We start from the raw sequence: 57,671 nt of genomic DNA on the forward strand, positions 1-57,671 counted from the left end.
GGCATAAAAAAAGGGCCATACGCTAGGTGATGGCCCTCAAAGTGGTGCAGTGGGTTAAGTGGAGGGGAGCAGAACCAGTTCGTTGGTCGCCTTGGCACCTTTGATCTCGATACCTACCTTGTATTCCTTCACCGAGCCAGGCGCCGTGTTGGCATCCCAGTCCAGATCCGTGGCATCGAAGCTGTATTGACCCTTGTCTGTCTCTTGCAGCACGCCCTGGCAATCGCCGGCGGCGCTGTCGCATGAGTAGCTCTGGGTCACGTGCCAGTGTTTCCACGCCTTGGCGTTACGTGAGTTGGTCGAGCTGTCAGGGAAACCGAAGTAGACGATACGGTAATCCGTGGCATTGGTGATGGCCAGGCCGGCGTCATCCTTCAGGGCAAAGTTGAGTGTGCCCGTCTCGCCGTCAAACTCGGCCAGGGTCAGGTTGATGGCCAATGCCTCACCGGCATCTATGGTGTCGGCAACCGGTGGCGGAGTGATCTCGCCGCCGTCGTTGTCATCATTGTCGTCACTACCGCAGCCGCCGCAGATAAGCGCCGTTGCCAGTAGGGCTGTTAATAACTTCTCATTCATGACCTGCTCCTTTAGTTAAAGTGGCCGGTATGGCAAGTCGTACATTCCATGTCAGACTTCACGCTGGCGGCGCTGCCCATGGTGCTCTCTACGCCGTGACAGCTTTGGCAAGCTTGTGCCTCGCTCGAAGGCTTTGATTCAGGCAGGGCAGAGATATCTTCGCCTTTGTAGGCACGGTTAAGTAGCTCGACCACATGGTAGGCCACAGAGGCCGACAGACGCTTACAACGCTCACCCTTCTGGCTGAAGGTAAAGCCAGAGGCCTTAGACCAGTTACTGATAGAGGAGTGACATAGTATGCTGTTGGCAACAGATGACTTACCCACAAGTGCTGTCTTCTCGGCGGTAGAGCCGATACCGGCCACGAACTCGTCGCTGGAGAAAGGCAGTTCGGTCACTTCGTAGTAGCGGAAAGAGGCGCCGATCACCGCGGCGTTCTGGCCATTGATGTCGTCGAGGATGTTCACCAGCATACCTGTGGCGTTGTTGTTACCACACACTGTGCCTTGACCCACGATACCCGCCCAGCCATAGCCGGCCAGTGCGGTCGGGATCGTTGCAAACTTCGCGGCGTCGGCGCTTTCAGAGTTGGCCAGCATGGTGACTAGGGCGTGAAACACCTGGTGCATACAGCCGCCGCCAGTCTCGTAGGCGAGCTTGGCCGTTGCCATAGGATCCAGGGGGACATACTTGAGCTTCTCACCCAGTTCCAGTTTGTAGTTACCTTGTTCGTCGGTGGCGGCGAAGGCCGATGTGCCCATTAGGGTTGCGCCTGCCGCGGCGGTGCTGATGCCGATGATTTGGCTAAGTGCTTGGCGTCTATTGATGGTCATGACAATGTCCTCACTTGGATAGATGTTATTTTTGTTGTTGGCGTGGTTAAAGGGATACGCCGGTTTGAACTTGAGGCCAGTGTGGTCTGGGTAGATTGCAAATAGTGTGACCTGGGCTGGATGAAGCTTTGGGGCAGGCGCGCATCTGCCTACGCCGATTTTTTCGGCGCCTTGTATCGATTTAATTAATCGATACCCTGATGAGTCATCGCTGAAGGGGGTTGCAGTGTGAGTCGTGTCACTCTATTTGTAGCATTCATGTTAATTCACGAGGTTTCAGCCAGGGATAAATATTGGGGCTTAGTGGATGAAGAAGGGGGCTGGGATCACAGAGCGCATTATTCCCTAGCTATTGTAAGGGTATTTTCTAGGTGACTTTCGAGGAGATAGAGGGGATCACAGATTTTTTTGCTGGGTTTGCATAAGCTTATGCACAGCGAAATGAAAGAGTAACCAAGATGCAACTGGGTGATTGCCGATTCGACAGACATACAGGCGTGCTCACCAACGAGTTAACGGGTGAAGAGTGGCATCTACCGCGCGCCGAGCTGCAGGTGTTGCTGCTCCTGCTGGCCAATAGCGACAAGGTGGTGGCTAAGCGCGTCTTAGGGGCGGGGGATGACGAGCATCCGCCATTAAGCGATTCGTCGGTGGCGCGGGCGGTATTTATGCTGCGCTCCTTCCTCGGTCCGCTGCATGAACACATGATAGAAACCGTCAAGGGCAAGGGCTATCGCCTGCGCCTGGATAGCGCCGTCCCTTCGTCTGTGCATCATACCGATAACGCCTCGGCAAGCGGCGAACCCCATGGCCTGGGCGAGCGAATAGAGGCGGTGCTGGCCTGGCTGTTTGGCAAGCGAAATCGCTGGATCAAGCTCTGGATTGGCCTTATCGTCCTGCTGCTGGGGGCGCTGGTCTCTCTGCAGCTCTTCTCCTCGGTCAATTTCGAGGCGCAACATACCGAGCCCTATCTGCGTCATGGCATCACCTTAGAGTCGGGGCAGAAGGTGATGTTTATCAGCTACGCCAAGTCCAAGACCAATAACACCTCGCTGCTGCGCCTGTCGGAGAAGATGTCTCAGGCGTTCGAGCGCTGCGAGTCCTCGCCCTGGAAAGAGGTCTATATGTCGCTCTCCCACGATAAGCAGGTGTTTAACATCACCATGCGCGGCGAAAGGATGGGGCAATCTTTGGTGCGCAACCTTAAGTTAACCGATTACAGGCAGCAGAAGGTGTTTATCTCAGAGGCCTGGTTCAAAGAGGTATCTTTGTGTGAATAGAAAGGTGCTGTGGGCGATCAATATTATCGTGCTGGGGCTGCTGGCGATTAGCATTACCATCAGCTATCGCTACCTCAATCCCAGCGAAACCCTGATGCTCAGCTGTAGCTCTGAGCTGTTCGACCGCCGCGACGACGCCCAGGCGGAGGGACGCCACTATCTCCTGGTGGATATCATGGCCAAGAAGCGGCAGGCGCAGATCAACTATCGCTACTTCAACCTCGACGGCACCTCGGCGGGGATCATACGCATGCAGGGCAAGTACCTTGAGTTCGATGAGGCTAACGGCCGCTATAACTTCTCGGTTGAGACCAAGGAGGAGAGCGGCGCCGAGTCGACCGAGGCCATGCCGAGACACATGCAGTACCTCTCCTATATCAGCTCCTTTAACCTGGACAGCAAGGGGATGCACAATCTCTCTATCGAGCCGCTGGAATTAGATCCCCACAGGGACTATGCCGTGGTATTGTTCCAGCCGAGTAACACCGTCTGTGGCTGTCGTATAGTGCAATAGCCGCACTTGGGCTATACTCAGGGTGTGTATTTCTAAATTACTGAAATAATTCTATTATTCTGAGGTTTTGTGTCTAAGGTTAATATCAAGCAGGAAGAGTCTCTGTCGATCAAGTTCACCCATCAGATGAAGGTGGGCGACCATAGACGGCTCGACCTCTATTTCTTTCTGCCCAAAGAGATGGGGATCAATCCCCAGAGCCTTGACGAAGAAGAATATTATCACGCGGCCATCGCCGGCCGGCGCTCATATTACTCCTCCGGGCTGCATCTGCCCCTAGTGCAGGGGCGTTTCATCAGTCAGAAGAAGCGTACCGTCGAGGAGTTCAGGCTCTACCTCAACCTGTTTGCCTACCAGTTTGCCGTGGCCATCGAGACCGACAGCAAGGAGCTGGCGCAGGTAGAGGATGTGGAGCAGTTCTACGCCTCCCTCAAAGATCTGAGCGAAATCGTCACCCAGCTGCTGAAGAAGTTTCGCCGTAACGAGCCCAGCGATCCTAAGTGGAAGCACTACTTCGAGAACGCCGACAACTACCTCTCCTGGTTCTGCGAGCAGCGCCTGCTGAAACTCATGTCCCACGCGCCCCGCAGCAGTGACTACAGCGAGGTGGTTGAGGAGGTGATCAACCTGTGCCGCAGCGAGAACAGTTACCGCGACAGCAAGAATTACAACTCCTCCCAGACCCAGAGTGACCCGAACCGCATCTCCAACAAGATGTTGCTGCTGCGCCGTTTGATCCAGCAAGGGGTTGTATTAAAAGAGGAGCAGAAGCGTCTCGGTGTGGGCCTGAAGAAGATGACCACGGGCATCGCCACCGCCTTCGTGATGTTGGTGGTCTCGTCGCTCATCATCAAGGCCCAGGGTATCTTCAGCGGCCTCACCATGGCCTTGGTGTTTACCCTGGCGGTGATCTATGGTTTTCGTGAGATCTTCAAGGAAGATATTCGCAACGCCCTGTGGCGGGTGATCCAGAAGGGCCGTCCCCGTTGGAGCCGCATCCTGCGCGATACTACCAGCCAGGCGATGATTGCCAAGCAGCACGTGTGGATCGATTTCGTTAAGTCTAAGGATCTCCCCGAGGAGATAGATGAGATATTGAAGCGCCGCCACAGCCAGAACAAACTGGACGCCGACATACTTCACTATGGCATCAACTCGCGTATCGCCAGCAAAGACTTCCTCGCCGGCTACTCCACCATACAGGAGCAGGTGAACTTTAGCCTGGCCCCCTTCGCCCGCTACCTGGAGCGCGGCAAGGCCAAGATCTACAAGGAGGCGGACGGCAAGATCAGCAGCGACTCGGTAGAGCGCCGCTACCAGATCAACCTGGTGCTCTCCCTACAAGAAGGCCGCAAGCCACCACAATTTGCCCGCTATAAGATCACCATGAACCGCTCCACCATAGTGGATATCAGTCAGAGTGAGATTCCAGATGGCATCGAGGCCATCGGGTTTGAACATGATGAGGAAGGCGCAAGTCCAAGCGCCTAGATTTGGGCTGGGGCCTAGTCTGGCTGATTTTGATTTGAATTTCGCTATTCGTAGCGTTAACCATCTTTGTTTTGAATTGCCTGCCGCAGGCTATACGTGCAGATACGCCTGTGAGACGCCGTGAATACTTCCTTGTAGGCTCTGCCGAAACATCTGACCTCCATGGATGGAGGGAATGCCAAAAAATGTAGGGAACATTTTTGGCCCTGTTTCGGAAGCTCACCGGCGTATCTACACCTAGTCATTCATCTCTTCGATTTAGCCGCATTTGATCTTTGCAATTGTTCAAATTAAGCTATTTTTTGGACAAAAGCTTCTTAGCTAAAAGATTTAGGCACATTAGTTCACATAAGAAAAAGTATCTTGTTACCTTAGTCGTTTGTTAGGTGAAGCCTTGCCTTGAAATACTCAATAAACAAATATTTCACGACGTTCTTCAGCACTGAGCAATTTGGCTTCATTACATTTGAAGTTTTTCTTCAAAATCAATTCACTTTCTCGAGATTGACCATGACACAACACTTCTGAATCATTAATTTTGATAGCAAATATAGGACGATCATCCACTTCGATAGATGATGCTTGGACATAATTTCTTAGCCCTGTATAGTCTTTAGCCCATGAATTCCCAAGGCTTTCAAAACTTTCATCCACTCGACCGACTCGATATAAAACCACCTCTTTACTAGTTGGGCTATATGTCTGCTCAAATTTAGAAAGATCAAAATGAAAGCAATCATAGTTGCCAGAGATTACATCTGATGTATATAGCTTAAGAAGAATTAGGCTCTTCCCAAATCTCGTGGATCTCTTCTAAATGGCTGGATAAAAAATGAAGTAAAACTTCTAGGTTTTCGCCATGCTTATCAGAGTAAATTTCAGGTTGAAAGTCCTCTATAGATTTCAACGTGGTATTGAGGTATTGCATTTCATTTGACGTTAAGTACCTAATTAAATATTCAGTATCAATACCAATGACATTAAAAAACTCTTTCAAAAATGGGGTCATATCACTTACTACACCTTTATATTTCATTTTCCACAGTGCAGTTTAAGCAAGAGCCTTCTATCAGATATCCACCGCAACCATCACATGGAACCATGTCAGTTTTAACTGATTCAATGCAATCAGCACATCTATACCAAAGGCACATACCAGCACCTAACTTTTCATCATATATTACCGAAGGTGCTGAACACTCGGGACACTCATAAAATTCTGATATATCGATATTAGTGCGCTCAAAACCACAAGTCGTACAATAACAAGCAATTGGGTATGATTCGCCATCGTAGATTACAAAGAGTGAATAGTTTTCACAGTGGCAACACCCACCTTTTGTAAATTCATTTCTTTTGTCTACATTTAAGAATGATTCTTCTACATCCGTTACTTGTTCACCGAAGTTTATTTTATTAATCCCATCGACAAACATCGTTAAAGCAGCTTTCTCACCAGCGATTTTCATCGCTGGCTTTACAACCATTAGATAAAGCTTAAGTAAGGACGCTTTCAAATCATTTGGTGTAGTTTCAAACGCAAAGTGCTGAATTTTGTTACGCTCTTTGGCTAAGTCTTGAATGACTTTCAAGTTTGCTCTTTGAAACTGTTCCGGATAGTGCTTTTTAAGCTCTTGGCATATCACATTAATATCGATGGATTTACAGTCGAATAACTCCTCCATCGTTGGATTAAGTGGTGATACACAATTACGAAACAGTGAATTTTTGTCGAAAATAATTATAGGATCTATCTGAACTAAGACTTCTTTAAGAATTAGCTCCGCACCTTGAAACAGCGAAAGAAGTGCTTTTTTATAGTGACTAGGACTTTGTTTTTTCTCCGCGTAGTCAAGGTACTCCATTCCAGATCTGATTGAATCTAGGGAATTTTCTATCAATGTAAACTTAATCATTATTTACTCTTAAATATACGCCTGCTTAAGTGGTGAGCAACGCTACCACGATACTCAATTATTGCACCGTAAACACAAAAGCTAAATCAAACCAAAACTGCCAAGTGTTGAGAATCCGCCTTAAGCGTTTGTTATGAAACGTTTGCAGGTAGACCAATGATTTGCTGACGTACCCCAACGCCATGCCAATTTTTCAGCATTAAAGATTGAATACTACTGATTACAAGAGAGACGCCAAAATTCACCAGTTCGAAGATCTTGTCATTAGAGTCTTGATCCATTATGTGGGATACACAATAACCACCATGGACAAAAGAGCTACGTAGATTATTTAAATCACGAAGTTTATTCTTTAGCCCCTTCTGTTGACGAACTTCGACCGATAGCAAGAAGTTAACTTGTTCACTAATGTCACTAAACCCCCTACCAGCATTTGTCCCATATATGGCTTCTAAAGCGTGGAATATCCATGGAACTGTGCTGATATCGTAATCTTCCATTCGAATTATGTGAAGTAATGAAAAAATAGCCTTCTCAACAGGTGTGGTGGCAACAACTTTTGTACCAATATTTAATGATTTAAACCAATCTAGGCTTTTGCCTAAATCACTGTAAACAACGTATGGAACACGCTTCGATGCTATATTCTGTATTGCATTATCAAAAGAGTAATTGGATATTTTAATCGGAGTGTATTCATCGTCACCCTCCAATTTGGCATTGTAGAAGTCAACCAACCCAGGTGCAGCCAAGTTACAAACTACGAATAAATCTAGTAAGTATCTATGAAGATACTTACGCATTTTGTACTCATCGACATCAACGCTAGGAGTAGCACTTATTGCTATAGATATTTCTTTAATAGGGCTCATTAGTTTGTAAAGTGTGCCCTCAATTTCAGTATAAAAAGGGCCACTGACATCTTCACTTAACTGCAAAATATCTATGAAAGGACGCCAGTCCATTTGAATAACAAAATTAATCCCATCCCAAAAAAAAGAGTCACTAGAAAATACATCCACAATCTGTTGGGCTGACTCTCGATCTGAAAGCGGAGTAACACCTTCTACTTCAAAATGCCGAGGATTCCAGTTAATCAATAACTTATATTTATGTTCCATAGTTTCCCTAGCTTCATAACAATTCTTAGATAGATAATGTCCGCGAGGAGTTGTCCCTATAAAATCCTTGCTTAACTCTTCCAATCTGTCCTAATTCACTGATTAAGCCTGATGCACTCTAACGTTATACAAGCAGAATAAATGGGGTCAGAGTAAACTTTAAAGAGAGTTGATTCACACATGATCGAATGACTTCTTCTTTCCCTAAATGGCGTGCTCGTTGGTTTGAATACGAGCTTGCCCAGCTCTGTCCTTGGTTGGTCATACTTTAATCTATCTTGTTAGTTTGGCTCAATAGGTGTATCACATTTTTACGGCGAATTTTAATTAAGAAAGAATGACTTGTATCTGTGGGCTACAGAAATTGCTAAATCGAAGAGGCGTTGGATACCCAGTGTAAACACTATTTTGGCCTTCGAAATCAGGGATGATTTCGCAGAGCCCACAGGGATGTGCTCGTGGCGAGCCAAAATAGTGTTTGCACGATCCCCGCCGGACAGGCGTTAGGTTGCCATGAAGGTACGACCTTCAACTCACATGCCAATGACCATAGCGGCAGACGCTACAAACCGAAAAAAGGTAAACGGCAAAAACCTAATTTTGCCTCGTAAACGCTTGGCAAATATTCTGCTCACCTATCTGCTTGGCGCGCTTGAGCGCCACCTCGGCGTTACTCAGATACTGCTCCAGGTTCTGACCCGTCTGGTAGCTGGCGATCCCCATGCAGATCCCTGTACCCAGGCCGATCTCGTTGAGGCCATTTAACGACTTCACCGCGAAGTGGTGGGCGTCGTCCGAGCTGGTGTCCGGCAGTATCACGATCAGCTTGCCCAGCTGCCAGTGAGACATCTGGTAGTTGACCGGCAGGGTCCTGAGGATATGGATCTCCACCTCACGCTGACGGTTCTCCAGCTGGCCGATATCACTCATGTGGCTCAGCATACTCTCGGCGGTGATGTCGATCAGCAGCAGGCTGGAGTGCTCGCGACTGGCGGGGCTGAGTGACTTGAAGTAGTCGTCCAGATCCCTGAGGTTCACCAGGATGGCGCTGCGGTGAGGGATGAAGTCGCCGGTGTCTTGTAGCAGGGCGCGCTTCTGCGCCTGCTCCAGGGTACAGACGATATGTTCTATCTCACCGGCGGCGTCCAGGTGGCCCTTGAGGGTCGCCTGCAGGCAGGTGTTCTCTTTGCTGTTGGGGTCGCAGAGGATCTGCCCCTTCCAACTGCCCTGCAGCAAGATCTGCTGGGTGATCCTCGGCCACTGTGAGCTGAGGTCGTTGTTGAGCAGATCGGTAAGGTTCTTGCCTTGAATGTCGTGGATGGAGACCAGCTGCATGAAGGCCTGGTTGGCCAGCTCCAGCATGCCGTTGGCCTGCACCAGGGCGCAGGGGATGGCGTTGTCGTTCAGCAGCTCGTTGAGCTTGGCCTGATGCTGGACCTTTCTCAGCTGAGACACATCCTCGAAGGTGACCAGATAATATTTTTCCTGACGGCTGCGGCGCGGCGAGCTGGTGACTGTGATCGCCAGATGACTGCCGCCCGGCGAGTCGAAGTCGATAATCCCTTGCCACTTGTGATTGGCCTCAAGCTGGGCGGCGACCTCGGCGTACTGCTCGTTCTCGAACTGCAGGATCCGCTGCAGGTTACGATCTTGCAGCTCGTCCAGGGGCAGGCACAGCAGCTCGGCGGCCTTCTCGTTGGCTGTCATCACCCGGTTCTTGTCGTTGATGATCACGCAGCCGATATCCTGATGAAACAGGCGATGGGCCAGCTCGATACTGTATTCCCGCGAGCGCTGGCCGATGCGGTAGGAGTGGCTCAGCAGGATCAGCGCCAGTGCCAGCAGGGTGAGCACCACGGCGCCGACGATCAGTATGTTGCGCCACTCGGAGAACAGCTCTGCGATGGCGTCGTTGCGCACATAGGAGACCAGGTAATATTCCCGGCGCGTCTCATACTGGGTGGTTAGCTCTATCTTGAGGTAGACGAAGGTGGCGTCGTCGCCATGGAACTGGCCGAAGTTGCTCATGGCCATCTTGCGCCACAGCGCCGGATAGGTCTGACGCAGGCTGCCGCCCATGGTATCCGGGATGCGGTTGATGGTCGGCTTGGTCTCGGCGCCGGCGTACAGCAGCCCCTGGGTGTCGAGCATCATGAGCGGCGACTCAGCGCTGGAGTAGGCGGGCTTGATGCTTTTGAGCATACGGCTCATGGACTGATAGGTTAGCAGGTAGCCGCGCACGCTCTGGTCGGGATTCTCCAGCCAGGCCAGCTGATACAGGTAAGGCTCGAGCTTGCCCTTGATGGGAGTAAACTCCAGCGGCGAGGTGTAGACCTCGTTGCCGCCCATGTTGCGCGCGCCGCCGAGCAACGAGGGTGGTAGCGGATCGCGGCTAAAGTCGTTGGTGGTGGAAAACTTATACTTGCCCTGAGGATCGAATAGGGCGATATCCAGCAGCTCGGGGATGTTGCGTATCATCACCTCCCAGCTCTGTTGTAGCTTGAGCTGACGCACCTCGCTGGGGATGGTCAGGTAGCGCTTGAGCAGCTCGTCGTTGGCAAACATCTGGGTGCGGAACTGCTGGAAGGAGACCTTGTCGGCGATTAGGGTGCCGACAGATTGCAGCTCGCTGTATCTCTGGGTGGCCCAATCTTCCTGCAGGCGACGCTCGCCCAGGGTGATGATGACGTTGGTGAGGAGCAAGACGCTGATCAGCAAGATGATGATCTGGGTGACCACCGAGAAGATGCGTTGCGCAGACCAGTGCAGCCCCTGTCCGGCGATCAGTTGTGGTTGTTTCTGCGTCAGCATTGCAAGCGGTGTTTCCCCAGTGATTTTGCGGCTATGTTAGCATGATTTTCGCCGCAGAACACAGTCGGTTACAAACCGGCAACGCCCCGGTAAATCATCGGATGACGCCCATGTAATTCAACCGACGATGTGAGGTTATTCAACCGACGAGACCTAGGTAATTCGAATGGCGGCGCCCAGGTAACTTAACCGACGACGCCGAGCTTTCTGTGTTTAAACTGCGCCTTGGCATCGAGCACCAGGGCGCGGCATCTGTCGATATCCACCCCTTCCAGGCCTTCGATGGCAGATACCTGCACCTGGTCGATGTAGCCGGGTGCCATACGGATAAAGTCCCACAGCGCTTGATAAGAACCTTTAAGCTTGGGCTGGCAATGTTTGAGGTAGGCGGCCTCGGTATCGGCGTTGAGCGAGATCGAGAGGGCGTCGACCACCTCGGCCAGCTCAGGCAGTATGTTGCGCCGGTGAAACAAGTTGCCCAGACCGTCGGTATTGACCCGCACCCTGCCGCCGCGACGTTTTATCTCTCTTGCCACGCTAAGCAAAGTATTGAGGTTGAGGGTGGGCTCGCCGTAGCCGCAGAACACATATTCGTCGAACTGGCTCACCTCGCCCAGTAGGGGGATGAGCTCATCGGCTCTTGGTTGATGGTCGAGATCCAGCTGATACTCGTGTACCTGCTTGCTGCCGTTATGTTTGGGGCAGAACTGGCATCTCAGGGTGCAGCGCCCCGTGATGTTGAGGTAGCGGCTGTTGCGAATGTCGTAGACTAAGGTGGACTGGCTCATGGTACTCGACGCTGTGATTGACTGGCCTTGGCAAAATGAGTTGCAAGGAGAATGGCAGGAGTCTAGCGCGTTTGGCGCGGCGAAAACCTCTGCTGGATCAAAAAGGGAGGCTAAGCCTCCCTTTGAATTTAAATTGATTAGGACTGCTCACCCTCGACGTTATGGCTGCGGGGCTGCCACCACCAACGGAACAGACGGCCGGTGAGCTGCCTGATATCGTTGAGTATGATGTAGAGCACGGGCACCAGCACCAGGGTCACCACGGTGGAGAAGAGGATACCGAAGGCCAGCGAGGTGGCCATGGGGATCACAATCTGCGCCTGCAGGCTGCGCTCGAGGATGATGGGCACCAGGCCGACGAAGGTGGTCATAGAGGTAAGGATGATCGCTCTAAAACGATAACAGCCTGCGTCTATGGCGGCATCTTTAAGCGGCAGGCCCTGAGCACGGGCGCGGTTAACAAAATCCACCAGGATCAGCGAGTCGTTTACCACCACCCCGGCCAGCGCCACGATACCACACAGGCTGAGCACGCTCATGGAGAGCCCCAGGATGAAGTGGCCGAATAGGGCGCCGATGATACCGAAGGGGATCACCGACATGATGATCAGCGGCTGGCTGTAGGACTTGAGCGGAATTGCCATCAGCGCATAGATGGTGAACATGGCGAAGAAGAAGCCCTGGATCAGGCCTATCATGGCGCTCTGCTCATCGGCGCTGCCACCATCGAGCGTGGTGGAGATGTGGCGATACTTGCTCTCAAGGTAAGGCAGGAAATCCTTCTGGATCTCACCCACCACCTTGGAGGGCTCGACCACATTCTTGTTGGCGTTGGCGATAACCGTGATGGCGCGGCGGCCGTCGACACGGGTGATCGACGAGTAGGAGTCACCCAGTTCTATGTCGGCCACGCTGGAGAAGGGCACCGAGGTGCCTTGGGGCGTGCGGATCATCATGTTTTCCAGATGCCCCAGGGTGCGGCGCTGCTCAAGCGGGTAGCGCACCATCACCTTGACTTCTTCTTTGTTGCGCAGAATACGCTGGGCCTCATAGCCGTAGAAGCCGTAACGCACCTGGCTGGCCAGATCCGACAGGGTCAGCCCCAGGGCCTCGGCCTCGGGCTTGATCGCCAGGCGGATCTCGTGGCTGCCGGAGGAGTAGTTATCCGAGATGTCATACACCCCCTCGTAGGTGCGCAGTTTCTGTTTCAGCTCGTCGGCGGCCTGGGAGAGCTGCTCGAGATCGCTTGAGGTGAGCCTGAAGGAGATATCGCCGCCGGCGTCGTTGGTGCTGGCGTTGATGTTGAGCTTCTTCACCGAGATAAGTTCCGGCAGCGCCTTGCGCCAGGCATCGGCGATGGTGACGCCGTCTACGTCCCTGTCTTCACCCTTGGTCAGCTCGGCGAAGATGAAGGCCGAGGTACGCGAGCCCATGTTGATGAAGCTGTGTTTCACAACCGGGTAGCCGTACTCGTCTTCCATCTGATCGTTCATCACATAGAGGGCGTTCTCTATCTCCTTGACCACCTTGAGGGTGTTGGCCTCTGAGCTGCCCACATCCATCTCCAGCCGTACCTGAATGAAGTCGGACGGAATATCGGGGAAGAAGACCCAGCGCACCTTACCGCTGGCAACCAGTGCCACCGAGAGGATGAGCACGCCCACAAAGGTGGCGACCACATTGTATCTGTGCTCGATACAGCGACCGATGAAGCTGCGGTAGCTGTGGTGGATGAAGTGTTGCACCTTGTTGTTGAGCGCCGTCTTGAAGCGCACAAACAGGTTGGGGTTAGGGCTCGGGCGACGCGGCTTTAGGTGAGCCAAGTGCGCGGGCAGAATAAGCTTGGACTCTACCAGTGAGAAGGCGAGACAGAGGATCACCACCAGGCCGATGGATTTCCAGATGATCGCCATGGGGCCGGAGACCATCAGCATGGGGATGAAGGCGGCAATAGTGGTCAACACGCCGAAGGTGGCGGGCATGGCGACCTTGTGAGCCCCCTTGATCACATTGTCCAGCGAGTGGCCGTGGCGCTCGATCTCAGTATAGGCACTCTCGCCGATGACGATGGCGTCATCCACGACGATACCCAGCACCAGGATGAAGGCGAACAGGGTCAGCATGTTGATCGACAGCGAGAAGGGCTCCAGCGGCATCAGCAGCATGGCGCCGAGGAAACAGACCGGCAGGCCCATCATCACCCAGAAGGCCAGACGCAAGTCGAGGAACAGCGCCAGAATGATAAATACCAGCAGGGCGCCATAGAACATGTTCGACAGCATCATGTTGAGACGGCCCTTGAGGTAGTGGGTCAGGTCGCCCCAGGTATCTAGCTGGGCGCTGGCGGGCAGGGTGGCGCGGCGCTCCTCCACATAGGCTTTCACCTGAGAGGAGATATCCAGCGCGTTCTGATCGTCGACGCTCAGCACCTCGATAATGGCCGCCGGCTTACCGTTGAAGCGGGTATATTCCAGACGCTCCTCGAAGTCGTCGCGAATGTTGGCCACCTCGGGCAGCATGATGCGGCTGCCATCCTTGCGGGTCTTGACCACTATCTTGGCAAAGTCGTCGCCCGTGTAGGCCTGGCCCTTGGTACGCAGTAGGATGTCGCCATCCTCCGCGCGAATCGAGCCGCCGGGCAGGTCGATGGAGGAATTACGCACCGCCATCGCCACGTCGGCGAAGCTGAGACCATATTCACGCAGCTTGTCTTCGGACACCTCAATGCCTATCTCATAGTCACGCACGCCGGTGACTTGGGCGCGGGTGACGGCGGGCAGGGCGGTGATCTCTTCACGTATGCTCTTGGCCAGCTCCTTCATCTCGTGCAGGTTCATGTCGCCATACACAGAGACCCAGATGACGTTGTTTTCCGGCTTGATGCGGAAGATGTTGGGCTTCTCGATATTGTCGGGGAAGGTGGCGATGGCGTCGATGCGCAGCTTGGCCTCGTCCAGGATATCCTGGGCATCGAAGCCGTCCTCCACCTCAATGGTGACGCTGCCAGAGCCTTCGCTGGCGACCGAAGTCACCTTCTTGATGCCGCTGATATCCTGGATCGCCTCTTCGATCTTGATGTTGATCCCCTCTTCGATCTCCTGAGGGGCGGCGCCCGGGTAGGCGACGGTGATCTGCAAATAGTTCAGCTCGAAGGAGGGGAAGACCTCCTTATTGATCAGCACAGTGCTGAACAGGCCGCCGATCAGCAGCGCAAACATCAAGAGGTTGGCTGCCACGCTGTTGCGGGCGAACCAGGCAATGATGCCCTTATTGGTATTGGTCTCCATTACTGATCACCTGCTGCCACTAGGGTCTGCTGGCTCTCATCCTCTTTGTCCTGGTTCTGAGACTTGTCCTCTTCGCCGATCACCTTCACCAGCTGGCCGGTGGCCATGTTGTTGATTGTGGTCAGTGAGATACGCTCGCCATCTTTGAGGCTGTCCTTGATATAGACCTTGTCGATATCGCTGCGCACCACGTTGACCTCACGCATCTCTAGCGTGTTGTCGTCGCGTACCACGGCGACCTGATGATCCCGGACGATATAGCGAGGCAATTTGACGATCCCCTCGACGGTGCGCCCCTTGATGATGGCGTTGACGAAGCTGCCGTATTTCAGCGGCAGCTGGCCTTCAGTCTTGTTCTGTCTTAAGTAAGGGTCTTTCACCTCGGCCACCAGATAGACCATGCGGTTGTCGGCGTCGATCACCCCTTCGCTGCGCACTATTTGGCCTGTCCAGTTCACCGTGCGACCCGCCAGCTCGGCGCTCAGGGTCACCTGGGTATCGGGATTGTCGATAGACTCCAGGTAGGCCAGCTCGTGGTTGGCTAGCGGTAGACGGATCTCGGCGATGCGGGTGTCGTACAGCTCGCCCAGGTTAGTGCCCAGGGTGACATACTGGCCTAGATCCACGTTACGGGACTTGATGATGCCATCGAACGGCGCGCGTATGGTGGTGCGCTCCAAGTTACGCTGGGCGCGGGCCAGGGCGGCCTCGGCAAACTTGACGTTGGCCTGCTCCTTCTTGAGCTGTGGCACACGTAGGCCAAGCTCTGGCGGCACGCCGCCGTCGTAACCCTTCCAGTCCTCTTTGGCTACTTCGCCGCGGGCGATCTCTTCATCCAGCGCCGCCTTGGCCTGGGCCAGGGTGGCCTGAGCCTGCATCAGATCTGCCTCGTAATCCGAGGGTTCGATCTGCGCCAGCATATCGCCACGCTTGACTATGCCACCGGCGACAAACTTGTCCGAGATGGTCAGCATGCGTCCTTGCACCTCTGTGACCAGCTGGGTCTTGTTCTTGGGTAGCACCACGCCGTAGGAGGGCAGGTTTAATGAAACGGTTTCACTTCGTACCGGCATCACATCCACTATGGGGACGGGCATCTCTTCCTCTTTCTGCTCTGGGGCTTCCTGAGTACTCATCAAGAGGGCGGCAAACAGGCCGAAGACGATCAGGATAAGAAAAGGGGGGAAAACTCTTCGTAGGATAATTTTTATCATTGACTTCATGCTATTCCGTGCTGAGCTGAATGCCCTATAAATTACCAGAGTCTCTGCTGTGCGCAAAAGTCTTTTTGTAAATAAAATGTGTCAAATTTACTCTGTTAAACCAATTTAACATATTGAAAATCAAGTGAAGCTGGTGACACTTGCTACCAATTTGTTAAATTGCCATAAAAAAAGCGCCCCCTAAGGGACGCTTAATTGCCGAGACTGCGGGCGTTTGGCGAGCCTAACGCTAGCGCTTCTTCTTGGCTTTCTTCGGGCTCTTCTTGTCGCTGCTCTTCACCTTCTTCTTGGTGGGCACCTTAGCTTCCTTGTGTTTAGGACGCAGTGAGTCGATCACCCGGCGTTTCAGCGGCTGCTCGATATAGCGCTCGATCTTAGCGACGACGCGCATGTCGTGGGCCTCCACCAGAGAGATGGCCGTACCCTTGTTACCGGCGCGGCCGGTACGACCTATGCGGTGCACATAGGTATCTGCCGAGCGAGGCATGTCGAAGTTGATCACATGGGTGATGCCGTCGATGTCGATACCGCGGGCCGCCACGTCGGTGGCCAGCAGCACGTTAACCTCGCCCTTGGTGAAGCGGCCCAGCGCCTGAAAGCGTGCCTTCTGTTCCATGTCGCCACGCATGAAGGCGCAGTGAATACCTGCCTGTTGCAGCTGACCTTCCAGGCTGGCTACGACCTCACGGGTCTTGACGAAGACGATGGCGCGGCTGACCTCTTCACGCTTGAGAATGTCGCACAGCAGGGCAAACTTATGCTCTTTGTCGTCGGCCAGGTGCATCCATTGATGGATCTTGGCCTTCTCGCTACGGGGCGGCTTAGTCTCAATGGTCACTGGATTGGTTAGTAGCATCTCGGCGAAGCGGCTCACGCCGCCGCCTTCCAGGGTCGCAGAGAACAGCATGTTGTGCTTACGCTGCTGCGCCTCGATGGCGATAGACTGCACCGCGGAGGAGAAACCCATGTCCAGCATGCGGTCGGCCTCGTCGAGTACCAAGATCTCCACCGATTGGGCGTCGAAGAGTTCCTTGTCCAGGTACTCCATCAGACGGCCGGGAGTGGCCACCAGAATGTCGATATTTTCCTTGAGCGCCTGCTCCTGGGGAGCGTAAGGCACACCACCTGTGATGATGGCGATATCCAGCCCTAGGCCGGTGGCCAGGTGGCTGGCGTATCTGTGTACCTGGCTGGCCAGCTCACGGGTTGGGGCGAGGATCAGCACGCGCGCTTGGCCCGAGTAGCGGCGGGGGAAGTCCAGCAGATGTTGCAGCGCCGGTAGCAGGAAGCTGGCGGTCTTGCCTGTGCCTGTCGGTGCCCTCGCCAGGATATCTTTGTGCTCCAGGGCTAGGGGGATCGTCTGTTGCTGAATGGTGGTCGGGGCAAGATGGCCCATCGCCTTGAGCGACTCGAGCAGGGTGTCGTCAAGGTGGAAATCTTCAAATTGCATGCGCTGCGTCTCTCTAAATAATAGCGGCGCATTATACACCCAAACCTGAGTAAAGTGCGAGGCCGCTCGCCGAGCCGAATTGCTGCGGTTTAGAGCTTGAGGTAGAAGGCCTGAGTCAGGGCAACCATAGCCTGGCTGTAGGCCCCAGAGGCATCGCGAATGCTGAGGTGCTCAGCCTCTATCGCTTCGCCAGGCTCGGCGCTCGAGACGCCGTGGCTCAGGCAGAGCAGATGCCGTTGAGGCTTTTTGCTGGGCGCTGTGGTGATGTCGACCCTGGCAATTAGCTTGAGTTTAAATTCGGCCAGCAGGGGCAGAAATCGTCCCAGGCTGGCATTTGGCAAGATCAGGCTGGCCTTGCCCTGGGGGGCCAGTAGTTGCTTGATGGCTGACAATAGCTGGTCAAACGCCAGGCTGTCTGTGTGTCTGGCCTGGGCGCGTTTGCTGCACTGAGACTGAGGCCCGTTGTCAAAATAGGGCGGGTTGCAGAGGATATGGTCGAACTGAGTCTGAGCCTGAGTCTGAGCAAGGGGATACCACTGCAGCAGATCCGCCTGGATTAATTTGATGCGATCGCTCCAGGGACTCTGGTCGATGTTGTGTTGGCAGTCCTGCGCCGCAAGTCGGTCTATCTCCAACGCCTGTATCACTGCCTCGCTGCGCTGGGCCGCCATCAGGCTCAGCAGACCACTGCCGGCGCCGATATCCAGTATGGTTTTGGCCTGGGTAAGTGGTGCCCAGGCGCCCAGCAGGACGCCATCTGTGCTGACGGGCATGCCGCAGTGGCTGTCATCGACGTGAAATTGCTTGAAGGTAAAGGGCATGGCCTGACGTTGGAGATTAAAGATGCGTGGGGCGCATTGTACGTGATCCCGCCCAATGCAGAAACCCGCCAACGCCTGAAACTCGCTTGAGCCAGAAATTCGCTTGGCGCTGAAAGTCCGCTGTTACAGGGGCGCAAAACAGTGAATCTTGCTAGGACCAAATGTTGCCTGGTGTGAAGGGTGAAAACAGTGTGTGGCGAGTTTGTTAAAATTAGGCTCTCATTTGCATCGATCTGGCGCCGCAATCTTGTGTCTCGGTGGCCTTTTTGCTAATAGTAGGTCCTCCTGTCGGGGCTGAAAGCCTTGATTTGAGCCAGGTAAGCCAGTTTGAATGCATTTTTAGCGTTAGTTAATCCTGCTGTCGTTCAAGAAGTAGCCAAGAATGGGCTAGATTTACCACGGAGACGTGTAATAAGAAGTTTACACGCAATGAAGGTCGCGGTCATTAGCCAATAATTTCCACTAAGCGATTAAGATCATTATACAAAGCAGATTAACGGGGCGTTGTGTGCAGAACAATAAATTGAGTATGACGGATACATTGGGTTTAGGTTTCATGACCTTTGCCTTCTTCTTAGGCGCGGGGAACCTGATCTTCCCGCCGCTAGCCGGATTCCTTGCCGGTGAGAACATGTCTTGGGCCATGATCGGCTTCCTGCTGACCGCGGTGACCCTGCCGCTGGTGACCCTGATTGCCGTGGCAAAGGCCAATGGCAAGGTGATGGGCCTGTTGCCACCCTTGGCCGCGACCATGCTGGCGATCGCCATCTACATCATCATAGGCCCGGCCTTTGCGGCGCCTCGCGCAGGCCTGGTGGCCTATGAGATGGGCTACAAGCCTTTTATCCAAGATGCTCAGGCGAGTTTTGAAGTCGCCGGTGTCGTCTTCACCAGCTCACAGCTTCTCTATACCAGCATCTTCTTCGGCATCGCCATGTTGCTGTCGCTGTTCCCCGGTAAGCTACTGGACAGCGTAGGTAAGGTGCTTACTCCTATCATGATCATCCTGCTGGTGGGGCTGGCGATCTCTGTGGTTGTGCTACCTGGCTCTGACGTGGCCGCTGCAGTGGGTGATTATCAGACGAACCCGCTTACCAAGGGGATCATCGAAGGCTATAACACCATGGACACCCTGGCATCGCTGATCTTCGGCATGCTGATCATCGACCTGCTACGTAAGAAGGGCGTGGATTCGCCAAGAGAGCAGACCAAGTATCTGGTGCGCGCGGCCTTCATCGCCGCCGGTGGTCTGGCGTTCGTCTATGTATCACTCTTCTACCTGGGCGCGACCGCAGGTGACCTTGCCGTGGGCGCCGATAACGGCGGGGTGATCCTGACTAACTATGTGAACCATCAGTTTGGCGCCTCGGGTCAGCTATTGCTGGCGGCCGTGGTGACTCTGGCCTGTCTGACGACGGTTGTAGGTCTGGTTTCTGCCTGTGCCGAATATTTCAACGAGCTGATGCCTAGCCTCTCATACAAGCTATTGGTCGTGGTGATGAGCGTCACCTGCGCCGTGGTGGCTAACGTAGGTCTGGCGCAGCTGATCAACATCAGCATCCCTGTGCTGGTGACCATTTACCCTGTGGCGATCGCCCTGGTAGCGGTGACCTACCTGACCGAGCGCTTCGCTCAGCCTGCCTTTGCCCACCGTATGGTGTTGAGCGTGGCGCTGGTGTTTGGCATCATCGACGGCCTCAAGGCGGCCGGTGTCAACATGAGCATGTTCGATGTGATGCCACTGTCGGCTCAGGGCATGGCCTGGTTAATTCCGACGGCAATTACCATCTTTGCCTGCTTGATGGTCAAACGCCCACGAGGTGAAGCGGTATTAAATTGATGCCAGCCTAAGCCATAGCGTAAGATAGCGGTGTTAACTCTAAGAGTTAGCACCGTTTTTGTATCTAAAGGATTTCATGTGCTAGCTGAGAGCAACGAATATCAGACAGATCCCCTCATCGAGCCGTTTCTCGATGATCTCTGGGCCGCTAAGGGACTGAGCGATCACACGCTGCAGGCCTATCGCAGCGATCTCAGCCACTTCGATCGTTACCTAAATAAACAGGGCTCCAGCCTGCTATCGACCAGTCAGGCTGAGGTGCGTGACTACTTGGCCCTTCGGGTCGAGCAGGGCTTTGCCAAGACCAGCAGTGCCAGGCTACTAAGTAGCCTGCGGCGCTTCTATAAATACCTGCTGGCCAAGAAGCTGATTGAGATCGACCCCATGGCGATGATCAAGCCGCCCAAGCTGGCGAGAAAGTTGCCCGATGCCCTGAGTGAGACGGACGTGGATCGCCTGCTTAACGAGCCTAACCGGGAAGATCCCGTCGAGGCCAGGGATCGCGCCATGCTGGAGCTGCTCTATGCCAGTGGGCTGCGGGTGTCTGAACTGGTGGGGCTGACGCTGGATCAGATGAGTCTGAGGCAAGGTGTGGTACGCATTGTGGGTAAAGGCAGTAAGGAGCGTCTGGTGCCCTTTGGCGAGCAGGCGGGCGCAGAGATTGAAGACTACCTCAAGGCGGCCAGATTCGAGCTGTTAAAGGGCAAGGGCAGCGACGTGGTGTTTCCCTCCAAGCGCGGCAACATGATGACCCGCCAGACCTTCTGGCACAGGATCAAGCTCTATGCCCAGCGTGCCGGGATTGTGGTGCATCTGTCGCCTCACACCCTGAGACACGCCTTTGCCACCCATCTGCTCAATCATGGCGCGGATCTGCGGGTGGTGCAGCTACTGCTGGGTCACAGTGACCTCTCTACGACTCAGATATACACCCATGTGGCCAAGGCCAGATTGGCCCAGCTGCATCAAGCCCATCACCCCAGAGGTTGATGCGAAAGCCTTAAAATTGCACTGTGAAGGCCTAAGTTAAGGCCTCCATTGCGATTATTCGTTTGCTTTAACGGCCTCGAGCATGTAACTTTTCTGCCTCTAGGCCGGTCTATAAAAATGACATCTTGGTCATAGCAAGTTTTAGTAACAATTTAGGTTGGAAAACCGGCAGCCTATTTTGCTTTAATGCTATTAGCCCTAACACCCTATAGGAATTCTAATGAAGTTTACCCGAGCGCTCACCTTAGTTGTTGCCATGGTGGCCACGCCCCTGATGGCGGCATCAAACAACGTGGTCGACAATGGCGACCAGTTGAAGCAGAAATTATCAGATACCCTAGGCGTCGAGGTGCAAAACCTTAGCCAGTCGCCAATCCCAGGCCTGTATGAGGCGATCACCAACCGTGGCGTACTCTACATCAGCAAAGACGGCACTAAGCTGTTTCACGGTAACCTGTATGATCTCGACAACGGCATGAAGAACCTCACCGAGGCCGCTCTGGCTGGCCCACGTATGGAGGCTATTAAGCCGTTTGAGCCAAACATGCTGGTGTACAAGGCCAAGGATGAGAAGCATGTGGTGACCGTATTTACCGACATCACCTGTGGCTACTGCCGCAAGCTGCACAACCAGATAGACAAGTACAACGACCTTGGTATCACGGTTCGTTACCTGGCCTTCCCTCGTCAGGGCGTGCCATCGAAGAATGCCAGCGATATGGAAGCCGTATGGTGCTCGGCCGACCCACTTAAGGCGCTAACCGATGCCAAGGCGGGCAAGCAGATCGGCGGCGCCAAGTGTGATGCCAAGATCGCCCAGCAATACAACCTAGGTCAGAGCCTGGGTGTTAACGGCACGCCGGCCATCATCTTAGAAGACGGTACCATGATCCCGGGTTATCAGCCGCCTGAGCAGCTGATCCAGGTGCTGGACCGCATCCAATAAGTCGCTAACTGCGCTAAACAAGGTGAGCCTGGGCTCACCTTTTTTTTGGCCATCTTTTGCTGTGTGTTCCGAGCTGGCTTTGTTATGCTAGCGACAAGATTTTTAGAGGTTGTTTGAGTCGTGATCCATAAGATAGTGCGCCGCCCCAAGGTAGATGACAGCCATCTGCCGAGTCATCTTTCTCCCATTCTAAAGCAAGTCTACGCCAGCCGAGGCTGCACAGTGGACGACTGCGAGTTGGCGCTGGCTAACCTGCTGCGCCCCGACACGCTCAAGGATGTGGACAAGGCCGCGGCCATCATTGCCGATGCCATGGCCAAGCAGCAGTCGATATTGATCGTCGGCGACTTCGACGCCGACGGTGCCACCTCCACCAGTGTCTGCTTGCTTGCCCTACGAATGATGGGCGCTGCCAATGTGGATTACCTCATTCCCAACCGCTTCGATTACGGCTATGGCCTCAGCCCTGAAATCGTTCAGGTGGCCCAGCAGAAGGGGGCAGAGCTGCTGATCACCGTCGACAACGGCATCTCCTCCATCGAAGGGGTCGCCGCAGCCAAGGCGCTGGGGATGCAGGTGGTGATCACCGACCATCACCTGCCGGGCAACAGCGTGCCCCAGGCCGATGCGATAGTGAACCCTAACCAGCTAGGCTGTGGCTTCGCCAGCAAGGCAATCGCTGGGGTCGGGGTCGCCTTCTATCTGATGTCGGCTTTGCGCGCCGAGCTACGTAGCCGTGGCTGGTATCAGGCGCAGGGCATACAGGAACCCAATCTCGCCACCCTGCTGGATATCGTCGCCCTGGGCACAGTGGCGGACGTGGTGTCGCTGGATACCAACAATCGCATCCTGGTGGACGCCGGGCTCAAGCGGGTGCGCGCCGGACGCTGCCGTCCGGGGATCACCGCGCTCTTGGAAGTGGCCAAGCGTAACACTTCTCGCATCGTCGCCTCCGATTTTGGCTTCGCGGTCGGCCCCAGGCTCAACGCCGCCGGGCGCCTGGACGAGATGGCCTTAGGGGTCGAGACATTACTGTGCGATGACATGATGCGTGCGCGGCGCATGGCCAGCGAGCTGGACGGGCTCAACGCCGAGCGGCGTGAGCTGGAAACCGGCATGCAGCAGGAGGCGCTAAAGAGCCTAGAGAGTCTGTCGCTTAATGAGGCCGAGCTGCCCTGGGGGATCGCCCTCTACCAGCAAGACTGGCACCAGGGGGTGATCGGCATCCTGGCGTCGCGCATCAAAGATAAGTACCACAGGCCGGTGATCGCCTTCGCCGAGGCGGGCGAGGGGGAGATCAAGGGCTCGGCGCGCTCCATCAAGGGGCTACATATGCGCGACCTGCTTGAGCTGATCAATGCCCGCCATCCCGGAATGATCATCAAGTTCGGCGGTCACGCCATGGCGGCGGGCCTGTCCCTGCGCGCCGGTGAGTTCGAGCGTTTCGCCAAGGCCTATGACGAGGCGGTGCGTGAACTGCTTGCGCCCGAGCAGCTGACCGGCGAGATCGTCAGCGACGGCGAACTAAGCCCGACTCAACTCAACATGGCACTGGCCAGGGAGCTGCGCAGTGCAGGCCCCTGGGGGCAGAATTTCCCCGAGCCGATATTCGACGGCGTGTTTCGTATCCTGCAGCAGCGGATCGTCGGCGAACGTCACCTCAAGCTCGTGCTCGAGAGCGAGTGCGGTCAGACCATGGTAGATGCCATCGCCTTCAACGTGGATCTCACCACCTGGCCCGATGCCACCATCCAATACGCGGAGATCGCCTATAAGCTGGATATCAATGAGTTTCGTGGCAACGAGAGTCTGCAGCTAATGGTGGAGCAGATCGAACCTAAGTAGCCTCTGCATCAAAGTTGGGGATTGTTTCTAAACTTAGTGTTGGTTGCCGTGGATATTTTTGAATTCGTCTTCGGCGGTAAAGCTCTTTGACCCTTGTACCTTAGATGTTACCTAACGCCTGCCCGGCGGCTGCTGTATATGGAAGTTCGAATGTCGTGATCACAGGGATGTGAGTGAACGATGTATGTTCAGGTACTTCTGTGACAGGCCTTGTGCCATCCTTGGCCGCTTAGCGGTTTCATCTGACCTCCAACGAAGGAGAGAATGCCGATAAATGTAGGGAACATTTTTGCCTCTGTTTTCGCTCCTCTTCGCAATATCTAAACTCAGTATTCAACGCCTCTTAGATCGACTTATTGGTGCTATCGCGGTTTGAAGGCGCCTCAATTTTTGCGGGCAAGTGAAGCTCGTCATTAAGCCACTTTTACTCATCGAAGCGGCAGCGTATCAAGAAGATAATTAATTTGTGATAATCTGGTGTGGAGCGCAGAGGTGCAAAGATGCAGGAATGAAGGAATGCATTCTTGCAGAAAGTGCTGCCGCGAGAGGGCGTTATCATCAAATACTGATATTCACATCGATAAGGAAAGGAGACCTTAAATTATGCAAAGCGTTGTTGAAGTACTAGAGAGTGAAGGGTTCAACGTTCGTCAGAAGGATAGCAAAGTCATAGTCAAGCTCGATGGTCTCGCTAACCCTGTCACGGTCAGCAAGGATATTGCGAAGGACGAGTATAAGCTTGGCAGCAACGATTGGGGCAAGTCGTTATCTGCTTCTTTGGCCCTTATGTTCGGGCTTTATGGATATCAACACCAGAGTGGCAGCTTTATTAGTTCCGTTTTTATTGCCGGAGGCCTGTGGCTGTTTGTCGTCGTGCTGCTTACCGAGCTTAAGTTGACAAAATTGCGTGCCCTTGTCGATAAGCTCAATCGAGAAAGGCAAAGATAACAGGTGATTATCGCAATACCACTATAGCCACAGTGCTAGACAAAAATTAATGTCAGGGAGTAAACATGGATGTCAGTAAGAAGCAGTTAGATGCTGCGGCGCGGGAAAATATTATTTCAGCTCAGCAAGCTGAAGCCTTGTATCAGTTCTTAGCCGCTCAACCTAGTGCCAACCCCAAATTTACCTTTACCCATGTGCTCTATTACTTGGGTGGGCTTATCGCCATCGGCGCAATGACACTTTTCATGAACTTAGGGTGGGAGTCCTTCGGCGGCGCAGGTATTTTGTTTATCTCGATGCTCTATGCGGCTGTTGGTTTAACCCTGACCAACAGGTTTTCAGCAAGAGGCCTCATCATTCCCGCTGGCATTTGTGCCACCTTTGTCGTCTGTCTAACCCCTCTAGCGATTTATGGCCTGCAACAATGGTTAGGTGTATGGCCAGATGAGAGTGCCTACAGGGATTATCACAGAGTCATAAAATGGCATTGGTTATACATGGAACTGGGTACACTCGTCGTCGGCGTCATCACCGCGTGGCGATATAAATATCCCTTTTTAATCATGCCTATCGCGGTCACGCTCTGGTATATGACGATGGACATGACTGTGGTGATCTCGGGTGATGATATAACATGGGAGCTTAGATCCTTAGTCTCAATGTATTTAGGCCTATTAATGATAGGGCTCGCCTTTTGGGTCGATGTCAGGTCTCACCATAAGGCTGACTATGGCTTTTGGATCTACATTTTTGGGGTCATCGCTTTTTGGTGTGGTTTAACTTTCCAGCACTCTGACAGTGAATTATCAAAGTTTATCTATTTCTGCATTAACCTGTTAATGATTGGGGTTGGCGCGCTATTAGTTCGAAGAGTGTTCGTGGTATTTGGTGCCCTTGGCAGTTGCGGCTATCTCAGTTACTTGGCTTATGACGTCTTTAAGGATAACTGGCTGTTCCCGATTGCATTATCGTTTATCGGGCTCGGGGTGGTTTATCTCGGTGTGCTCTGGCAGAAGCATGAAAAAGCCATTACCGAAAAATCGAGAGCATTACTGCCGGCGCCACTTAGGGCACTGCTGGAATCAAAGTCGTGAATTGGCTTTTTACATGCTTGCCATGAGGCAATAAAAAAGTCGCCAATTGGCGACTTTTTACTTTTTAAAGGAGCAGACTAGCTTACAGGCTTGGCTCTTCGCTGTAGTCCTGACCATGGTATTCCAGGCAGGCATCGACTTCGTTGGCCGAGCCTAAGATCACAGCGACGCGCTGGTGGATCTCGCTTGGCTGAATGTCCATGATGGTTTCATAGCCGGTAGAGGCCTTGCCGCCAGCCTGTTCAACTAGGAATGACATAGGATTAGCTTCGTACATCAGGCGTAGCTTGTATGGCTTCTCTGGGTTCTTGTTGTCGGTTGGGTAGGTGAACAGGCCGCCGCGTGACAGTACGCGGTGCACGTCGCCAACCATGGCGGCTATCCAGCGCATGTTGAATGACTTCTCGCGTGGTCCGATCTTGCCAAGCAGCAGGTCGGCGATATAGGTCTGCATCGGCGCTTCCCAGAAACGCTGGTTAGACATATTGATGGCGAATTCGCTGGTGTCCTTGCTGATGGACATCGCCTCGTTGGTCAGCAGGTACTCGTTGGTCTCTGGGTTGAGGGTAAACAGCTGCACCCCTTGACCTGTGGTGAGGGCCAACATGGTCGATGGGCCGTATAGCACGTAACCTGCGGCCACTTGCTGACGGCCTGGCTGTAGGAAGCTCTGCTCGCTCAGCTCACCGCTTGGAGCCGGCAGTACCGAGAAGATGGTGCCCACCAGTGAGTTGATGTCGATGTTTGACGAGCCATCCAGTGGGTCGAAACAGACCAGGAAGTCGCCACTCTGACCTACCTCGACGATATGATCTTCCTCTTCTGAGGCCAGGCCTCGTACCGTGCTGTCGGCCGTGAGCGCCTCTTTAAGCATGTCATTGGTGATCACGTCGAGCTTCTTCTGGGTTTCGCCCTGAACGTTTTCCTGTTCGGTGGCGCCCAATACGCCGGCGAGGGCGCCGTGACGCACCGCGTGACTGATGGCTTTAGAGGTATCGGCCAGCGTGGTTAACAGCTGGGCTAGCGGGGCTTGAATTCCTTGAGAACTAAGGTGTTGTGCCAGAGTTTGCATGTTATTTCCTATGACAAATGGGAGCTAGGCTCGCACTGGAGGTCAGATCTTGTTTATCTTGTTATGCGGGCGATTCTACCCCAGATGAATCATTTTTTCAGCGGCAATTTAGCCCGTCTGGATCGCGGTTTTCGTTTTGCGTCACTTTAGGGCACAATGCTAGCCTGCAATTTGACCTATACCTGTTTTCTATCCAGGACATAATAATGACTAAAAAATGGATAAGCTCAGCCTTAATGGCGGTGCCTATGTTTCTATCTCACGCGGTAAGTGCGTCACAACCCCAACTTGCGCAGCCTGTCGGCGGCAATGAACCCCTCACCATAGAGAGGCTCTATGCCTCTCCCGCACTGGCGGGCAGCAGCCCCAGGGGCTTAAAGCTGTCGCCAGACGGTAAGCGTGTGACCTATCTGGCGGGACGAGCAGAGGATCAACACTTCTACGATCTCTGGCAGATGGAGGTGGCCACCGGTAAACAGAGCCTGTTGCTGGACGCCGACAAGTTAAAGAGCGGTGAGCTGTCCGATGAGGAGAAGGCGCGGCGCGAGCGTCAACGCATCTATGGTCAGGGGATCATGGAGTATTTCTGGGCGGACGATAGCCAGGCGCTGCTGATCCCGGCATCGGGCGCCCTCTATTACTACTCGCTGAGCGATAACAAGGTGATGCCGCTGCCTGTGGGGGAGGGCTTTACCACAGACGCCAAGCTGTCGCCTAAAGGCCATTATGTCTCTTTCGTCCGTGATCAAAACCTCTATGTCTTCGACCTGCGCAGCCAGAAGCTGACCGCCATGACCATAGACGGTGGCGGCGCCATTAAGAACGGCATGGCGGAGTTTGTCGCCCAGGAGGAGATGGACAGAATGACGGGTTACTGGTGGGCGCCGGATGAGTCGGCCATCGCCTTTACCCGCATCGACGAGTCGGGTGTCGAGCTGGTGACTCGAAACGAAATCTATGCCGATGGCATCAAGCTGACCGAGCAGCGCTACCCCTATGCTGGCAAGAACAACGTGGTCATCGATTTGGGCGTGGTGACGCTGGCCGATAAAAAAGTGCGCTGGGTCGACCTGGGAGAAGATAAGGATATCTACCTGCCGAGAGTGAAGTGGTTGCCCGATAGCCTGCAGCTGTCGTTTCAATGGCAGAGCCGGGATCAGCACAGACTGGATCTGCGTATCTTAGATCTTCGCAGTCAAGATGCACCCATGACCATGATCCGCGAGGAGAGTGACGCCTGGGTGAACCTGAATAACGACCTGCATTTCCTCAAGAAGTCACCACAGATGCTATGGGCGTCTGAGCGTGACGGCTTTAATCACCTCTATTTGTTCGATCAGCAAGGGCGACAGCTCAGGCAGCTGACCAAAGGTGACTGGGCGGTGGACGAGCTGGTGCATGTGGATGAGCAGGCGGGCTGGGTTTACTTCACCGGCCGCAAGGCGAGTGTGGTCGAGCAGCACCTGTTCCGCGTACCGCTTAAGGGCGGCAAGATAGAGCAGCTGAGCAAGCGTAGCGGCATGCACGCGCCGGTATTTGCCGACAATCAGGCGATCTACCTGGATTACTTCAACAGCCTGGCGCAGCCGCCGCAGATAAGCCTTCATGACGAGCAGGGCAAACGCCTGGCCTGGGTGGAGCAGAACAAGGTGGATAAGGCGCACCCTCTCTATCCTTACTTTGGTCAGTGGCAGCTGCCTGAATTTGGTCAGATAAAGGCGGAAGATGGTCAGGCGCTGCAATATCGCCTGTTTAAGCCGACGCAGTTTGACGCCACTAAGCAGTACCCTGTGGTGGTGCGCGTCTACGGCGGTCCCCATGCCCAGCTGGTGGTTAACAGCTGGAGCGAGCACGACTACTTTACCCAGTATCTGCTGCAGCAGGGCTTTATCGTGTTCCAGCTGGATAACCGCGGCTCGGCCCATCGTGGTACCAAGTTCGAGCAGGTGATCTACAAGCATCTGGGCGAGGCCGAGGTGAATGACCAGAAGGCCGGTGTCGATTACCTGCGTAGCCTCAGCTATGTTGATGGCAAGAATATCGCTATCTATGGCCACAGCTATGGTGGCTACATGGCGCTGATGAGCCTGTTTAAGGCGCCGGATTACTTCAAGGCGGCTATCTCGGGTGCCCCCGTGACCGACTGGTCTCTGTATGACAGCCACTACACAGAGCGTTACCTATCGCATCCGGCGACCAATGCCGAAGGCTATGAGGCCTCTAGCGTACTGCCGTACGTCAAAGGCTATCAGTCAGGGCTACTCATGTACCACGGTATGGCCGACGACAACGTGTTATTTGAAAACAGCACCCGGGTCTATAAGGCGTTGCAGGACGAGGGCAAGCTGTTCCAAATGATTGATTATCCCGGCTCTAAGCACTCGATGCGCGGTGAGAAGGTGCGTACCCACCTCTATCGCTCACTGGCCGACTTCCTCGACAGGCAGCTGAAACACTAAGTTATCGGCGCTAGGCCTTAGCAAAACAAAAGCCCTGTTGCTTATCGAAAGCAGCAGGGCTTTTTGTTGTGAGAGTCGTAAATTTCGATGGGGAAGCGAGAATGCCTTACTAGTTGAATATGAGTTTTCAGAAGAAACTTTTAAGTCAGGTTTCTAATGATTTACAAATCAGAGTCAAAGGCCCATCCATCATTTGGGGTTTAATTAACTCTGCATCATGGCAACAACTGGCTGATAACGCGAAGCCATGTAAGTAGTCAGCGAGTAAATCTAGACTATCTTTTTCTGTTTTCTCGTCTAGTGCTAAAGGGGCGATAATATTTCTATAACGCTCGGTAAATATTTGGGCAGGACCCAGGGATGTCATCCCTAACATGATTTGTAGTAGCCCGTTGTATTGCTGCAACAATTCAATATAGCTGACACATAAACGCCTTAATTCGCCTTGCCAATCAGGGTCTGCTTGAGGTTGATAGACTTCGGATACGAGCGAAGAGGTAAGGGCTTCTAACAATGCATTCTTGTTTTTAAAATAGTGATAGATTGCCATTGGATCCACGTTTAATTCTGTTGCCAATGAGCGGATACTCGGTGTTTTACTATCTCTTTTCATCAAAGACTTAGCTGCTTCTAGTATGCTTTGCGCACTTAACTGCGACTGTTTTCCATTAGGGCGTCCACGTTTCTTTTCATTGACACTCATTTGAGCTCCCGATAAACTTACTATTATTTCTACGGCGTAGAAATTATTTTAAACCATATTTTAGCTTGGCTCAATCACCATAAACTTGACGAGGTGCTCATGGCAAACATCGTATTCATTGCAACCAGTTTAGATGGATATATCGCAGATAAGCGAGGCAAACTCGACTGGCTACATTCAGTTCCTAATCCAAACAATATTGATACGGGATTTGTCGCTTTGATGGAGAGAGTTGACGGCTTAGTAATGGGGCGGAATACCTTAGATATGGTGCTGAGTTTTGATTGTGACTGGCCTTATAGTAAGCCGGTGTTTGTGTTGAGTAACACTATGACCGAAGTTCCTCAAGGTTATGAAGATAAAGTTTTTTTAGTTAAAGGGAAGCTAGTTGATATTATCGCTGACTTGAATGCGAAGGGATTCAATGAGCTATACATTGACGGTGGAGTGACGATTCAAAATTTCCTTAAAGAAGATCTGATCGATGAAATGGTGATTACTCGTTTTCCTATTTTACTTGGTGGTGGAGTCCCCCTATTTGGTGAACTTGAAAGCCCACTAAGTTTTAACGTGATTAAGAGTGAAGTGGTATTAGATTCTTTGACCCAAACCACTTATCACCGAAAGAGAGCATAGAGACTTTCTTGTCGGAGAGTCGTGAATGTTCGAAAGGCCGACTCGATACTCAGGTATCGTTTTGGTTAGGTCTAAATCCTTCCCTAGGATTCTAGACATTCCCCATTTCCCTGTGGGTCAGGGAGGAAATGCCTTGAAATGTCGGGAACATTTCAAGGCCCTGGCCACCGGGGATAACTCTCCATAAACAGAGACAAATCCATGTACAAATACCAAGTCTTTCCATCCATGGGCTTTGGCATAAGTGTTCTAGACACAAATCGCCTCTTAGCCCATCCATGGGCTCCGGGGATAAGTATATCCCTATACAAATCCCCTCTATGGCCTTCTGACCTCCATGGAAGGAGGAAATGCCTTGAAATGTCTGGAACATTTCAGGCCCTGGCCACCGGGAATAATTCTCCATAAACAGAAAATCCATGTACAAAAAAGCCAGTCGTTAGACTGGCTTTTTAATCGAATCACATTTGCGCTAGCTGGATGTGATTTATGCTTCTTCTAAGTTACCGCAGAAACGATAGCCTTCGCCGTGGATGGTGGCGATGATTTCTGGCGTATCTGGCAAGCTTTCGAAGTGTTTACGGATGCGACGAATGGTCACGTCCACGGTACGGTCGTGTGGCTTAAGCTCACGGCCTGTCATCTTCATCAGCAGGTCGGCACGGGTCAGGATCTTGCCTGGGTTCTCAACGAAGTGCAGCATGGCGCGGAACTCACTGCGGGGCAGCTTGTACGACTCGCCTTGTGGGCTTACCAGTGAACGGCTGTTGATCTCTAGGCTCCAACCGTTGAAGCGGTAGAATTCTACGGCACTCTTTTCTTCGGTTTCGCCGCCAGTGCTGTTGACGCGAGTCAGCAGGTTGCGTGCACGGATAGTCAGTTCGCGTGGGTTAAATGGCTTGGTGATATAGTCATCGGCACCAATTTCCAGACCCAAGATCTTGTCAACTTCGTTGTCACGGCCGGTAAGGAAGATAAGGCCGATGTTATTGATTTCACGAAGTTCACGCGCAAGCAGCAGACCATTCTTACCTGGTAGGTTGATATCCATAACCACAAGATTGATCTTGTTTTCCTGCATGGCTTTATGCATCTCTGCGCCGTCATTGGCTTCAGTTACCACATATCCTTCAGCCTCGAAAATACTTCTTAGCGTGTTCCGGGTAACGGCTTCATCTTCAACGATCAGAATGTGCGGGTTTTGCATATTTATTTACCTAATATTTGTTTAAAACTGTTCTAACCATGAGCGCTAGTTGGTGCTGCTGCGCCCTATCTGTCTTCGCGACAATTACCGAACTCACGTAGTGCTTTTATCAAACCCAATTGGTACAGCAACACACTTCATGATTAGTAAAGTATACGTATCTCTTTCAAAAGACACGCGAACTGTTACTCACTTCGATTAACAATAGTTGGGAATAGTTCCGTTAACTATGTAATATTTTCAAGTTTAAATGCTAAATCAGCCTAAGCTCACATTTTATACAGGAAATTGACTAACTTTTGATGACCTTGTCGTCGACAAGATGTAACAAAAAGTATTTCATCGTGAGATGAGTGGAAGTGAATCAACGAACTTATTGTACTCGTTTTAGTCATTTGTTAACAAATGAAATGTTAACAAAATTCCTTTGAGATTTGATGTAAATCACATTTGTGTTCATAAGGTCATGATTTTAATGGTATTAATAAAATTTAATAAAGTGACCTGTCTCACACCTCTAGGAAGGCGGAGGAATTTTGCTATAATCGACGGAATCTAATTTAGGAATATTTTAGTGATGAGTACAGCAAGAGAACACCTTTGGCAATGCTATCAGCAAACGCAGTTCTTACTTACACAACCTTTCTCCCCTTCGTTATCATTTGCAATCATTACCGCTCATAATCCTAAAGGCCAACACCTTTCTCCCTCGCAAAACCGTCTCCTCGACAAACAGCTTCAACGTCATATTCAACGTCTTCAATATCCTTATCGTGCTCTGATTGGCGCCTCCAGTGACAGAGGTCATATGGAGAAGAGCTGGGCCGTGTCTATCGATAAGGCCGCAGCCGTAGCTCTTGGCAAGGTGTTTAATCAAAACGCCATCTATTTTGTCGATGAGGACGAGCTGCAACTGGTGCCTTGTCTGGTGGAGTATGACGAGCTCACCCTGGGCAAGTTTTCTGCCCGGGTCTGTCTGGTCAGCGAGCTGCCCGACATCAGCCGCTAGCAGGCGGGGGAACTTGAGAGGCTTTCATCAAGACAGGCTAAAATATCGTTGACTTTTTATTCTGTTATTTGATAGTTTTCTTGCATCCTAACCTTAAGGTTAGTGATACAGAAGAGGAGCGTTAACTAGGTAGTAAGCCCGAGGAGTCCAAACTCCGTTGACGGTTTATGAGGGAGATTAACGCCGAGGTAAAGAGATGTTTGGTTTCATCTGTTTATCGGTCGACTGGGCTGAATCCCACCGATTGTCACCTGTTTTTTGGTGGAGAGCTTCTGGTGGCAATCGCTGTTTCCCGTCTTGGGGTGCGTCATCTTTGCACCAGGCTCTTCGAACGAAGTAAGTTCGGAGCGTATTCAATGTTATCTATTTTTTTTGTGTCATCGTCAGCTACTTGGGTTGAGGTGCGCTAATGTCTATTGTTGTTGCTAAGTTTGGTGGAACCTCTGTCGCCGATTATGAGGCGATGAACCGCTGCGCCGATATCGTATTGGCCAATCCTGAAACCCGCGTGGTGGTCGTCAGCGCCTCGAGCGGTGTGACCAATCTGCTGGTGGAGCTAACTCAGGATAATGTGGACTTTGAGCGTCGTCAGCAGCTGCTCAAGGCGATCGCCTCGATTCAATATAAGATCCTCGACGAGTTGGGTCAGCCCCATGATGTGGCCGCTCGCCTCGATGCCATCTTAAGTAAGATTGCCAGCCTGAGTGAGTCGCTCTCCCAAAACCGTAATAAGGCGACTACAGACGAACTGCTTGCCCAGGGTGAGCAGTGCTCATCTGTCTTGTTTGCTGCCGTGCTGAGAGAGAAGGGCGAGCGGGCGAGCGCCTTCGATGTGCGTCAGGTGATGCGCACCGACAGTCATTTCGGTCGCGCCGAGCCGCAGATAGAAGCGCTTAAGCAGCTTTGCACTGAGCATCTGTTGCCCCTGCTTAGTGAGCAACGAATCGTGACCCAAGGTTTTATCGGCGCCGATGAACAGGGAGCCACCACCACGTTAGGCCGTGGGGGCAGCGACTACTCTGCTGCCCTACTTGCCGAGGCGCTGGATGCGTCTGCGGTTGAGATCTGGACAGATGTGCCGGGTATCTTCACGACAGATCCACGCCTTGCACCGAATGCGCGTCCTATCCCTGAGATCAGTTTCAACGAGGCGGCCGAGATGGCCACCTTTGGTGCCAAGGTGCTGCACCCGGCAACCATTTTGCCGGCGGTCAGACACAAGATTCAGGTGTTTGTCGGTTCCAGCAAGGCGCCTGAGCTCGGTGGCACCTGGATTCGTCATCAGGTGAACGACGAGCCTATCTATCGCGCCGTGGCGGTGCGACGTGACCAGACTCTACTTAATCTGCATAGCCTACAGATGCTGCACGCCCAAGGCTTCCTGGCCGAGACCTTTGCCACCCTGGCGCGCCACAAGATCAGTGTGGACTTAATCACCACCTCAGAGGTGAACGTCTCTCTGACGCTAGATAAGACGGGCTCAGATTCGGCCGGAAACAGCCTGCTGAGCGAGGCCTTGTTGCAGGAGCTGTCGCAGCATTGCCGGGTGCGGGTAGAAGATGGCCTGGCGCTGGTGGCGATAGTGGGCAATAAGATTGCCACCACGTCGGGTGTGTGTCGCCGCGTGTTCGAGGTGTTAGAGCCCCACAATGTGCGCATGATCTGTCAGGGCGCCAGCCCACACAACTTATGTGTCCTGGTGGCCGAGTCTGAGGCGGCTCAGGTCGTCAGCGCCCTGCATCAAAACTTGTTCGAAGGGTCGCTATGAAGCCGGGTCGTTCCACGCTAAAGATTGGCGAGCTCGCCACAGGCCAAGATCTCGAGCTGAACCTATTTGAGTTTGCCCCAGTGGTGCAGACAGGGCCGAGTGTCTACATACAGGCCAACGTCCACGGCGCCGAGGTGCAGGGCAATGCGGTGATTTATCAGCTGATGCAGGCGCTCGAAGGCTGCGAGCTGCGCGGCAAGATCACCCTGGTGCCTCTGGCCAATCCGTTGGGGATCAATCAGAAGAGTGGCGAGTTTACCCTGGGCCGGTTCGACCCCATAACAGGGGTAAACTGGAACCGCGAATATCTCGATCATAAGCTGGATATTGCTAGCTGGTATCAGGGCCATAAACACCTGAACGATGCCGAGCTGATCGCCCATTTCAGGGCCTTGCTGGTCGAGCGTTGCTATAGCCGTCTGCATGAGCCCTGGGGGATCACCACGGGCCATCGTCTGGCGGTGAGCCTGCAGCAGATGGGCCATGAGGCGGATATAGTGCTGGATCTGCATACTGGCCCTAAGTCGTGTAAGCATCTCTATTGCCCCGAGTATGATAAAGACGCTGCCAAGTATTTCTCTATTCCCTACACCCTGTTGATCCCCAACGAGTTTGGCGGTGCCATGGATGAGTCTATCTTCTGTCCCTGGTGGCAGCTGAGTGAATACCTGGCCACTCAGGGGCGCGAGATTGAGGTGCCCGTATCGGCCTTTACTCTGGAGCTTGGCAGTCAGGAGAATGTCGACCTGGCCGATGCCCTGGTGGATGTCGAAGGGATCATGGCCTATCTCAGCAAGCGCGGCGTAATAAGTGAGCGGGTTGAGCCAGCTGAGATGCCACGCTACGCCTGTTACCTGAAAGACTATAAGAAGTATCATGCGCCGCAAGGCGGCTTGGTGGAGTATAAGGCGAAGGTTGGGCAGCCGCTTGTGGCTGGAGAACCGCTCGCCAACATCTTGCGTGTCGACAGATATGGCGAGGAGGATGCGATAGTGCCTCTGAGTCTGCCGGTGGACTGTGTGCCCGTACTACATTTTGCCTCGGCGTCTGTGTATCAAGGCACAGAGCTCTATAAGGTGATGACAAAGGTATTTGCGCTTTAGGTTTGGCTTTTAGCCTGGTGGATTTGTACTTCATCGTTCAGTGCTTGGTTTAGTCGCCTTTCGCGTTATCAATAAAAAAGGGAGCCAAGTGGCTCCCTTTTTCTGTTCAAGCTATCTGCTTACTTGCGACGACGTAGCGCGGCAAATGGTAGCATCAGCAGAGCGAACCAACCCAGTGAACCACCACCTGAAGATTTCTCTTCCTTGGCGTTAACTGTGATAGTCGCCGTACCCGCTTCACTCTCTAGCTCACCATCGCTGGCAACGACAGAGAAGGTCAGGGTGTTGTTACCTGCTGGAGCAGTAAACTTAATTTCTGCGCCACCGTTGTTGAAGGTAACAGGTGTACCTGCAGTCTGTGTCCAAGTGTAGGTCAGGCTGTCACCATCAACGTCTTTGCCATTGGCCTTAGCGGTTACCACGAAGCCTTCGGTACTTGTCATACCTGTAGGAGCCACGGTAGGTGCATCGTTGATGTTGTTAACCATAACATTAACAGTGGTCGCTGCGTTCAGGTTGCCTTCGGCATCCTTAGAGGTGTAAGTGAATGAGTCTTTACCGAAGAAATCATCTTCTGGTGTATAGGTAATAGAACCATCTTTCTCTAGAGTCACTTCACCGTGTGCAGGCTCGTCAACCAGTGTTGCTTCACCTAGTGCACCAGCTGGCGCAACATCGATGATGCGTTGTGCGTTAGCTGTCATGCCGTCACCAGTTACAGAGACGCGAGCTACTTTCTGGCTAACAGTGTCGTTTTCTAACACGTTTGCTTCCAAGGTCGCTTCTTCGTCAACAGAGAAGTTGTCTGTTTGACCTGGGTTGAAGCTAGTTGGCGTCGCCAGATAGTCGATCTCTACGCTGCCTGAAGAGGTCGCTTGCAGTGCAACATAATCGTCAGTAGTGACAGTGCCACCTTGTCCGTTGTAGTGGAAGGTTGTACCTACGCTACCGCTGATGTTTTCTGCACCGATAGTGACATTGCTTGGCATGTTAGGGATATCTAGGTAGTTGAACCAAATATCTTCTACGTCACCAGTTTGGATCCAAAGGCTGAAGCTGTACTTGTTGCCAGAGGCGTCAGCATATAGCTGGGCATCTTTCCACTCGACAACAATCCACTCGTTACCACCAGCAGAAACAACCTGGATACCTAGCTGTCCGCCACCCGTGTCGCCGACAGTGCCGTCGCTCAGGTCGTAGTCACTCCAGAACGGTGCCAGGATGTTGTTTGGATTCGCGCTATCTGGCAGTTCCTTGTTGTTCCAAGTACCAGATGCTGAACCGCCACCAACGATTGCGATACCGTTATCAGAGATGGTTAGCTGGGTGTAAGTTGCACCGTTGTACTTGAACTCAGGTAGGTTGAAGGTGAATGATTTCTCATCACAACCATCAGCACAAGCTGGTACATAGGCCAGGTCTAGGTCGAAGATACTTGGGCTAGCGCCAGTACCTTTGGCAGACTTAATCTGTGGCAGATCCAGTTGACCTACCCAGGTGATACGACCAAGCGCTTCATCAACTTCGAAACCGTTTTGCGTTGCGCCGTTTAGCGTAACTTCAACGTCATCGGCAGAAGTAAGTTTAGTGCCTTCTGGTGCCATAGCGGTAACAGTTACGGTGTTTTCAAATACTGTGTTGTTTACAACGGCTTTGATTGGCATATCTTCAGCAGCTGTCAGATCAGCCTTGGTTGCCATGGTAGAGATCAGTGAAGAATCACTTGATTCTTTAGCCAGGATAGCAACTGGTAGGTGAGCGTCTTGGTGAGATGCGCTCTTGATCATGACGTTACCGAAGATCCAAGCACCGTATTCGCTGAAGGTTGAATCAACAGTCACAGTGAAGGTTGCTGATTCGCCAGCTTCCAGTTCCAGTGATGAAGGCGATACGCTGATACCTGCGCTGTCAGAAGAAGCTGAAAGCTCCCAAGAGGTCTTCTCGTCACTCTTGTTGTATACGGTACGAGTGAAAGTACAAGGACCGACACAAGAGTCAGAAGCAATTGAAGGCTTGTCGAAGGTCAGTACTGCTTTAGCCGCAGCATCTAGATCCATACGACCCGCGCCCATTGCAAATGGATCGGCAGGAGTCGCCGCATCATCATCGAGTACGCCTGCCATGTGAGCAGTAGAAGTTAGCGCTGTCTTGATGTCATTTGCTGACCAATCAGGGTGTAGCTGGCTCATCAGTGCAGCAGCACCTGCAACGTGTGGGCTCGCCATACTGGTACCAGACATAGTGGTAAAGTCAGTACCATCTTCATCAGGAGAAGTTGCCGACAGGATAGAGGTACCTGGCGCAGCAAGATCTGGCTTCAGAATGTTTTGGTTACCGTTAGGACCACGAGAGCTAGACTGGTTCAGGATATCGGCAAACTTGCTGTTAACGATACGAGTCACTTCAGCCGCGATAGTACCTGTGGTGTCATCACCCAGACCTTCAAGGATAGCTGCGCCGTCGGCGTCAGAAACCATCACTGCTGGCAGTGTTGAATCTGGCATGAACATAGAGATTGGAGCGCCTGGTACGCTGTTGTAAACGACCATAGCTTTCGCGCCCGCAGCCTCGGCATTTTCAGCCTTGGTTGCGAATGAACATGAACCGCGAGAGATCAGGGCGATACCGTCTTTGAAAGAGTCGGCAGCAAATGGCGTACAGCCAAGGGTGTTCTCTGCGTCAATGTTAGCTGCAGCGATGATAGGTGCAGTGATATCTGCCTCTAGCAGGCCATTGTTGCCCTGCAGTGCAAGAATCTCTTCACCATCAACGGTTAGGGTGTTAGCAAAGAAACGACCAGTAGTAGTGTTAGCAACGGTAATACCTGATTCGATACAGGCTGGACAACCGATAGTTTGTGGGCCGTTACCATCGTTACCTGCAGCGGTAACAACGACTACGCCAGCCGCTTCAGCAGCTTCATACATAGCCTTGTATGGGCTGTTGGCTGGGTCGCCACCAGCGCCGCCACCCCAAGAGTTGTTGATAACATCTGCACCATCGTTTACGGCGTGCTCCATTGCTTCCATCAGCATGATGTTAGAGCCGCTGCCGCGTGCACAGTCAGTCTTAGTAAATAGTGCCTTATAAACCATCAGGTAGGCTGCAGGTGCAACACCAGATAGTTCAACTTCAACACCTTCGTAGGTAGTGGTGACTTTGTTACCTACAGAGGTACCGGCAACGTGAGAGCCGTGACCACCGTAACCCAGTGGGCTCATATGCTCGTCGGCACACACTTCAAAAGTAGGTTGTGACCAACGGGCAACGATTAGTTTGTCGTTACAGAAGCTTGCATCTACTGTCGAACAGTAGTCGTCGCTTGGCATTCCTTCGGCTGGTTTTGTGAAACCTTCGCCAGCAAACATTGGGTTTTCTGGGCGAATACCTGTATCAATTACCGCTACACGAATGTCTTTACCGGCGTTTTCCATGCCAGAAACCGCTTCCCACATCGCTTCAGTGTTAATGACGTCGTGAGATGAGTCCATGTTAGCTTCGTACATAGTCTCAGGGTAGACAGACTTAACGTTTGGCATGGCCGCTAGCTGCTCGATGCTCAGACCTTGACCAACAATAGTCACACCATTGAATAGGGTCTTGAAGCTTTGCTCAACTTTGGCGTTAGGTACTTTCTTCGCCAGTTCACTCACAAATTGTGACTGCTCTTTGGCTAGGAAACTGGCGTAGCTTTGAGCTGGCGCAGACTGTACGTTAACTTTTTGGCCTTTCTTAGGGGCTGTGGCCGCCATTGACTCGATGCCGCCTTGGTATTTAGCAACGGCAGGAGAGTTCAGTTCGATGATGAAGCGCTGCGGAGCCACTTGTGAAGGCTGAGAAGCTGCTGGCTTCTTGTAGCTATCAGCAGAAGTGATTTCCGGAGCATAGGGATTTGCGGTGTACTGGTTGCTGGCTACAGCCGCACTCGAGATCAGCGCCGCTGAAATGGCTAGAGATAATTTAGTTTTCACAACTTCTTCCTTGTCAAATAGAAGTGTTTTGAGACACAAAACACTATTGGTATTGCTGTAACTTTGGTTACTAATCTTTTCTTATTTTGTTGCCGCTATGTTGACGGCTTGTTCTTTTTAACACAAAAGATTACCAAAGTTAAAGCTGGTAGAAGAAAAAGTTGTAAGCGGTTTTTAAATAGTAGTATCCACTAAGGCTGTAAGCCCCAGTGGTACTGGATTAAGGCTTCACGGCGCGGCTGATAGGATTTTGTAAACTGATGAGTGTCTCGGTGGATTGGATCTCATCGATGGATTGGATACGGTTGATCAGTACATGTTGCAGGCCATCGATCGACTGGCACATTACCTTGACGAAGATGCTGTAGTTCCCCGTGGTGTAGTAGGCTTCGGTGACCTCTTCTAAGGCGTTGAGTTTGGCGATGGCGGCGGGATAGTCGCCGGCGCTCTTGAGGTTGATGCCGATAAAACAGCAGACGTCATAGCCGAGGGCCTTAGGGTTTACCGTGATCTGGGCGCCCGTGATGATGCCCGCCTGTTTCATCTTTTCTACCCGCACATGTATGGTGCCGGCGCTGACGCCGAAACGTTTGGCCAATTCGGCGAAGGGGGTGCGCGCCTCTTCCATAAGCGCCGAGAGGATCTGGTTGTCGAGCTGATCTCGCTGAAATGAACTATCCATTGCTACATACCGTTTTAAGTCAACATTATGAGGTAATTTACGGTATTGGTTAGCTAACTGCTAATCTTTTAACGAATTAAGTAGATTTTATCGCGAAGCAGGTCCAGTGAATGCCGATAAGTTAACACCGGGCTCTATTGCTGCTCGGTGACATCCGTGAAGGGGATTGGCGTGCTGAAGGTCATAGGCTGTTTGCTGTAGGGATGGGTCAGGCTCAGCGACTGGGCATGCAGCAGCAGACGCGGTGCCAGGCGTTTGGCCAGCGGGTCGGCGTAGAAGTTATCGCCCAGGATGGGGTGCCCTATGGCCATCATGTGCACGCGCAGCTGGTGAGAGCGACCTGTGATCGGCGTTAGCTTAACCAGGGTCGAGCGCTTGGCACGGCTGACGACTTCGAATAGTGTCTTAGATGCCTTACCGATTTGATGATCTACCTTCTGTTTCGGGCGGTTGGGCCAGTCGCAGATCAGCGGATAGTCGACGCTACCTTGCTCCGCCTTTAGATGACCGGCAACCCGGGCGTAGTAGATCTTATGAGTCTCGCGATCGCGAAACTGGCGCTTAAGTTCCCGCTCGGCGCTGCGTCTGAGGGCCACCACGATAACGCCTGAAGTCGCCATATCCAGGCGGTGAACGATCTGGGCGTTGGGGTGATCGCGCAGGACGCGGGTGTAGACGCTGTCATGATAGGCTGGGTCACGGCCAGGCACGGACAGTAGGCCTGAGGGCTTGTTGACCACCAGAATATCTTTATCCTCGTGGAGGATCTCGAGCCAGGGCTCGGTGGGCGGCGCATACACAAAATCAGACATGGCAAACCTTGGGTGTTAAATCGGGCTGCAAAGATACCTTTAGGGCGCGGGCGGTGCAAGTTTTACCCACGAATCCTGCGTGGTTTAGCGGGCCTAAAAGCTGTGGCCATTGACATGCATGATGGCAAAGGTCCAGACAACGAACGCCAGGCTGAGGTGGATAAAGGCGTAGATGCTCTGATCAAGCCGCTCTATTCCCTTGGCCTGCCAGATCAACTTGCCGTGCAGCAAGATGTTGAGGGGAAACAGCATAAACAGCGGGTAGAAGGCGATGGCGCTGTCGTCGCCGAACAGGGCGCGCGAGACTATCGACCATAACACCATGAGGGCGGTGACCAATGGCGGAGCGGCGAGTCGGTACTGTTCGGGATAGGGAAACATCTATCGTCCTTAACGCTGTGAGATCCTAGTTAGCCGGTTTACGGCCTATATATTGCGCCTTGAAGCAGGGCGTCTCTTCACAGCCTACATTACCTTCGAAAGCGTGCAAAGTCTCCCAGCCACAAAAGCGCTGCGATAATTCGCCTTCGGCCAGCAGGAAGTTGGGGTTCTTGGGTCTGCCCACCTCGGCCTGCTTCTCTATGAAGGTCTCGTAGATGATGAGACCGCCGGGTTTGATGCTCGCTTTGATGAGCTCAAACAGCGGGCGGTGCAGGTAGTTGAACACCAGGACTATGTCATATCGCGACTCGGCGAGTTGTGGTTCGCCGCTTTCCAAGTCGAGTGCTAAGGCCTGACAGTGTCTAGGTACAGGCGCTAGCCTGCCAAGGTCTCTGTCTATAAAGGTGACTTGGGCGCCATGGGCGGCCAACCAGAGGCCGTTACGCCCGCTGCCGCAGGCAAGGTCGAGCACCTGGGGATGGCTATCGAGTTCGAAAATCTGGCTGCTTTGCGTCAGCAGCGGAGCGGCTTCAGCCCTTAATCTCTTTTCGTCCATCGAGGCGTCGTCCATGAATTACCGAGAAATGTCTGAGCCCGGCCGGGCCGTGGGAGACGATCACCGACAGCAAGACGATGGCGATCAGCAGCTCTGGCTTGTAGTTAGCGAGGGGAATAAACAGTGCCAGCAGGCAGAGTTTTACCAGGGTCAATACGCCCTTTAGCTGGATCAGCCAGCGCCAGTCTCTGACCACTTCCCAGAGCATCAGCAAACTGCCAGTGCTCATGGCCAAGATCCAGTAGTTGCACCACAGGCTTTTATCCACCCCGAGTAAGATGCCGCCACCGGCACCTGTTATGCCTAAGATGTGCAGGGCGCGCAGGCTGGTCTTGCTCAGGCGTTGCAGCCAAAACTGTTTCTCGGAAATCGGCTTGTGCTTTTGACTCATGGGGCGAAAGAAGACTGAAAATTTGCGCCAGCTTAGCAGGAAATCGGCATAAAACACATTGACGGCTCACAAAGTTAACTATTTCGTGATCTAAGCGCGATTTATCTTTGCTAAGTCACATATTTCCTTGGCTATAATGGAGCCAAGACAGGCAGGGGCTTTGTGATACTAGGGTGACAAATCTCTGTCTAATGTTGAATTACTTTTAGGTAGCTAAGATGAGAATAGGTTTTTTTAGTGCTAAGCACTATGACATGGAACATTTCAACCGCACCAACCAGGCCTTTGGCGCTCAGATTGAGTATTTCGACTATCGCCTCTGTATGCAGTCGGTCAAGCTGGCCTATGGTTTCGAGGTGATCTGCGCCTTCGTCAACGATTCGCTATGTGAAGAAGTATTGGTAGAGCTAGCTAAAAATGGCACTAAGATCATTGCGATGCGCTGCGCCGGATTTAACAACGTCGATCTCGAGGCGGCCAAACGCCTGGGGATCAGGGTGGTAAACGTTCCCGCCTATTCGCCCGAATCGGTGGCCGAGCATACTGTGGCCCTGATGCTGACCCTCAACCGTAAGGTGCATAAGGCCTACCAACGTACCCGCGATGCCAACTTCTCCCTCGAGGGGCTGGTGGGCTTCAATATGCATGGCCGCACCGTCGGCGTGATCGGCACGGGTAAGATAGGTGTGGCGACCATCAAGATCCTCCAGGGCTTCGGCTGTAAGGTTGTGGTTTACGATCCTTATCCTAACCAGGCGGTGCTGGATATGGGCATCGAATACCTGTCGCTGGACGAACTCTACGCGGTGAGCGACATCATCAGCCTGCATTGTCCGCTGACCAAAGAGAACCATCACCTGCTCAACAAGGCGAGCTTCGACAAGATGAAGCCTGGTGTCATGGTGATCAACACCAGCCGTGGTGGACTGCTGAATGCTTTCGATGCCATGGAGGCGCTCAAGACGGGGCAGATAGGCTCCCTCGGGCTAGACGTGTACGAGAATGAGAAAGAGCTCTTCTTCGAGGATAAGTCGAACCAGATCATCCAGGACGATGTGTTCAGACGCCTGTCGGCCTGCCACAACGTGATCTTTACCGGTCACCAGGCCTTCCTCACCGAAGAGGCGCTGGGCGCCATTGCCCATACCAGCCTGACCAATGTGCGTCAGCTGCTCGATGGCGAAGCGTGTCCTAACCAGCTATTTTAACTTCTTTCGCTACTTTAATTTCGTCAGCCGGGTTTCACCTGACAAGGGGAGCCCAGGCTGATAACTTAAGGATAAGTTTATTGGCCTGAGGGCAAGATTATGATGGTAAAACAGGAAGTTCACGACATAGACACCCCCACGGGCACGATGCGCTGTTATCTCTATCGTCCCGACAGCGAGGGCTTGTTCTCGACGATCATCTTCTACTCGGAGATTTTCCAGCAGACCGCGCCCATCGCCAGGGCCGCGACCATGTTGGCCGGTCATGGCTTCGTGGTCTTGGTGCCGGAAGTCTTCCATGAACTCAATCCCATAGGCACTGTATTGGCCTATGATGATGAGGGCAAAGACAAGGGCAATCAGGATAAGTTTACCAAGGCGCTGGAACATCACGACAGTGATACCCAGGCCCTAGTCGACTTTGCCATGAGCCAGCCCTTCTGCACCAATCAGGTCGGTGCCATGGGTGTCTGCATCGGCGGTCACCTGGCCTACCGTGCCGCGCTCAATATCGACGTCGTCGGTGCCTTCTGTCTCTACCCTACGGACATTCACTCAGGTACCTTGCCGGCCAATCCGGGTAATGATTCCCTGAGCCGCACCGGGGATATCGAGGCGGAGTTAGTGCTGGTGTTTGGTAAGCAAGATCCCCATGTGCCGAGCGAGGGACGCAGGCTCATCTACGATAGACTGACGGAGACGGCGCGCAAGTTCACCTATCTCGAAGTCAATGCTCAGCATGCCTTTATGCGTGATGAGGGAGACAGATACGATCCCGCGTTGGCACTGCAGATCTATCAGCAGGCGGTGGCTTTCTTCCATCGGGTGCTGCGCTAATCTGCGTGCGTAAAAAGTGAATAGAACAAAAAGGCGAACCTAAGGTTCGCCTTTTTACTTTGGGCTAGATATTTTGTCCGAGAGGTTTCGCGCTAGAGGCGAGTTAGAGCCATTTGCGGCGCCTGAATAGCCAGATCAGTACTGCCGTGATGGTGAGCATCACCCCCCAGACGATGAAGTAGCCATCTTTGTGTTTCAACTCGGGAATATACTCGAAGTTCATGCCATAGATACCGGCGATAAAGGTCAGCGGCACGAAGATGGCGGTGATGATGGTCAGCACCTTCATGATGTTGTTCAGCCTGTGGGCGCTGATGGAGATGTAACCGTCTATCAGATCGCTTGAGACCTGATAGAAGAGGTCCGCCAGGCTGGCCGCCCTATGTTGATGCTCGCACACGTCGTTGATCTCATGATAGAGGCTGTCGTCGAAGGGGATAGAGGGCTCGCTGCGCAGGCTGTCGAACAGCTCCACATGGTAGTGAAAGTTGCGTCTCAGCCGGGTGAGATCTGTCTTGTAGAGTACTACCTCGGCCAAGATCTTATCGTCCGCCGTGGTGAGCATCACGGTTTCCAACTCCTCTAACCGACTCTCGAGATCGAACAGGATCTTATGATAACGCTTGATCACGTAGCGGCTGAGTTTCAGCGCTACGGCACCTGTGTTTTGCAGCGACAGCTCGCCCGCCTCCAGCGAGGTCATGGTGCGCTCGATGGAGAGCGAACGTTTGCTATGGCGGGTCACGATGAAACGCGGCCCCACAAACAGCGCCAGCACTATGTTGTCGCAGTTGATGGAGTCTGAATCGGCCGACAAGCCCCTAAGCAGAATAAAGGTATGGTCATCGAAGTCCTCTATCTTGGGGGGATGGCGATCCCGCGAGGCGTCCTGCAGCGCCAATGGGTGCAGGCCGAAATCCCGCTGCAACGACTCGCTCAGCTCGCTGTCTATCTCGCCGTCGATATTGAGCCAGAGTATGGTGTCGTCCCTCTGCTGCCAGCTGGCGACCTGAGACGCATCGCCCCGGGTGAGCGAATTATTTTGCGGATCATAGAGTAATGTCGTGAGCATCGCGGCCCCCTGTCGGTTAATCGCTTTGTACTTGAGTATGGTCTTTCTCGGGCGATTCGCTCAAGGGCTTGGCCTGAGTGTGCGCCTGAGTCAGTTTCAATACCCCTTTCTGTAGCATCAGGTTGTTAGGGTAGGTGATGGTGATGCCGTCGCTGCGCTCGATCAGCACGTGAAACAGGCTGATCTCGGCGATGATGCCGCTAACATCTTCATCTTTGTCGATAATCTTGATGCGATCGCCAATACGATAGGGGAAGACGAAGAAGATCAAGATCCCGGCGGTGATGTTACTCAAAATTGACCATTGGGCCACTAAGGCCACGCCAAGCACGGCAAATACCGAGGAGATAAACAGCGACACCTGCTGATATTCGATGCCGAGTGAAATCACCCAGAGACAGGCGATGATGATAAACAGCAGGTAGGTAATATATTGGGTCACCATCTTGGTGCGTTTAAAGGAGACCTGTTTGGACTCGGCCAGCTTGGCAATCCAGTTGGTGAGCAGACGCTGGGCGAAGATGAAGATGCCTATGTAGAGACAGCTGACGAGTAGGGTTTGTGTCATGATAAATCGCAAATGAGCCAAAGATTTCAAACAAATACTACAAGGCTTGCCCGATTGCAACGCGAGAATGATGGGCCGAATGAGGGGAGTGGCTCGGCATCGGAGGAGGCTGCTTAGCTCTTATCCTTAATTCACGAACTAAACCCTCGCACCTGCCTCTCGTTCTGTATAAGGCACTGTAAAAGGTTTCAGGAAAGGGATCTGCCTGCTGTTGTGTGCGCAGTTGCCTTTGCCGTTGTGGGGGCTTTTGCGGCATACTAGCGCCTTTATTTCGCCTATCTTTTGTTGCGTTTGAAGACCTACGCCTAAGATGAGGCGTGCCTGCGGAGAGATAGATGTCAGACTATACCACCCTATATACCGGCGAAGATGACCACGGCCCACTGCTGGTCATGGAAGATAAGGAGGTTCGCCTGCTCTCCTTTGGGGATAACGATGAGCAGAGCAAGCTGCTCAAGTCGGCGCTGCATGTGCCCATGCATACCTATCTACAGGCCATGTTGCTGGTGCTGCTGTTTATCAAGCCAAAACGCGTCATCGTACTCGGCCTGGGTGGTGGCGGCCTCATTCATGCACTGCGTAATTTCGACCGCGGCATCAATATTACCGCGGTAGAGCTGAGGGAGGCGGTGATCGAGGTGGCCAAGCGTTATTTCTGGTTGCCGCTGGGTAAGAAGCTCAACCTGATCCATCAGGATGCCAATGCATTTCTGGCAGACGGGGATCATAAGAAGGCTGACGTGATCTTCGCCGATATCTACCATGGCGATGGCGTGGACGAGCAGCAGCTCAGCGAGACCTTTATCGCTAACGCCGCTGCGCTCCTCAAGAGTGAAGGTTATTTGGTGCTTAACTGCTGGAAGGAGCATAGCCGTAACGCCACCCTGCTGGCCCTGTTACAGAAACACTTTAGCGACGTGCGCGCCTGCCTGACGGGTGGTGGTAATTGGGTTGTGCTCGCCGGTAAACAGGCGCGCCAGATAAGCGCCAGCGGCCTTAAGGCGGAGGCGCAGCAGTTGTCGCTGCTGCTGGACTTTCAGTTGGGCCGCAGCCTGACTCGCTTCGAAACCTGGGAGTGATACTTCTTCGAACTCCTTTAATCGGTTTTTTACGGCCATGCCATCATGTAATAGATTGGCAATCTTAAAAACCGATTAGCATGATAGCTTTTATCCGTTATATTTAATGATCCAGTCTCGTTATTATCTCCTCATCGACAAAGAACACGGGGTCAAGGCAAACGCCTCACCCCACAAATTTACTGTTAATAACGAGCACTGGAGCAAGCAATGACTCAATCTATCATCAACACCGAAATCAAGCCTTTCTCAGCCACCGCATACCACAACGGAGATTTCGTCTCTGTGACTGAGCAAGACCTACTGGGTAAGTGGTCTGTGGTTTTCTTCTACCCTGCCGACTTCACTTTCGTCTGCCCAACAGAGCTGGGTGACATGGCTGACCATTACGAGAAGCTACAGTCTATGGGTGTTGAAGTTTACTCTGTGTCTACCGACACTCACTTCACTCACAAGGCGTGGCACGATAGCTCAGACACTATCGGCAAGATCAACTACCCAATGATCGGCGACCCGACTGGTGTTATCTCACGCAACTTCGGCGTGATGATCGAAGAGGAAGGTCTGGCGCTGCGCGGTACCTTTGTGATCAACCCAGAAGGTCAGATCAAGGTTGCCGAGATTCACGACCTGGGTATCGGTCGTAGCGCTTCTGAGCTGGTTCGTAAGATCCAAGCAGCTCAGTATGTTGCGACTCACGACGGTGAAGTTTGCCCGGCAGCATGGCAGCCAGGTGAAGAGACCCTAGCGCCTTCACTGGACCTAGTTGGTAAGATCTAAGATCTTCCTCCTCAAGGTCGCCCGGGTCTCATCATCTCGGGCGACCCGGCGAAAGCCAAAGTAGTTTAATCATCATTCTTTTTCATTGCCGGTTCACCTCCCCCTGCATGCGAGCCGGCAATTTTTCCCTATGTTTTTGGCTCCCTTATGGGGGCCACTTTTTCCTAGGAGTTATCATGTTAGATGCGAATGTGAAAAATCAGCTGACTACCTATCTGCAAAACCTCAAGCGCCCAGTTGAACTTGTCGTATCGGCAGATGAGCGTCCTAAAGCAAAAGAGTTATTGTCGCTGGCAACCGATATTGCCGCGCTATCCCAATTAGTGTCATTGACCGAATCCGTGGGTGAGCGTACCCCGTCGATGACTGTGACTAGCCCTGACACCGGCAGTCAGATCCATTTCGCCGGCCTGCCAATGGGCCATGAATTTACCTCTCTGGTGCTGGCGTTGCTGCACACAGGTGGGCATCCGATCAAGCTCGCCCCCGAGGTGATAGAGCAGATCCGCGACCTGCCAGGCGAGTATCGCTTCGAGACCTATGTGTCACTTAGCTGTCAAACCTGTCCCGAGGTGGTGCAGGCGCTCAATATGATGTCGGCGATCAACCCTAACATTCAAAACACCATGATAGACGGCGCCCTGTTCCAGGATGAAGTGAACGAGCGCAACATCATGGCGGTTCCCTCTGTCTACCTGAACGGCGAGCCGTTTTCTGTCGGTGGTATCAGCGTGGTCGAGATCCTCAATAAGCTGGACGTCAATGCGGCCAGCCGTCAGGCAGAAAAGCTCAGCCAGAAAGAGGCCTTCGACGTGCTGGTGGTCGGCGGCGGCCCGGCTGGCGCATCGGCGGCCATCTATGCGGCCCGTAAGGGACTGAGAACCGGCATCCTGGCGGACAAGTTCGGTGGTCAGGTGGCAGAAACCGTAGGCATCGAAAACTTTATCTCGGTCAAGGCGACAGAAGGGCCTAAGCTGGTGGCCAACCTGGAAGCCCATGTTCACGACTATGATGTCGATATCATGGACAACCAGCGCGCCCTGAGCCTCAAGTCAGGCGAGCTGTTTGAGATCCAGACCGAAAGCGGTGCACTGCTGCGCAGCAAGACGGTACTTCTGGCCACGGGCGCTCGCTGGCGCGAGATGAATGTGCCGGGCGAGAAAGAATATCGCGGCAAAGGCGTCGCCTACTGCCCACACTGTGACGGCCCGCTGTTTAAGGGCAAGCGCGTCGCCGTGATTGGCGGTGGTAACTCGGGCATAGAGGCGGCCATAGATCTGGCCAATATCGTCGAGCATGTTACCGTGCTGGAGTTCGACAGCAAGCTACGCGCCGACGAGGTGCTACAGCGTAAGGCGGCTTCCATGGGCAACATAGAGATCATCACCCAGGCGATGACCACAGAAGTGGTGGGCGATGGCACCCGGGTACAGGGCCTTAACTACACAGACAGAGCCACGGGCGAGCAGCACCATGTTGCCCTGGCGGGTATCTTCGTACAGATAGGTCTGGTGCCTAACGCCGAGTGGCTCAAGGGCACAGTTGATCTTAGCGAACGCGGCGAGATCATCGTCGATGCCAAGGGCCAGACGTCATTGCCAGGCGTATTCGCCGCGGGCGATGTGACCAACTCTGCCTTTAAACAGATCATCATCGCCATGGGCAGCGGCGCAACGGCCTCTCTGGGCGCCTTCGATTACCTAATCCGTCTCGGCGAGCCGGCGGACGCGGAAGCCGCCTAAAGGTACAAAATGCCACAAAATAAACAGTCAGCTTTATGCTGGCTGTTTTTTTTTTCGTCTTTATAATTACTTAAGCTTATGACGAAAGCAGAAGAGGGCGGGCACAGACACGATGAATAGTAAGCCAAAAAGCTTTGACGAACTCCTAGTCCAAGAAACCCACATCTATCTTTGCCGCTCGGTAAAATGGACCGCCTATCTCTCTGTGTTCCTACTTGTCGCCATCTTCCTTGCGTCCATGCTACAGAAGAATAGCCTTCTGACGCTGCAGGATCTTCTGGTGCTGCAGATGCCGACCCTATGCATCGCCCTGTTTGGTCTTGCGGGGATCCTCTATCGTCAGCCAGAGCAGCATCGCATGGGGCTGGTGTTGGCCTATATCTTGGTGTTAGAAGTTGCCTGGATCTACTTTGTGGTGGGCCATTACTGGCTCACCAGCTCCTATAACCTGTTGGGTGAATATGGCTCTCTTGCCACAGTCGATTCGGTAACCGACGTGCTGGTATTTACCTTCGCCATCTCTCTTTTCCCGGTGCGCCGCTGGCTCCTAGTCAGTGTGGTGCCGTTGCTATTGGTCAGCCTGGTGACCCGGCTTATCGAGATCCCGGAAAATCCTATCTTTGCCCTGACCAAGTTTGTCTGTCTCTTGGTGATCATCATTACCGGGCAGAAGGTGCTGCTGCAATGGTTTCGTAAGGCAATCTTGCGCGACGCCGAGAAACAGCAGCTGTTGCAGCAGTTTAAGCGTATGGCGCTCATCGATGGTCTAACTGACCTGAGTAACAGGCGTCATTTCGATGAGGTGCTCGCCCTGGAGATAAAGGCCGCCGAGCGTACGGGTGACCCCCTGAGCATGATCCTGCTGGACGTGGATTTCTTCAAGCGCCTCAACGATAGCCTGGGCCATAGCGATGGCGATCGCTGTCTGGTAAGGCTGGGTGAGGTGCTGCATAGTGTGGCCTCCCGGCCTCGGGATCTGGCGGCGCGTTACGGCGGCGAGGAGTTTGCCATCATTTTGCCCGATACAGATCTCAGTGGTGCGCGTCATATTGCCGAGCAGATACGTTTTGAGCTCAAGGTCGCCGAGATCCCCCATCCAGACTCGACGCTAGGCGCCTATGTTACCGTCTCTCAGGGCGTCTGCCTATGGCAGCCGGGGTTAGATGCCGGCGAACTGCTGGCCTGCGTCGATCATCTTCTCTATCAGAGCAAGGCGCAGGGACGGGATAGATTCAGCACTGGGGTGGCCAAGGGGGAGGCGGCCGAAGATAAGGTCGTCAGTTCCTACCAGTCTTGACGGCGCCTCTGTAAGGCGCCCATAAGGCTAGCTGTATTTGGCGTCTATGGCCTTTAGCGAGCGTAAAAACAGCCCCAGGCCGCCAATTGCCAGTACCAGTATGACCAGGAGATCGAAGGTGGTCATGGTCCTGAGGTTGAATCTGACGCTGGAGAGCACACCAAAAATAAGCGCCGTGAGTGAACCTAGGGTCAAGAGCCAACCCAGCAGGTTTCTGGCGTTATAGAAGATGATGCCTATGCCGAAGATAAGCGGGATCAGTATGGTGCCGCCGGTGATCCCCATGCCACCGACGTTGTAGAGTCGATAGCCAAGGCTAAAGTTTGAGGTCACTGAAATGGCGTTCAGCAGCAGGTAGAAACCACCGCACATCATCACCAGGCCCACTAAAAACAGGCCTATTCCTCCGGAACTACCGCCGGCTCCTCGCATCTTGTTATCCTCCATAATTAATCTTCCACTGTTTGTGACCAGCTATCTGTGCCTTGCTATCTGTAACCAGTTTTGGCGCCCAATTTTGCCTGAGATGCATGCCTAGGCATATCGCAGGGTCGGCCCAGCTTAGTATTTTTTACCGCGTTAGCCAAATATCTTTGTTAGATGTCGGCAAGCCTTGAGGCTGGCAAGGGGAGTGAAGAACCTGAGGCAATATCAAATTGCGACAAATAAGGGCCATAAAAAAAGCCCTCATGATGAGGGCTTTGCGAAGTTCGCTCTGATCTAAGCTGTGGTATTAATGTTGTGACCACTATTTCCCACAGGCCCAGCGCTAGGCGCCGAGTCAACCGCTTCAATCAGTTGTAGTGCAATCTCTCCCTCTGCCTGCTGCTGCTCTTTGGCGAGCTGTGCAACTTTAACCCCAACGCTTCCATTGCTTAGATTAGGTTGTAGATTACTGGTTCCAACTGTTATTGCCATGATTACCGCCTTAAACTGGGTGAGAGCCTACTTACTTTGTGACTATAGTTAACCGAAAAATTCGCTTAGGTTAACTATAGTGCTATCGGCAGCGTTTTGGAAAACTTTAGCCTTTGCCAAATTAACTGGTGGCGCCGCGTCTCTCTATCAATTTGCGTCCCATGCTGATGATGAAGGTCAGGCCGATGGAGGCGAAGATCAAGCCAATGGCCAGGCCGGCATTTTGCAGCGCGGTCGGATCCAAAGCCAGCATGCCGCCTAGGCCAATCATCATGATCCCCGACATCAGCTTCAGTGTCTGCCCCTCTTTCTCGGTGAGCTTGCGCTTACCCAGGGTGGCGCTGAAGGCGATCACGATAGCCGCCAGCGGGATCACATAGACTATGTTGTAGAAGGCCAGGTAGAGGTAGCGCTCGAATGCCGGCAGCTCATGCATAGACAAGACGCTGGTGTAGATCATCGGGAAGCCTGCGGTGCACAGCAGCTCATAGGCGTTGGCCAATATGGCCAAGACCACAGTGCCGGCAATCATCGCCGCCATGCTACTGGCGCTGGTGAGTTTACCCATGCGCTTGATAAGTCCGGTGCGGTTTTCCGCCGACATGGAGAGGCTGACCTCGCCCTTGGTGAAGAAGTATTCCTTGATGTTGATGGCACCGGCGACCAACGCCATCAGGCCGGCCCCGAGTATGATGAGGCCACCATCGCTCCCTGCGCCCAGCAGCTCGAAGATGTTGAGCCAGGCGATCATAAACAGGAAGTAGATAAAGCCCGAGAAGAAGACGAAGATGCCGCCGACGATCAGCATGCGGCTGCGGCTCTTGGCGTTGACCATGATAGAGAGCAGAAACAGCAGCACGAAGAAGGCGCAGGGGTTAAAGGCATCGACCCCGGCGAGCACCACGGTCAATACCGGCAAGGAGAGCTGCTCTGGCGCCACCACGCCGATCAGTGGCAGTTCTATAGGCTGTACCTTAGTGACGGGCGCGGCAGGTGCGCTTTCTTCCAGCCCCAGGTCACAGGTACCGGGTTCGCTACTGGCGCTACAGGTGGCAAACAGCGGTTCGCCCTCAGCGGATGCCATCCCTGTCTGGGTCACCTGATCATCGTCTGCGACCACACCGCCCAAGGCGCGGTAACAGGCCTTGAGCTGCCCCAGAATAAATTGTCCCGTCACGGCTTCGCTGCTGTAGCCTACGGTCGCCTGTTCACAGGCGGCGATATAGGGAACGGAGCGGGCGGCAACCTTGGTCTGCTCGGCGATTGCCTGCCATTTTTCCTGAGTCCCCGCCTGAGACACCATGTGTGACTCCAGCTCAATCCAAGGATACTTTTCCGGCAGACTGTCGATGAAGGGGTGCGCCTCGGCGCAGTGCGGACAGGTCTTAGACCAGAAGAAATAGAGCTTAATCTTCAGCTGGCCGTCGGCGTCGACATAATGCCAGGTGGCATTCTGAGACGCAGTGTGTTCCTCGGCCTGTGCGAAGCTGGGTAGTGCGCTCGAGAGTAACAGAAAACAAAACATCAGGGCTCTAAACATAATCCCTCCCCGGGGCTGACTTGCCAAAAGACGATGACAAAGGCGTGAATCCTCTAGGGCCTGTTTATTTTTCAGGTTTAATTTTTGTTCAATCTAAACGCGTTTTGCTCTAGGCGCATGCTGTGCGGCATAGTTATTCTATGTAAATAGCAGGCAACACAGCGCAAGGCGCGTTTAGATGAACCCTTCGGGCAGCTTGTGTAGGCCATTTCTACTGCGTTATCGCCCGCTCATGTAGAATAACTACACTACACGGACTCTGTCTTGTATAAATGGCCTACAGAATGCTGCAAAAACAAACAGGAAAGATCAACAGACCCTAGGGACAGTTTACTGCGGGCGCAGGGGGAGACTAAGTTTATGTTTAAGATTTGCAACGCAAATCTTGAAATGTACTGGAAGTGTTAACTGGCGCGGATTTTTGTCTATCGTCAAGCTGCCGCCTCGCCAATTTTGAGGGAGGCGGCCGCCGACTAGAACACTATTGGTGTAGGCTTTCATTTTTAAATAAATGAAGTTTTCGATAAGCAACTCTCTGAATGGGCTTTTTCAAAGCGTTTCGGACGCAAAAGCTGGAGTGTGTTCATTAGGTTCGCAAGCTTATAACAACCCTGATTTATCTATCTCGTCCATTACATTACCGATCAGACTTCTAATAAACACCCAGTCACTCATGTTTATTGGTGATCCATCGGCCACTGTCTTCACTTTAATCAGTAAAGCCTTTTCACCAGACATCGCATCAAATAAAGTAACGTGATAAAAATCATACCTTACATAGGCGGAAGAGCCCCCGCCTGATAAGTCGTCAAAAATTAAAATGCCATCGATATCATGATCACCTAAAATTTTGGCCCGCTGAGCTGACGTGTACTCTTTAATCGGTGGCAACAACGCATCTTTGGTAAAACACCGGACCTTTCTACTTACTAATTCTTCGCAGAAGTCAGCTAAAAGCTTATCTTCGTAGTCAAACGTTGTGTTCTTTACATCTACCAGAATCGACTTGTAGGTAACGCCCTTCAAATCAGGGTTTACGTGACTCTTGATATCAGTGGAGGCACATCCTGCTAAGAACACTAATAGAAAAATTGTGAGCAGACTTTTTTTCATTCCAATTACTCCTTTATTAGCCAATATTCATGTATTTTTTCTATTTCTTTTATGTAAGCTAAACGATTTATGGAAAATATTACAGTAGCTAACCTTTTTTTTGTGCGATTACCTTAGCCGATAAGTTTTGTTGTAATGTGAAAAAACTATAATCTCCTAAAAAATACCGCCCAAAAAACACGTATACGAGAGATTTTATCGATGAAACCACCAATGATTACTGCAGGGGAAGCTGATCATGATGCTGCTTGTTAAAGTCAGAAATGTGAAGCATTGAGCAAGGTAAAGACAAAGCTGACACAAAAAAGCCATGCGAATGTAAGGACTAGTATTTCAAAACGCATCTATTCACGCTCTTTTCAAACTCGATTGATGTCGGTATCAACAACATGACGATACATATCAACTCAAAATCGTAGGAAATAATTTTTACATGCAAAACCAACCGATTTCATCAAAACAATAAATAGGTTGAGCTACATCGTTGTTAGAATGCGAGTTTCATTCGAATGCAAGAGCAGTACTATCAGATAGTTGGTGGAGATTGCGCTAAGGATATGATGTTGTTGAGATAGATTTTAATTTAAAGCTGTTGAGATATGAATTATCTCAGCCGTATATCAATAAGGATGGTCGCTTAACAATAATAGGAGTTGGTGTTTTTAAAGACGTTACTATTTGAAAGTATTACCTATTATTAAAATATGATTAGGCATGAAAACGGTAGTTAGTGTCAGGTTGTGTTGCATAAATAGCCTTACCTCTTACTACCGTTTATGTTGCTGGTTCCCTGTTGTTTTTCGAAGAACTTTCTACTTTAACTGGTTACGGCTGGGGTCTACCGTGCTGGCGATGGTGGTTTCGCTCTCGCCCTGCTGACACCAGTGAAGGCTCAGGGTACGGGTATCTTCCTTGCTGGCCGTCAGCAGCTTAGTGACTACAGGCTGGTTGTAGTCGGCCTTGGTCAGGAAGGTCTTGACCCGTTCGATGCGGCGGTTGGCGAGCCAGAGGTTATAGTCTCTGATCTTCTTATCTGTCTCGCCCTTATAGAGGGGAAACTCCAGCAGCAGGTAACCGCTGTCGGCTTGAGTCTTCCTAATCAGCGCCTGCAACTGTTTGGCATATCGGCTATCGAAGTAAGAGCTGTTTTTCTCAAAGGGAATGTCGCCAAAGCTGATGTTTTGCGGGCAGGCGGCACTGGCTTGGGCGGCAAAGAGAAATGACAACATCACTAGTAGCAATTGCTTCATAGTGAACACCTCCATTGTGTTTTTTAGTGTATCGAGCTGAATAGTGGGGGGAATTTAGGGGATTATCGCTCGAAAAGCAACCATCTTTGTTGGTGGAAAGGTGCGGAAATTTCAGCCTTTTTGAGTATTTAACCTAGCGTCAGGATTCAGTCGAGCCGCATCTAGATGGTTTTACTTAATTATTTGATTAAGTCTCTGTAAAGATGACAGATTATTGACTAACTATGCAGTGAAAAATTTTTTTGATAATTTTTCACTTTGGCCTGCGCATGGCGTAAACTTGGTAAAAGTTGTGTGCAATTTAATGATGGCGATCCAATTCATGAGTCAATCCACGAACCAAGATATTCAGCCTAATCCCCTGGCCCTCGAAAACCAGGTCTGCTTCTCGCTTTATAGCGCCGCCAATGCCATGGTGCGTGCCTACCGCCCGCTGCTGGAGGCGTTGGACTTGACCTATTCCCAATATCTGGCGATGTTGGTGTTGTGGCAGGAGCCGGGGATCAGCGTCAAGACCCTGGGTGAGCAGCTACACCTGGACTCGGGCACCCTGACGCCTCTGCTAAAACGCTTGGAAAGCAAAGGTTTGGTGACCCGTGGGCGCAGCGAAGCCGACGAGAGGGTGCGGGTGTTGCAGCTGACCGACGCAGGCCGTGAGCTGCAGCAGCAGGCCCGGTCGATTCCTATGCAGATGCGCTGCAAACTTGGGGGCGAGCCCGAAGAGTTTATTGAGCTCAAGCGCCTGTGCGACAAGGCCTACCGTTATCTGGATGCGGCGAGTCAGGGTTAATCTAATTAGATTCATTTAGCGAAAGGATGCGATATGCAAGCAGTGGATTTAGTGGTGATTGGTGGCGGCATAACTGGGGTGGGCATCGCCCAGTGTGCCCAGGCCGCCGGCTACTCTGTGGTGCTGCTTGAGAAGGATAATCTGGGCGAGAAGACCTCGTCGAACTCCAGTAAGTTGATCCACGGCGGCCTGCGTTATTTGGAATCGGGTCAACTCGGCCTGGTGCGCCAATCCCTGAGTGAGCGCAAGGCGCTGCTGACACTGGCGCCCGAGCTGGTAAAGCCAGTGCCTTTCTATATTCCTATCTATCGTGGCAGTCAGCGCGGCCCCCTGGCCATTCGCGCCGGGCTGAGCCTGTATGCCTTGCTGAGCGAGCTGGATCCCCTGGGCCAGTTTCAGTCTGTGCCGGCCAGTCGCTGGAGTGAGCTTGCTGGACTCAAGCTTAAGGGGCTGCGGGCCGTGTTTCGTTACTGGGACGCCCAGACCGACGATGGCGCCCTGACTCGCGCTGTGGCCCAGAGCGCCAGGCAGTTAGGCGCCGAGCTGCTGACCCAGGTCAGCCTTGAGCAGATAGAGCACAGGCCTGACTCCTGTATCGTTAGCTTTAGCCATAAGGGTGAAACGCGGCGCCTCAGCAGTCGCTGCGTCATTAATGCCACCGGACCCTGGGTCAATCAGACGCTCGAGCGGGTCACCCCTAAGGTGGAAGTATCGCCGGTGGAGCTGGTGCAGGGGAGTCATCTTGTGCTGGATATCCCCGCGCCCAGCGGCATCTTCTACCTGGAGTCTATCTTCGATAAGCGGGTGGTGTTTGTCATGCCCTGGCAGGGTAAGACAATGATAGGCACCACAGAGACGCCAATCGATGCGGTGGACGCGGCGGGCGTGACGCCGGCCGAGGAGGCCTATCTGCTGGGGATCTACCGCCACTACTTCCCCCTGAGTGAGAATGA

The 57,671-nt window shown here is 52.7% G+C and carries 50 protein-coding genes and 1 riboswitch (1 of these 51 only partly in view); of the genes, 22 read left to right on the forward strand and 28 right to left on the reverse strand.

Annotated elements, in window-relative coordinates; translation table 11 throughout:
- Positions 1 to 54: 54 nt before the first annotated feature.
- Positions 55 to 576 carry a hypothetical protein gene (locus K0I63_RS03905; RefSeq protein WP_220082606.1) on the reverse strand — a complete coding sequence of 174 codons (522 nt, stop codon included), beginning with the start codon at positions 574 to 576 and terminating at the stop codon, positions 55 to 57.
- Positions 577 to 587: 11 nt separating this feature from the next.
- Entirely contained in the window at positions 588 to 1,409 is an 822-nt protein-coding gene (locus K0I63_RS03910) for a cytochrome c3 family protein (RefSeq protein ID WP_011864565.1), read from the reverse strand.
- A 458-nt stretch (positions 1,410 to 1,867) separates the two neighbouring features.
- On the opposite strand from K0I63_RS03910, the gene K0I63_RS03915 reads away from it, so the two are divergent.
- From K0I63_RS03915 to K0I63_RS03925, 3 genes are all read left to right on the forward strand, one after another.
- A complete protein-coding gene (locus K0I63_RS03915) occupies positions 1,868 to 2,689 on the forward strand; it encodes a winged helix-turn-helix domain-containing protein (RefSeq protein WP_220082607.1) in 822 nt (273 codons plus the stop codon).
- Positions 2,682 to 3,203, forward strand: a complete 522-nt coding sequence (locus K0I63_RS03920; protein WP_220082608.1) for a hypothetical protein — start codon at positions 2,682 to 2,684, stop codon at positions 3,201 to 3,203. Before K0I63_RS03915 ends, K0I63_RS03920 begins: the two co-directional genes overlap by 8 nt.
- 69 nt (positions 3,204 to 3,272) lie before the next feature.
- Positions 3,273 to 4,694 carry a hypothetical protein gene (locus K0I63_RS03925; RefSeq protein ID WP_220082609.1) on the forward strand — a complete coding sequence of 474 codons (1,422 nt, stop codon included), beginning with the start codon at positions 3,273 to 3,275 and terminating at the stop codon, positions 4,692 to 4,694.
- Positions 4,695 to 5,102: 408 nt separating this feature from the next.
- Here K0I63_RS03925 and K0I63_RS03930 read toward each other — a convergent pair whose 3' ends face one another.
- The 10 genes from K0I63_RS03930 to K0I63_RS03975 form a co-directional block, all read right to left on the reverse strand.
- Positions 5,103 to 5,348 carry a hypothetical protein gene (locus K0I63_RS03930; protein WP_220082610.1) on the reverse strand — a complete coding sequence of 82 codons (246 nt, stop codon included), beginning with the start codon at positions 5,346 to 5,348 and terminating at the stop codon, positions 5,103 to 5,105.
- A gap of 118 nt (positions 5,349 to 5,466) precedes the next feature.
- Positions 5,467 to 5,703 carry a hypothetical protein gene (locus K0I63_RS03935; RefSeq protein ID WP_220082611.1) on the reverse strand — a complete coding sequence of 79 codons (237 nt, stop codon included), beginning with the start codon at positions 5,701 to 5,703 and terminating at the stop codon, positions 5,467 to 5,469.
- Positions 5,704 to 5,719: 16 nt separating this feature from the next.
- On the reverse strand, positions 5,720 to 6,610 hold the full coding sequence (locus K0I63_RS03940; RefSeq protein WP_220082612.1) for a hypothetical protein: 891 nt from the start codon (positions 6,608 to 6,610) through the stop codon (positions 5,720 to 5,722).
- Between the two features lie 131 nt (positions 6,611 to 6,741).
- Positions 6,742 to 7,731: a hypothetical protein gene (locus K0I63_RS03945; protein WP_220082613.1), complete on the reverse strand. Its 990-nt coding sequence runs from the start codon at positions 7,729 to 7,731 to the stop codon at positions 6,742 to 6,744.
- Between the two features lie 594 nt (positions 7,732 to 8,325).
- A complete protein-coding gene (locus K0I63_RS03950) occupies positions 8,326 to 10,542 on the reverse strand; it encodes a PAS domain-containing protein (protein WP_220082614.1) in 2,217 nt (738 codons plus the stop codon).
- Between the two features lie 185 nt (positions 10,543 to 10,727).
- The gene (locus K0I63_RS03955) at positions 10,728 to 11,330 is read right to left on the reverse strand and encodes a TatD family nuclease-associated radical SAM protein (protein WP_220082615.1); all 603 of its coding nucleotides are present in this window, start codon (positions 11,328 to 11,330) and stop codon (positions 10,728 to 10,730) included.
- 137 nt (positions 11,331 to 11,467) lie between these two features.
- Entirely contained in the window at positions 11,468 to 14,617 is a 3,150-nt protein-coding gene (locus K0I63_RS03960) for an efflux RND transporter permease subunit (RefSeq protein WP_220082616.1), read from the reverse strand.
- A complete protein-coding gene (locus tag K0I63_RS03965) occupies positions 14,617 to 15,831 on the reverse strand; it encodes an efflux RND transporter periplasmic adaptor subunit (RefSeq protein WP_220083369.1) in 1,215 nt (404 codons plus the stop codon). The genes K0I63_RS03960 and K0I63_RS03965 overlap by 1 nt, the downstream gene beginning before the upstream one ends.
- Before the next feature lie 238 nt (positions 15,832 to 16,069).
- Positions 16,070 to 17,290, reverse strand: a complete 1,221-nt coding sequence (gene srmB, locus K0I63_RS03970; RefSeq protein ID WP_041406410.1) for an ATP-dependent RNA helicase SrmB — start codon at positions 17,288 to 17,290, stop codon at positions 16,070 to 16,072.
- 89 nt (positions 17,291 to 17,379) lie between these two features.
- Positions 17,380 to 18,111, reverse strand: a complete 732-nt coding sequence (locus tag K0I63_RS03975; RefSeq protein WP_220082617.1) for a tRNA1(Val) (adenine(37)-N6)-methyltransferase — start codon at positions 18,109 to 18,111, stop codon at positions 17,380 to 17,382.
- A 529-nt stretch (positions 18,112 to 18,640) separates the two neighbouring features.
- On the opposite strand from K0I63_RS03975, the gene brnQ reads away from it, so the two are divergent.
- From brnQ to K0I63_RS04005, 6 genes are all read left to right on the forward strand, one after another.
- Complete coding sequence (gene brnQ / locus K0I63_RS03980; protein WP_258406933.1) at positions 18,641 to 19,951, forward strand: branched-chain amino acid transport system II carrier protein; 1,311 nt, start codon at positions 18,641 to 18,643, stop codon at positions 19,949 to 19,951.
- A 78-nt stretch (positions 19,952 to 20,029) separates the two neighbouring features.
- Positions 20,030 to 20,941, forward strand: a complete 912-nt coding sequence (gene xerD / locus K0I63_RS03985) for a site-specific tyrosine recombinase XerD (RefSeq protein ID WP_220082619.1) — start codon at positions 20,030 to 20,032, stop codon at positions 20,939 to 20,941.
- Between the two features lie 220 nt (positions 20,942 to 21,161).
- Entirely contained in the window at positions 21,162 to 21,887 is a 726-nt protein-coding gene (gene dsbC, locus K0I63_RS03990; RefSeq protein ID WP_220073176.1) for a bifunctional protein-disulfide isomerase/oxidoreductase DsbC, read from the forward strand.
- 120 nt (positions 21,888 to 22,007) lie between these two features.
- Positions 22,008 to 23,732, forward strand: a complete 1,725-nt coding sequence (gene recJ / locus K0I63_RS03995) for a single-stranded-DNA-specific exonuclease RecJ (protein WP_220082620.1) — start codon at positions 22,008 to 22,010, stop codon at positions 23,730 to 23,732.
- Positions 23,733 to 24,335: 603 nt separating this feature from the next.
- Entirely contained in the window at positions 24,336 to 24,680 is a 345-nt protein-coding gene (locus K0I63_RS04000) for a hypothetical protein (RefSeq protein ID WP_220082621.1), read from the forward strand.
- A gap of 65 nt (positions 24,681 to 24,745) precedes the next feature.
- Positions 24,746 to 25,774 (forward strand): DUF2157 domain-containing protein, encoded by a 1,029-nt coding sequence (locus K0I63_RS04005; protein WP_144203985.1) that lies wholly within the window; start codon positions 24,746 to 24,748, stop codon positions 25,772 to 25,774.
- 82 nt (positions 25,775 to 25,856) lie between these two features.
- On the opposite strand, the gene K0I63_RS04010 is transcribed toward K0I63_RS04005, so the two are convergent.
- Complete coding sequence (locus tag K0I63_RS04010) at positions 25,857 to 26,846, reverse strand: class 1 fructose-bisphosphatase (RefSeq protein WP_144203984.1); 990 nt, start codon at positions 26,844 to 26,846, stop codon at positions 25,857 to 25,859.
- A 206-nt stretch (positions 26,847 to 27,052) separates the two neighbouring features.
- Here K0I63_RS04010 and K0I63_RS04015 point away from each other — a divergent pair, with 206 nt between their 5' ends.
- Entirely contained in the window at positions 27,053 to 29,305 is a 2,253-nt protein-coding gene (locus K0I63_RS04015; RefSeq protein ID WP_220082622.1) for a S9 family peptidase, read from the forward strand.
- 145 nt (positions 29,306 to 29,450) lie between these two features.
- Here the strand turns inward: K0I63_RS04015 and K0I63_RS04020 are convergent, their stop codons facing one another.
- Positions 29,451 to 30,008 carry a TetR/AcrR family transcriptional regulator gene (locus K0I63_RS04020; RefSeq protein ID WP_220082623.1) on the reverse strand — a complete coding sequence of 186 codons (558 nt, stop codon included), beginning with the start codon at positions 30,006 to 30,008 and terminating at the stop codon, positions 29,451 to 29,453.
- A gap of 99 nt (positions 30,009 to 30,107) precedes the next feature.
- On the opposite strand from K0I63_RS04020, the gene K0I63_RS04025 reads away from it, so the two are divergent.
- Complete coding sequence (locus K0I63_RS04025; RefSeq protein ID WP_220082624.1) at positions 30,108 to 30,644, forward strand: dihydrofolate reductase family protein; 537 nt, start codon at positions 30,108 to 30,110, stop codon at positions 30,642 to 30,644.
- A 487-nt stretch (positions 30,645 to 31,131) separates the two neighbouring features.
- On the opposite strand, the gene arcA is transcribed toward K0I63_RS04025, so the two are convergent.
- On the reverse strand, positions 31,132 to 31,851 hold the full coding sequence (arcA, locus tag K0I63_RS04030; RefSeq protein WP_011864583.1) for a two-component system response regulator ArcA: 720 nt from the start codon (positions 31,849 to 31,851) through the stop codon (positions 31,132 to 31,134).
- A gap of 577 nt (positions 31,852 to 32,428) precedes the next feature.
- Here arcA and K0I63_RS04035 point away from each other — a divergent pair.
- The 3 genes from K0I63_RS04035 to K0I63_RS04045 all read left to right on the forward strand — a co-directional run bounded on the left by K0I63_RS04035 (position 32,429) and on the right by K0I63_RS04045 (position 35,731).
- Positions 32,429 to 32,860: a DUF3293 domain-containing protein gene (locus K0I63_RS04035; RefSeq protein ID WP_220082625.1), complete on the forward strand. Its 432-nt coding sequence runs from the start codon at positions 32,429 to 32,431 to the stop codon at positions 32,858 to 32,860.
- Between the two features lie 103 nt (positions 32,861 to 32,963).
- Positions 32,964 to 33,140, forward strand: a riboswitch (Lysine riboswitch).
- 129 nt (positions 33,141 to 33,269) lie between these two features.
- Positions 33,270 to 34,628, forward strand: coding sequence for a lysine-sensitive aspartokinase 3 (gene lysC / locus K0I63_RS04040; protein ID WP_220082626.1), 1,359 nt, complete (start codon positions 33,270 to 33,272; stop codon positions 34,626 to 34,628).
- Positions 34,625 to 35,731 carry a succinylglutamate desuccinylase/aspartoacylase family protein gene (locus K0I63_RS04045; protein ID WP_220082627.1) on the forward strand — a complete coding sequence of 369 codons (1,107 nt, stop codon included), beginning with the start codon at positions 34,625 to 34,627 and terminating at the stop codon, positions 35,729 to 35,731. Before lysC ends, K0I63_RS04045 begins: the two co-directional genes overlap by 4 nt.
- Before the next feature lie 119 nt (positions 35,732 to 35,850).
- On the opposite strand, the gene K0I63_RS04050 is transcribed toward K0I63_RS04045, so the two are convergent.
- From K0I63_RS04050 to K0I63_RS04075, 6 genes are all read right to left on the reverse strand, one after another.
- Positions 35,851 to 39,702, reverse strand: coding sequence for a S8 family serine peptidase (locus K0I63_RS04050; protein WP_011864587.1), 3,852 nt, complete (start codon positions 39,700 to 39,702; stop codon positions 35,851 to 35,853).
- A 220-nt stretch (positions 39,703 to 39,922) separates the two neighbouring features.
- Complete coding sequence (gene asnC / locus K0I63_RS04055) at positions 39,923 to 40,384, reverse strand: transcriptional regulator AsnC (RefSeq protein WP_011864588.1); 462 nt, start codon at positions 40,382 to 40,384, stop codon at positions 39,923 to 39,925.
- Between the two features lie 134 nt (positions 40,385 to 40,518).
- Complete coding sequence (rluA, locus tag K0I63_RS04060) at positions 40,519 to 41,196, reverse strand: bifunctional tRNA pseudouridine(32) synthase/23S rRNA pseudouridine(746) synthase RluA (protein WP_220082628.1); 678 nt, start codon at positions 41,194 to 41,196, stop codon at positions 40,519 to 40,521.
- Between the two features lie 93 nt (positions 41,197 to 41,289).
- The gene (locus tag K0I63_RS04065; RefSeq protein ID WP_011864590.1) at positions 41,290 to 41,577 is read right to left on the reverse strand and encodes a hypothetical protein; all 288 of its coding nucleotides are present in this window, start codon (positions 41,575 to 41,577) and stop codon (positions 41,290 to 41,292) included.
- A 25-nt stretch (positions 41,578 to 41,602) separates the two neighbouring features.
- The gene (locus K0I63_RS04070) at positions 41,603 to 42,133 is read right to left on the reverse strand and encodes a class I SAM-dependent methyltransferase (RefSeq protein WP_220082629.1); all 531 of its coding nucleotides are present in this window, start codon (positions 42,131 to 42,133) and stop codon (positions 41,603 to 41,605) included.
- Positions 42,108 to 42,524, reverse strand: a complete 417-nt coding sequence (locus K0I63_RS04075) for a hypothetical protein (protein ID WP_011864592.1) — start codon at positions 42,522 to 42,524, stop codon at positions 42,108 to 42,110. The genes K0I63_RS04070 and K0I63_RS04075 overlap by 26 nt, the downstream gene beginning before the upstream one ends.
- Positions 42,525 to 42,742: 218 nt before the next feature.
- Here K0I63_RS04075 and K0I63_RS04080 point away from each other — a divergent pair, with 218 nt between their 5' ends.
- Positions 42,743 to 43,732: a 2-hydroxyacid dehydrogenase gene (locus K0I63_RS04080; RefSeq protein ID WP_220082630.1), complete on the forward strand. Its 990-nt coding sequence runs from the start codon at positions 42,743 to 42,745 to the stop codon at positions 43,730 to 43,732.
- Between the two features lie 99 nt (positions 43,733 to 43,831).
- Positions 43,832 to 44,569 carry a dienelactone hydrolase family protein gene (locus K0I63_RS04085; RefSeq protein ID WP_220082631.1) on the forward strand — a complete coding sequence of 246 codons (738 nt, stop codon included), beginning with the start codon at positions 43,832 to 43,834 and terminating at the stop codon, positions 44,567 to 44,569.
- A gap of 103 nt (positions 44,570 to 44,672) precedes the next feature.
- On the opposite strand, the gene K0I63_RS04090 is transcribed toward K0I63_RS04085, so the two are convergent.
- Positions 44,673 to 45,641 carry a magnesium transporter CorA family protein gene (locus K0I63_RS04090; RefSeq protein WP_220044351.1) on the reverse strand — a complete coding sequence of 323 codons (969 nt, stop codon included), beginning with the start codon at positions 45,639 to 45,641 and terminating at the stop codon, positions 44,673 to 44,675.
- Positions 45,642 to 45,657: 16 nt separating this feature from the next.
- Entirely contained in the window at positions 45,658 to 46,209 is a 552-nt protein-coding gene (locus K0I63_RS04095; RefSeq protein WP_011864596.1) for a mechanosensitive ion channel domain-containing protein, read from the reverse strand.
- Between the two features lie 335 nt (positions 46,210 to 46,544).
- Between K0I63_RS04095 and K0I63_RS04100 the strand changes: the two genes are divergently transcribed.
- From K0I63_RS04100 to K0I63_RS04115, 4 genes are all read left to right on the forward strand, one after another.
- Complete coding sequence (locus tag K0I63_RS04100) at positions 46,545 to 47,288, forward strand: spermidine synthase (protein WP_220079991.1); 744 nt, start codon at positions 46,545 to 46,547, stop codon at positions 47,286 to 47,288.
- Positions 47,289 to 47,498: 210 nt separating this feature from the next.
- The gene (ahpC, locus tag K0I63_RS04105) at positions 47,499 to 48,068 is read left to right on the forward strand and encodes an alkyl hydroperoxide reductase subunit C (protein ID WP_220082632.1); all 570 of its coding nucleotides are present in this window, start codon (positions 47,499 to 47,501) and stop codon (positions 48,066 to 48,068) included.
- 176 nt (positions 48,069 to 48,244) lie between these two features.
- On the forward strand, positions 48,245 to 49,810 hold the full coding sequence (gene ahpF, locus K0I63_RS04110) for an alkyl hydroperoxide reductase subunit F (protein WP_220082633.1): 1,566 nt from the start codon (positions 48,245 to 48,247) through the stop codon (positions 49,808 to 49,810).
- 112 nt (positions 49,811 to 49,922) lie between these two features.
- Positions 49,923 to 51,107, forward strand: a complete 1,185-nt coding sequence (locus tag K0I63_RS04115; protein ID WP_220082634.1) for a GGDEF domain-containing protein — start codon at positions 49,923 to 49,925, stop codon at positions 51,105 to 51,107.
- Positions 51,108 to 51,134: 27 nt separating this feature from the next.
- Here K0I63_RS04115 and K0I63_RS04120 read toward each other — a convergent pair whose 3' ends face one another.
- The 5 genes from K0I63_RS04120 to K0I63_RS04135 form a co-directional block, all read right to left on the reverse strand.
- Positions 51,135 to 51,539, reverse strand: a complete 405-nt coding sequence (locus K0I63_RS04120) for a hypothetical protein (RefSeq protein ID WP_011864601.1) — start codon at positions 51,537 to 51,539, stop codon at positions 51,135 to 51,137.
- A gap of 288 nt (positions 51,540 to 51,827) precedes the next feature.
- Positions 51,828 to 52,025, reverse strand: coding sequence for a hypothetical protein (locus K0I63_RS19945; RefSeq protein WP_011864602.1), 198 nt, complete (start codon positions 52,023 to 52,025; stop codon positions 51,828 to 51,830).
- Positions 52,026 to 52,146: 121 nt separating this feature from the next.
- Positions 52,147 to 53,565 carry a cytochrome C biosynthesis protein gene (locus K0I63_RS04125; RefSeq protein ID WP_220082635.1) on the reverse strand — a complete coding sequence of 473 codons (1,419 nt, stop codon included), beginning with the start codon at positions 53,563 to 53,565 and terminating at the stop codon, positions 52,147 to 52,149.
- A 600-nt stretch (positions 53,566 to 54,165) separates the two neighbouring features.
- Complete coding sequence (locus tag K0I63_RS04130; RefSeq protein ID WP_220082636.1) at positions 54,166 to 54,678, reverse strand: lipoprotein; 513 nt, start codon at positions 54,676 to 54,678, stop codon at positions 54,166 to 54,168.
- Positions 54,679 to 55,490: 812 nt separating this feature from the next.
- A complete protein-coding gene (locus K0I63_RS04135; RefSeq protein ID WP_220082637.1) occupies positions 55,491 to 55,928 on the reverse strand; it encodes an OmpA family protein in 438 nt (145 codons plus the stop codon).
- Between the two features lie 322 nt (positions 55,929 to 56,250).
- Here K0I63_RS04135 and ohrR point away from each other — a divergent pair, with 322 nt between their 5' ends.
- Together ohrR and K0I63_RS04145 are read left to right on the forward strand one after the other, a co-directional pair.
- Complete coding sequence (ohrR, locus tag K0I63_RS04140) at positions 56,251 to 56,718, forward strand: transcriptional regulator OhrR (protein WP_258406934.1); 468 nt, start codon at positions 56,251 to 56,253, stop codon at positions 56,716 to 56,718.
- Between the two features lie 33 nt (positions 56,719 to 56,751).
- Positions 56,752 to 57,671 carry the 5' portion of a glycerol-3-phosphate dehydrogenase/oxidase gene (locus K0I63_RS04145; RefSeq protein WP_220082639.1) on the forward strand. The gene runs 322 nt beyond the window's last position, so 920 of the gene's 1,242 nt are visible here — the first part of the coding sequence; the start codon lies at positions 56,752 to 56,754; its stop codon lies beyond the right edge, outside the window.

The sequence above is a fragment of the Shewanella rhizosphaerae genome, assembly GCF_019457655.1.
Lineage (GTDB): Bacteria > Pseudomonadota > Gammaproteobacteria > Enterobacterales > Shewanellaceae > Shewanella > Shewanella loihica.

Coding starts and splice junctions, on each gene's coding strand:
- ohrR (WP_258406934.1), top strand. CDS start 56,251: ATGAGTCAATCCACGAACCAAGATATTCAGCCTAATCCCCTGGCCCTC.
- ahpC (WP_220082632.1), top strand. CDS start 47,499: ATGACTCAATCTATCATCAACACCGAAATCAAGCCTTTCTCAGCCACC.
- K0I63_RS04115 (WP_220082634.1), top strand. CDS start 49,923: ATGAATAGTAAGCCAAAAAGCTTTGACGAACTCCTAGTCCAAGAAACC.
- rluA (WP_220082628.1), bottom strand. CDS start 41,196: ATGTCTGATTTTGTGTATGCGCCGCCCACCGAGCCCTGGCTCGAGATC.
- K0I63_RS04130 (WP_220082636.1), bottom strand. CDS start 54,678: ATGAAAAAAAGTCTGCTCACAATTTTTCTATTAGTGTTCTTAGCAGGA.
- K0I63_RS03910 (WP_011864565.1), bottom strand. CDS start 1,409: ATGACCATCAATAGACGCCAAGCACTTAGCCAAATCATCGGCATCAGC.
- K0I63_RS04080 (WP_220082630.1), top strand. CDS start 42,743: ATGAGAATAGGTTTTTTTAGTGCTAAGCACTATGACATGGAACATTTC.
- K0I63_RS04065 (WP_011864590.1), bottom strand. CDS start 41,577: ATGTTTCCCTATCCCGAACAGTACCGACTCGCCGCTCCGCCATTGGTC.
- asnC (WP_011864588.1), bottom strand. CDS start 40,384: ATGGATAGTTCATTTCAGCGAGATCAGCTCGACAACCAGATCCTCTCG.
- K0I63_RS03955 (WP_220082615.1), bottom strand. CDS start 11,330: ATGAGCCAGTCCACCTTAGTCTACGACATTCGCAACAGCCGCTACCTC.
- K0I63_RS04045 (WP_220082627.1), top strand. CDS start 34,625: ATGAAGCCGGGTCGTTCCACGCTAAAGATTGGCGAGCTCGCCACAGGC.
- K0I63_RS04100 (WP_220079991.1), top strand. CDS start 46,545: ATGTCAGACTATACCACCCTATATACCGGCGAAGATGACCACGGCCCA.
- K0I63_RS04000 (WP_220082621.1), top strand. CDS start 24,336: ATGCAAAGCGTTGTTGAAGTACTAGAGAGTGAAGGGTTCAACGTTCGT.
- K0I63_RS04015 (WP_220082622.1), top strand. CDS start 27,053: ATGACTAAAAAATGGATAAGCTCAGCCTTAATGGCGGTGCCTATGTTT.
- K0I63_RS04035 (WP_220082625.1), top strand. CDS start 32,429: ATGAGTACAGCAAGAGAACACCTTTGGCAATGCTATCAGCAAACGCAG.
- K0I63_RS03915 (WP_220082607.1), top strand. CDS start 1,868: ATGCAACTGGGTGATTGCCGATTCGACAGACATACAGGCGTGCTCACC.
- dsbC (WP_220073176.1), top strand. CDS start 21,162: ATGAAGTTTACCCGAGCGCTCACCTTAGTTGTTGCCATGGTGGCCACG.
- K0I63_RS04025 (WP_220082624.1), top strand. CDS start 30,108: ATGGCAAACATCGTATTCATTGCAACCAGTTTAGATGGATATATCGCA.
- K0I63_RS03935 (WP_220082611.1), bottom strand. CDS start 5,703: ATGACCCCATTTTTGAAAGAGTTTTTTAATGTCATTGGTATTGATACT.
- K0I63_RS03905 (WP_220082606.1), bottom strand. CDS start 576: ATGAATGAGAAGTTATTAACAGCCCTACTGGCAACGGCGCTTATCTGC.
- K0I63_RS03965 (WP_220083369.1), bottom strand. CDS start 15,831: ATGATAAAAATTATCCTACGAAGAGTTTTCCCCCCTTTTCTTATCCTG.
- K0I63_RS04135 (WP_220082637.1), bottom strand. CDS start 55,928: ATGAAGCAATTGCTACTAGTGATGTTGTCATTTCTCTTTGCCGCCCAA.
- K0I63_RS03950 (WP_220082614.1), bottom strand. CDS start 10,542: ATGCTGACGCAGAAACAACCACAACTGATCGCCGGACAGGGGCTGCAC.
- K0I63_RS04075 (WP_011864592.1), bottom strand. CDS start 42,524: ATGAGTCAAAAGCACAAGCCGATTTCCGAGAAACAGTTTTGGCTGCAA.
- K0I63_RS04010 (WP_144203984.1), bottom strand. CDS start 26,846: ATGCAAACTCTGGCACAACACCTTAGTTCTCAAGGAATTCAAGCCCCG.
- K0I63_RS03945 (WP_220082613.1), bottom strand. CDS start 7,731: ATGGAACATAAATATAAGTTATTGATTAACTGGAATCCTCGGCATTTT.
- arcA (WP_011864583.1), bottom strand. CDS start 31,851: ATGCAAAACCCGCACATTCTGATCGTTGAAGATGAAGCCGTTACCCGG.
- K0I63_RS04090 (WP_220044351.1), bottom strand. CDS start 45,641: ATGCTCACGACATTACTCTATGATCCGCAAAATAATTCGCTCACCCGG.
- srmB (WP_041406410.1), bottom strand. CDS start 17,290: ATGCAATTTGAAGATTTCCACCTTGACGACACCCTGCTCGAGTCGCTC.
- K0I63_RS03940 (WP_220082612.1), bottom strand. CDS start 6,610: ATGATTAAGTTTACATTGATAGAAAATTCCCTAGATTCAATCAGATCT.
- K0I63_RS04125 (WP_220082635.1), bottom strand. CDS start 53,565: ATGTTTAGAGCCCTGATGTTTTGTTTTCTGTTACTCTCGAGCGCACTA.
- K0I63_RS04120 (WP_011864601.1), bottom strand. CDS start 51,539: ATGCGAGGAGCCGGCGGTAGTTCCGGAGGAATAGGCCTGTTTTTAGTG.
- K0I63_RS19945 (WP_011864602.1), bottom strand. CDS start 52,025: ATGGCAATAACAGTTGGAACCAGTAATCTACAACCTAATCTAAGCAAT.
- K0I63_RS03960 (WP_220082616.1), bottom strand. CDS start 14,617: ATGGAGACCAATACCAATAAGGGCATCATTGCCTGGTTCGCCCGCAAC.
- K0I63_RS04095 (WP_011864596.1), bottom strand. CDS start 46,209: ATGACACAAACCCTACTCGTCAGCTGTCTCTACATAGGCATCTTCATC.
- brnQ (WP_258406933.1), top strand. CDS start 18,641: ATGACGGATACATTGGGTTTAGGTTTCATGACCTTTGCCTTCTTCTTA.
- K0I63_RS03975 (WP_220082617.1), bottom strand. CDS start 18,111: ATGCCCTTTACCTTCAAGCAATTTCACGTCGATGACAGCCACTGCGGC.
- K0I63_RS04070 (WP_220082629.1), bottom strand. CDS start 42,133: ATGGACGAAAAGAGATTAAGGGCTGAAGCCGCTCCGCTGCTGACGCAA.
- K0I63_RS04020 (WP_220082623.1), bottom strand. CDS start 30,008: ATGAGTGTCAATGAAAAGAAACGTGGACGCCCTAATGGAAAACAGTCG.
- lysC (WP_220082626.1), top strand. CDS start 33,270: ATGTCTATTGTTGTTGCTAAGTTTGGTGGAACCTCTGTCGCCGATTAT.
- K0I63_RS04005 (WP_144203985.1), top strand. CDS start 24,746: ATGGATGTCAGTAAGAAGCAGTTAGATGCTGCGGCGCGGGAAAATATT.
- K0I63_RS04085 (WP_220082631.1), top strand. CDS start 43,832: ATGATGGTAAAACAGGAAGTTCACGACATAGACACCCCCACGGGCACG.
- ahpF (WP_220082633.1), top strand. CDS start 48,245: ATGTTAGATGCGAATGTGAAAAATCAGCTGACTACCTATCTGCAAAAC.